We start from the raw sequence: 57,671 nt of genomic DNA on the forward strand, positions 1-57,671 counted from the left end.
CCGTTCCTGTTGCGCGCGGTACAGAAACTTTAAGTGTAATTGTTCAACTTGCGGTTGAAGGTCGGCGATTGAGCCGCTGTTATCGATCCGATCGTCAGCTTTAGTCAGCCGTTCGGCGTGAGGCATCTGTGCCGCGATAATCGCTTTTACCTGAGCCGCATCGGTATTATCGCGCGCCATGGTACGGCTAATTTGTGTCGCTTCATCGACATCGACGACGACAATATGATTAACCAGCAGATGTTGATCGGTTTCGAGTAGCAAAGGAGAGGCGAGCATCGCATAGTCTGAATCGCACTGATCGAGTTTTAGCAAAATGCGGTCTCGAATCAGGGGGTGCAGCAGTTGCTCTAGCCAGTCTCGTTGACGAGGCTCGGCAAAGACAATTTTTCTCAGGGCTTTACGGTCGAGGTTGCCATCGGCCAGACAGATCTCAGCACCAAATCGTTGAGCGATTTTAGTCAGTGCTACTTCGCCGGGTTCAACCACTTCTCGGGCGACCTGATCGGCATCGATAACGGTGACCCCGAGTTGCTCAAAAAGTTGGGAAACAGCGGATTTGCCACTGCTGATGCCACCGGTAAGGCCTACTACAAACATATTCAGTCTCTCTAAGATAAGGGTTTTCTTAGCACAGGATAAGGCTCACGCAAGATTCGCTAAGCATGCTTTATTGACAGCTCTATCCATTATAAATCTAAGAGTTGTAAATAGTAGCCGGTAAGCGTATCACCCCATAGCAGCGCTATCCAGCCAGCCCCCGCCAAATAGGGCCCAAAGGGAATCGGGGTTTGCGATCCTTGACGCCGTAACACGATCATCAAAGTACCGATAATAGCACCGATGAGCGAAGAGGCGAGAATGATTAATGGCAGCATATCGGCACCGGCCCAAGCGCCTAGCGCCGCCAGCAATTTGAAGTCGCCGTAACCCATGCCCTCTTTGCCGGTCGCCAGCTTAAATAGCCAATATACCGACCACAGCGACAGATAGCCCAGTACCGCCCCCCAGAGAGCGGTAGAGAGACTGGTGAAGACGCCGAAGCTATTGATTATGAGGCCAAGCCAGAGCAGCGGTAGGGTGATTTTATCTGGTAATAGCTGATGATCCATATCAATCGCGGTGAGCGTGATGAGACACCAGCTGAGGAAGACAATCGCTAACGCGGTAAGGTTAAAGCCAAATTGATAAACAATGAAGGCGGATAGCGCGGCGGTCAAAAGCTCGATCAGCGGATAGCGTAGAGAGATCGGCGTTTTACAGCTGCTGCAGCGGCCTCGAAGCAGCAAAAAGAAGCTGATGAGCGGTATGTTTTCATACCAGCGAATCACATGACCACAACTAGGGCAGCTAGAGGCGGGCTGTGCCAAGTTGAAAACGGCGCGGGTTGCACTGCTATCAGGCGGCTCTGTTGCTGCGTGCCGAGTGTCGATAGCATCACTTTCGGGCCGATCATGACTTGAGCGTGGTGCTGAGGCTGATTCGAGAACCCTGTCAGTCAGCAACGCTTCGGACTCGATGGTTGACGCGAGGGCATCTTCCGCCATCTGCTGCCATTCGCGTTCCAGCATCAGCGGCAAGCGATAAATCACGACATTAAGAAAGCTGCCGATCAACAACGAGAAAACAAAGGTGAGCGTTAGTGCCAACCAGGGCGTTGCTGAGATGAGGTCGAACATGAGGGTCATCGAGTCTGCCATCAATAGAGTTGTTGAATCGGTTGTTTGAATAGCGTGGTTTGCTTTTTCTAGGCTCTAATTTACACCACGTTACCGAGCTGAAAGATCGGCAAGTACATGGCGATTACGAGGCCACCCACCAGAATACCCAAAATCGACATAATTAGCGGTTCGATCAACGTCGAGAGGTTATCGACGGCGTTATCTACCTCTTCCTCATAATAACTGGCGACCTTATCGAGCATCATATCTAATGAACCGGCTTCTTCACCGATGGCGATCATTTGCGTCGCCATCGGCGGGAATAATCCGGTCATGGTGACGGCGTTTTGCAGTGATTGCCCAGTAGAGACGCCATTCTTGACCTGTTGAATGGCTTTTTCGTAGACAATATTACCAGAAGCCCCCGCGGCCGAATCTAGCGCTTCAACGAGCGGTACACCGGCGGCAAAGGTGGTGGCCAAGGTGCGCGCGAAGCGGGCTATCGCCGAGTTATGTAAAATTTGACCGATAATCGGCAGTTTCAGTACCGCTTTATCGAGCCACTCACGAAAGCCTCTGGATTTTTCATGGGCTTTACTGAAGGCGAAACCGGCTAACGCGATGGCGACAATGGCGATAAACCACCAGTCTTGTGCGACCTTCGATAGGCCAACCACAAACAAGGTGAAAGCGGGGAGATCGGCGCCGAAGCTGGAGAAGACGCTCTCAAATTGCGGTACCACTTTAATCAAAAGAATCGCCGATACGACTAAGCCGATAACGATAACGGCAATCGGGTAGGTGAGGGCTTTTTTGATTTTTTTCTTTAGGGTTTCAATTTTTTCTTTATAGAGGGCGATACGCTCGAGCATGGTTTCCAATGAACCGGAGTTTTCCCCAGCTTGTACTAGGTTGCAGTACAGATCATCGAAGTATTTAGGATGCCGTTCTAATGCTTTAGCAAAACTGGTGCCGCCACTGACATCGGACTTAAGATCGTAAATCACCTTCTTCATTTTGGCTTTTTCAATACCATTGGCAACGATATCGAAGCCCTGTAACAGCGGCACCCCAGATTTAAGCATGGTGGCGGTTTGGCGGGTAAACAGGGCAATATCCAGCGGTGTAATGGATTTGTTATGGTTGCTGAACATGCTATAGGTTTGTTTGCGCACCTTTTTCGGCATAATGCCCTGCTTGCGTAGCATCGCCTTGGCTTCGGCGATGCTGTCGGCATTGATGGCACCCTTCGTCGGGTTGCCACTCTTGTCCTTGCCTTCCCAGTTGAACGTCAGAGGGGTTTTATCTGTTGCTTTCTTCGCCATCTGAATAGCTTCCGTTTCAGGTTGAGAATATTAAAAGATTAGCACGATCAAAGCTTAATGACTCGGTTCATCTCTTCTAGGCTGGTCACGCCCTGAATCACTTTACGCAGTCCCGATTGCCGCAGGGTTCTGAAACCCTGCGCTTTTGCCTGCGCCAAAATATCCAGCGACGAGCCGTTATCCATAATCACTTGAGCAATTTCGGGTGTCATCGCCATGGTCTCATAGACCCCCACACGGCCTTTATAACCCTTGTTACATTTATTACAGCCTTCCGGGTTGTGTTCAAACAGGCTGAGGCCCGCGTTAATCTGTTCGGCGGTAAAGCCCTCTTCCAAGAGGGTGGCTTCAGGTATCGTGACTGGCTTCTTGCACGCGGTACACAGACGTCGGCCTAGGCGCTGCGCAATAATCATCGATACCGAGGTGGCGATGTTAAAGGCGGGCACGCCCATATTACGCAGGCGGGTGAGGGTTTCGGCGGCACTGTTGGTGTGCAGGGTCGATAACACCATGTGACCGGTCTGTGCCGCTTTGATGGCGATTTCGGCGGTTTCGATATCACGAATCTCCCCCACCATGACGACATCGGGGTCTTGTCGTAGGAAGGAACGTAACGCTTCGGCGAAGGTTAGGCCGACTTTGTTGTTCACATGAACCTGATTGATGCCATCGAGGTTGATCTCGACCGGGTCTTCCGCGGTGGAGATATTGCGTTCAACGGTATTAAGAATATTCAGGCCGGTATAGAGCGACACGGTTTTACCACTACCGGTGGGGCCGGTCACGAGAATCATCCCCTGAGGTTTATGCAGGGTCTGCATAAATAGATCTTTCTGATCTTCATCATAGCCCAATGCTTCAATGCCCATTTGCGCGCTGGTCGGATCGAGAATACGGAGCACCACTTTTTCACCCCAGAGGGTGGGCAGGGTGTTAACTCGAAAATCGATGGCACGATTTTTGGATATCTTCATCTTGATGCGGCCATCCTGAGGCATACGCCGTTCAGAGATATCCATCTGAGACATGACTTTTAATCGGGCACACAGACGCGGTGCCAAGTTCGAGGGCGGTTTCGCCACCTCTTGTAAGATGCCATCGATACGGCAACGGATACGATAGGATTTCTCATAGGGCTCAAAGTGAATATCGGAGGCGCCATTTTTGATCGCATCGAGGAGGATCTTGTTAACGAAGCGCACGATCGGCGCATCGTTGGCGGCTTCTTCGCTGCTATCTTCTTGTGGCTCTTGCAGGCCTTCATCGATTTCGAGGTTATCGAGATCGGTATCGTCCAAGCCATCGAGGGCTGAATTTTGCTCATCGAGAAAGGTGTCAATCAGGTGTGAGAGCTTATCTTCTTCGACAATCACCCCTTCGGTGGTGGTGCCGGTATGAAACTTAAACTCATCTAAGGCTTGAATATTGGTCGGGTCTGAAATCGCAACATAGAGACGATTGTCACGTTTAATCAGCGGCAATGCATGATGTTTGGTGATGAGGCGTTCATCGACTAGCCCCTGCGGTAACGCTTCAATATCGATCACATCGAGATCAAATAGCGGCATACCAAACTCATCGGCGGCTGCCGCCGCGGCTCGATAAGCACTCACCAGACGATTTTCGATAATATGCGCGATAAACGCCTTATTATCTTTACGGGCGGTTTTTAATGCGTCCATGGCCACATCGGATGAAAACACACCATCATTTACCAGTCGTCTGGCTAAGCCACTCAGTGGCTGAAAGGGCTGTACACTCATCGTTTCAGAAAATCCATTATTGCTCTGTTGGCTGTTGTTAACACCGCATTGTTGGCGGTTTTAGTGTCGCTTCAGTGTCGCTTGGAAAAGCTAACACCGGTTAATTGACTTTTTATACGACTTTAGTTGTATGTAAAGCCGCGTACTAAGGTCTGAACTGTCTTGTATTATCAGCTATAGGTAAAGTAACATCTATTGGTCGGTTTGAGAATCAACAGACGCTTGCTTTAAGTCACTGGACTGCCATAAAAAATAGGTTACTATTCAGATAAGGCTCGTAAGGAGCACGGAAGAAGAGCCCTTATGGCATGGGAAGGAGTCGTTCAGAGCAAGGACGATGATGAATACTTTACTCGCTGGAGAGATAACGAATGAAAAATACAACACAAAAACAACAGGGTTTTACCCTAATCGAGCTGATGATCGTGGTCGCGATTATCGGTATCTTGGCGGCGATTGCGTTGCCGGCTTATAACACTTATACAAAGAAAGCCCGTTTTTCTGAAGTTGTACAGTCAGTAACAGGTGTGAAGTCTGCTGTTGAAGTGTGCTATCAAACTGGCGGAACATTGGCAGAATGTGATACCGATAATGCTACTGTGAGTCAGGCGAAGAGCATGGCAACTGTCGGTCAATATGTTACATCAGTTGATGTTGATACTGGTGTAATAACAGCGACAGGCTCAACTGAAGTTGATAGCAAGACTTATAAATTAGAGGCTTCTGTAACTAATGGTGGACTCCAGTGGGCTTCGAGTGGTGGCTCATGTATTGCTGCAGGTCTATGTGACTAATCGTTTTTAATAGCCTTAAAAAGCGCAAAGTGATTTGCGCTTTTTTTATGTCTAAAATTAGCCTTTTCGCTAGTATGTTCAGCGCTAACTTTCTGATTTACTGACAGTTAAATCACTTCTAAGTCTCGGTATCGCATGAACAAAAAAACAATTCTTATTCTATTGGTCGCTATCACGGCCGCAGTCACTTACTTTCTCTATGATGAACCGTTATCGATGGCCAAGCGGGCAGCGGTTGAAGCGGATTTAGCCGCGCAGCCGGAGAACTACCCCGCGACGCCGGTATGGTGGTCGGATGGCGGTATTCTGGCGATCGGCATGTTGCCTCGCGCAGGCGGCGAAAAGCGTAACGATAGCGCCACCGCAATCTGTCAAATTCTTTGGGATAACGATGTCAATCAAACCGTGGTTGAGGTGTACGATATCCTACAAATTCAGCAAAGTGATAACTGGGAATTGATTGGCGCGGCCAATTGTCGTCGTCAAACGCCTTAGTTGCGATGATGAAGACTCGTCAATTAGTATAAATCAACCGCTAATTAGCAGGGTTGTTACTCAAAGTGGGTAGGTTGCTTTTGAGTTTATTGTTTCCTATATGGAAAGTATAGAGATTCAACCTTTCTCTGAAGATGTCATTGAGCTAGACGTTCAGTTTTGAGCTTATTTTTAAGCTTAGCCTGATAAAATGATCTTAGAATAATCACCGTTAAAGTAAAAAATCCGCTGCTAGAGCGGATTTTTTTTGAGTGACGGCTACTGACGCGGGCTGAGTGACTGATCATTGAGGCCACTGAGAAACGCTGATGACAAGCGCTTTTTAATAGGGCTTTATTTAATAGGGCTTCGTAATAGCGCTTCTTGAAAATCACTATTTTGAATAGCGCTTGTCTTTAAGTCGTTGCTTCAGATAAAGCGCATCGATAGATCCACTGCCTGACAATCTTTAGTCAGTAGGCCGATGGAGATATAGTCGACGCCGGTTTCGGCAATACTGCGAAGTGTGTTGGCATCGATTCCGCCAGAGGCTTCCAGTTTGGCGGGGCTGAGATGATCTTTATTTTTCTGCACCGCTTGACGTAAACCCGCGTGATCAAAATTATCCAGCATGACGATATCGGCACCGGCATCGAGTGCCTGTTGCAGTTCTTCAAACGATTCGACTTCAACTTCGACCGGCTTACCGGGTTCATTCTGCTTAGCGGTTGCCACGGCATTGGCGATAGAACCACAGGCCATAATATGATTTTCTTTAATCAGAAAGGCATCATACAGACCGATACGGTGGTTATAGCAATCGCCACAGCTCACGGCGTATTTCTGCGCATTGCGCAAGCCTGGAATCGTTTTGCGGGTATCCAGCAGCTTAACGCCGGTGCCTTCAACCAAGGACGCGTAATGTGCACTGATGGTGGCCGTGCCAGACAGCGTTTGCAGAAAGTTTAGCGCGCTACGCTCGCCCGTGAGCAATGCACGGGCAGGCCCCGTTAATTCAAATAACGGCTGATTAGCGCTGACATGATCGCCATCACTGATTAACCACTTCACCTTGACGCTAGGATCGACTTGTCGGAACACTTCATTGACCCACTCGACACCACAGATGACCGCCGCCTGACGACAGATCACCCGTGCTTGGGCCTGTTGTTCGGCGGGGATGAGGCGGGCGGTGATATCGCCATCGCCAATATCTTCTGTCAGCGCGTGACGGACGGTAGCAGGAATATCGCTAAGCAGTTGAGTATTGGCCATAAAGGGCTCCGTTTAATGGTCTGTCCGGTTATTAGGCTTATCACAGTGGTGTGCTGTGTCGATCGCTTGTCTGATAGGTGCGGCATGGTACTATTATTTACTACTATTCAGTTAGTACGATTCGATTAGTACAATTTAATCAGTGCTATTTAAGTGGTGCTCATGAGTCAGTGATATTTAATCACTGCTATTTAATCACTACGCATGCGTCACGATGGGTGATAGCCGCTATGGGCCGCTATTCTAACGGAAAGCGACGGGCTAAAGTAGTCGCTGATAGAGGAAAAATGACTCAGATTAACGAGATGGTTGAGAACAATAATCAGAAGCAGTCGATGTCAAAGCAGAATCCAGATCAGATGCATAAGCTAGCGATTAGCGACGGGTGGCTGACTCGGGCTGAACAGTGTCGCTCGGCGAATTTTAATCAGCGCCCGCCGGGACAGACGCCACGCTTGTTGGTGATTCATAATATCAGCCTGCCACCGGGTAAATTTGGTGGCGGTTATATTCAAGACTTTTTCCTTAATCGCTTGGATACCACGGCGGACCCTTATTTCACGACGATTGAAGCGCTGCAAGTCTCGGCGCATCTCTTGATTGAACGCGGTGGGCAGATGGTGCAATTCGTCAGTTTTGATCAGCGGGCGTGGCATGCTGGGCAGTCGTCGTATCGGGGCTGTGATAACTGTAACGATTTTTCTATCGGTATTGAATTAGAGGGTGCCGATGACATTCCCTATACCGAACAGCAGTATCAACAATTGGCGCGCGTGACCGCAGCCCTGCTGAGGTATTATCCCGACTTGACGGCGGAGCAGATTGCCGGTCATGCAGAGATTGCGCCGCAACGTAAAACCGATCCCGGTGCTGCGTTTAATTGGCGCTATTTTAGCCAACACCTAAGGAAAGAGGTTAGCGGATGAAATTTTTGGCCGTGATGCTGTTGATTATGTTGGGTCGCTATCAGCGCCGTCCCGCATGGCTGATTAAGTTATCACAACGGTGGCCGCAGCAGCATTGGCAATGGATGTTGTTGCTGAGTGCGCTGTTGATGGGTGAATGGCTATTACTGACGTTATTGAGTTGGCAGTTGACGGTGTTGATATTGGTGTTGGCCGTAGAGCTACTGATGCTGTACCTGTTTGTCGAAAATTGGTCGCCCAGCGATCTCACCGAGCCGTATTATCGGCAGTGCGGGCGAGAAAATTTTGCTGCCGCCTGGTTGAACTTGGCGGGATTGCTTGGCTTAAAGCGTACCGATGATATGTCGGATGCGGCGTCGGTTCACTATGCCATCTGTCAGCAGTCGCTTTATCTATCGTTAACGGGATTTTTTGCGCCGCTGTTTTGGTTTATCTGTTTGGGGTTGCCGGGCTTGTGTTTGGCGTTGTGGGCCCGTTGGCAGCGACAGCGTCAGCGTGATAAACGCTTGCGCGGGGTGGCTGAACTCATGCTGTGGATACCGGCCCGCTTACTCGGGTTGACCTTTTTTGTGGTGGGTAACGGTGTCAGTGCGTTGAGTCAGTTGAAAAACCCCGCATCGAAAACCGTGGCTTGGCGTGAGTGGTTGTTGCGAATCGCACTCGGGGCGATGGGTGAAGAGAGTTATCGGCAGTATCAGCGGCTCGGCGATGAACAGCAGTTTCAGCATCATGCCGCCGAAGAGATGGTCAGCCTTAATCGGCTGATTCGGCGAGCAGCGATTTTTTGGTTGGTATTGCTGGGGCTGTTGACCATGTTAGGGATAGAAACGCCGTTTTATTAATCTTCATGGATTAAGATGGATGGTTGAAATATCTCTGCACATAAGCGAGAATCATTTTCATTTGGGATCGAGAGCGCCGGACGTATGACTCCTCTGCTGGAACTTAACTCGCTTAGCTGCGGCTATGAAACAGCGATTATCGCTGAACAGCTGAATTTTCAGTTGCACTCAGGTGAGATCGCTTGTCTGCTGGGCCCTAGCGGTTGCGGTAAAACCACCGTTTTACGGGCGATAGCTGGCTTTAACCCGGTATTAGCTGGCAGTATTCTGCAAAATGGCCGAGAGATTTCGACCGCCGCCTTTACCGTGCCGCCTGAGCAACGCAGTATTGGTGTTGTGTTTCAAGATTACGCGTTATTTCCGCATCTGAATGTGTTCGACAATATCGCCTTTGGTTTACAGCGTAAAAGTGCGGCTGAAAAAAGGAAAGCAGTGACAGAGTTACTGAAACTGGTTGAGCTGCCCGATATCTCAAGCCGCTATCCACATGAATTATCAGGCGGTCAACAGCAGCGAGTGGCCTTGGCGCGCGCCTTGGCACCGAAACCTAATCTGCTATTGATGGATGAGCCTTTTTCTAATTTGGATACCGATCTGCGTCGGCAATTAGCGTTGGAAGTGCGCTCGATTCTTAAAGATCAAGGCATCGCCGCGATTATGGTCACCCATGATCAAGAGGAAGCGTTTGCTATCAGTGATAAGCTGGGTATCTTAGCGCAGGGCGGATTACAGCAGTGGGGCGCGCCGACAGAGCTTTATTATCAGCCGGTCAATCCGCTGGTAGCGGGGTTTGTCGGTAAAGGCGAGCTATTTGACGCCGAATGCCTCGATGAGACCTCCGTACGCACCGAGTTAGGTACGCTGGAGTTCGCCGAACCGTTTGGGGCGGTGTCGGGCAAACGTTTATCACTGTTTATTCGTCCGGCTGATATTCGCCCGAGCATGGATAAAGGCAGCGTGATGGCACGCATTGAGCAGAAAGAGTTTTTAGGGCAGTCGGTGGTGTATCATCTATCGCTGCCATCGGGTCGAAGGATTGAATCAGAAGTCTTCGAGCCGTTGATGCTGGATGTCGGCGCCCAAGTTTCTTTACATATCGCCGCCCATCGCCCCATCGCCTTCGCGCGATAGGACGCTTGAATCACACCTAACCCTCATCGCGACGAGGGCGTCGCTCCTACAAAAATACCGCACCGGCGGTGCCAAAGCCATCGGCGTGCAATATCTTTGTAGCGAGGCACGCTAGCATGCCCTTTGGGTACCTCGTGCCGATAACCCAGTACCGGTAAAAGGCAAACCATCCCTGCGCAATATCTTTGTAGCGAGGCACGCTAGCATGCCCTCTGGGTACTCATCGCGACGAGGGCGTCGCTCCTACAAAAATACCGCACCGGCGGTGCCAGGCCATCGGCGTGCAATATCTTTGTAGCGAGGCACGCCCCCGTGCCGATAACCCAATATCGGCAAAAGGCAAACCATCCCCGCGCAATATCTTGTAGCGAGGCACGCTAGCATGCCCTCTGGGTACTCATCGCGACGAGGGCGTCGCTCCTACAAAAAATACCGCACCGGCGGTGCCAAAAGCCATCGGCGTGCACCTCTGGGTGCTCATCGCGACGAGGGCGTCGCTCCTACAAAAATACCGGGTACGCATCGCGACGAGGGCGTCGCGCCTACACAAACACCCGCATGTCAGCACGGCTCCTACGGATTATCTATTAGCACAACATTTGCGTAGGGTGTGGTGAAGCATGAACCGCACCGGTGGGTTTTATTGGTTAGTTTCAATGGCTATCGCGGGTGCCGGAGATGGTGCGACTTAGGAGAATAACGGGGATGATGCCTACCAAGACAATTAACAGGGCTGCGAGTGAGCAGGCTTCGAGCATCTCATCAGAGGCATATTGATAAACGTAGGTCGCTAATGTGTCGTAATTAAAGGGACGCAGAATGAGTGTGGCGGGCAGTTCTTTCATCGAGTCGACAAACACCACTAACGCGGCGGTGAGTATGCCGCCTTTGATTAGCGGTAGGTGCACTTTCAGCAGGGTTTGCAGCGGGCTCAGGCCGAGTGAGCGGGAGGCCATATCCATGCTGTCGGTGATTTTATTGAGACTGGAGTCTATAGATCCGAGTGACACCGCTAGAAAGCGCACGACATAAGCGAAGATAACGGCAAATGCCGTACCGCTGAGCAGTAAGCCTGTGGAGATACCGAAAAATTGATCCATCAGGCTATCGACGGTGTTATCGAAGGCCGCCAATGGAATAATCACGCCGATGGCTAACACGGCTCCTGGCATCGCGTAGCCCAAGCTTGAAAATTGTACTGCGAGTTTAAGGCTGCTTTTTTTATGCAGCCGTTTCGAATAGGCCAGCAGCAGCGCGATGATGATCGTCAGCACCGCCGCACTACTCGAGAGGATAAAGCTGTGGCTGGCATAGGTGAAAAATGCTTCAGTCCAGAGTTGATCGATATGCTTCAGGGCGTAGCCTGTTAACAGCCAAACGGGAATTATAAAGCCGGTGATCACCGGTAGGGCGCAGAGTAGTGTTGCCCCCCAAGCTCGCCAGCCGGTGAGTTGATAGCCGGTGAGTGTTTTATAGCGATCGGGGCTATTGAATTGACGCTGTTTCGCGCGCGCCAGTCGTTCTAGTGAGATGAGAATGACGACAAAGATCATCATCAGACTGGCGATTTGAGCAGCGCCCCCGAGATTGCTCATATTCAACCAGGTATCATAGATGCCGGCGCTCATGCTTTTTACAGCAAAATAATCGACCGTACCGAAATCGTTAATGGTTTCCATCGAAACTAATGATAAGCCGACGGCGATCGCGGGGCGGGCTATCGGCAGCGATACTCGATAAAAGCTTTGCCACGGGGTGCAGCCCAGCGTCCGGCTGGCATCATGAATGGTGGTGGATTGTTCTAAAAAGGTGGCGCGAGTTAACAGATAAACGTAGGGGTATAGCACCATGGATAGCATCAGAATGGCGCCGCCGAGGGTGCGGATATCTGGAAACCAATAGTCTCGGGCAGTTTGCCAGCCAAACAGTTCACGCAGCGCTATCTGCAGAGGGCCGGAATATTCGAGTAAGTCGGTGTAAACATAGGCGATCACGTAGGCCGGTACGGCAAAGGGTAGCAGCAGCGCCCACTCGAACAGTTTGCGTCCAGGAAAGCGACACATGGTGACTAACCAAGCGCCACAGACGCCGGTCGCGATCGATAATGCGCCAACCCCGATCATGAGGGCGAGGGTGGTGGTGATATAGACGGGCAACACGGTGGCCGCCAAGTGTGACCAGATATTTTCTTGGGGAAACAGTGCGAGATAGAAAACCGCGAGGATCGGCAATGCCACCATCAAGGCGGTGCCCCAGGTGCCACTGTACCAACCTAACAGGTAATGTTTCTGCGATGTTGTCAGCGCGGAAGGTGGCTTAATTTCAGGGGTGGCGTGCTCTGCCTGCATAACTCTGTCTTCTTAAACAAAAAACGGTAGCGCGCAGACTACCGTTTTGATGTTGAATTGTCCAAAACTGTCGTCAGTTGAACTCAGTTATCGAAACCCACTTTATCGACCATACGTGCGGCGGTGGCGCGTAATTCAGCAATTTTTTGTAGGCTGACATCATCTTGTTTGAAGTCACCCATATATTCGTCGAGTAGTGCCGAGCGTTGAGTGCCTGGACGAATAGGGAATTCAAAGTTGGCTTCAGCATACATCGATTGCGCTTTAGCTTGGCTGAGGAATTCCATTAACTGAATCGCGGCGTCTTTGTTGGGTGCATATTTTGTCAAGGCAGCCCCAGAGATGCTCATGTGTGCGCCACGCCCGTCTTGGTTAGGGAAGATCAGGTTAACGGCGTTAGCCCACTCTTTTTGTTCGGGTTGCTGCTCGTTTGTCAGCATCTTGCCAAAGTAGTAAGAGTTACCCAATGCGAGATCGCAAACACCCTCTTTGACCGCCTTAACTTGCGCACGATCGTTGCCTTGAGGTTTACGCGCGAGGTTGGCTTTCACACCTTCGAGCCATTGCTCTGCTTCGGCTTCGCCGTGCTCAATGATCATCGAGCCGATCAGCGAGAGGTTATACGTATGTTTACCGCTACGAGTACAGATACGGCCTGCCCACTTAGGATCGGTGAGTTCTTCGTAAGTGCTGATTTCGCCGGCTTTGACGCGGTCTTTAGAGGCGTAGATCAGGCGAGTACGGCTGGTTAAACCAAACCAGTGAGCATCAGGGTCGCGGTAATGCGTTGGAATATTCTCTTCTAACACCTCGCTGTGTACCGCTTGCGTGAGGCCTTTGGCAACCACATCGTATAGTGGACCAATATCGGAGGTTAGGACGATATCCGCAGGAGAGTTTTTACCTTCGTGCTCTAGGCGTTCAATTAAGCCTTTCTTGGCAAACACAACGTTGGTCTTGATGCCGCTTTCTGCAGTAAAGGCATCGAGCATGGGTTGAATGAGAAACTGCTGTCGATAAGAGTAGATATTGACTTCATCTGCAGCGGACACATGCGTCGCGGCCAGTGTGAGCGGTAGAGTGAGAAACGCTAGTTTTTTCAGATTTTTACGCATTATTGATACACCTGATCCGTGAAACCCTCAGTCACTATCTTGAAACGGCGAAGACATGACGAAGGGGTGTGTTGAGACATAGGGTTGCTAATGGGAACTATTCTTATTTAAAGCAGGCTCGATGTCAATGTTAATGCGTATGATTCTCAATTAAAAAATGCGCGGTGTCTGCTGCCGACGAGCAATCATCGACGGCAAGCTACCGCTCGCGTTATTTAAAGCGGGAACAGTTTGGCTAATAACACCGGTACGGCATTTTCGACTCTGAGTATCCGCGGCCCGATATGAATCGCTGCAAAACCTGCCGCCTGCAGTTTTTCTACTTCATAAGGGATAAAACCGCCCTCAGGGCCGATGGCTAGGGTGGTCTCAAGGTGATCGGCCGGAGGACAGCCGACAGCGTTGTACGGATGCGCGACTAATGCTCGGCTCTGTTGTGCTAAGGCTGGTAGTTCATCTTCAACGAAGGGTTTAAAGCGTTTACGTAGGTGAATCTCTGGCAACTGCGTATCGCCGGCCTGTTCGAGCCCGAGGTAAAGCTGTTCGTTGAGAGTCGGCTGCTGTAATACCGGTGTCGACCAATAACTCTTATCCACTTTATAAGAGTTGATCAGGTAGATCTGTTTTACCCCCATGCTGGTGATGGTTTGCAATGTTCGTTTGAGCATTTTAGGCCGCGGTAACGCGAGGATCAGCGTGATAGGTAAGGGCGCGGGTGGCTGTTTATCGAGTTTAACCTGTAATGTGATGCTTTGCTCCGTCAGACTGAGGACAACGCCTTGACCAATTTCGCCGTTGAGCAAGCCCACTTTAAGTGACTGATCTGGTACCGGTTGATAAAACTGTTTGATATGGTGGAAGCGTCGATCGCTAATCACGACGGTATCGACGGCGGTAAAATCGCTTTTAAACAGCAGAATCAGATTCATGGTGGCTCGGTATTGGATTCACGGAAGGGCGCTATTCTAAAGCAGCCATTTTAACTTATCTATCGTGTTGAGCTTGGCTTTAACCTTGACGATACCCGACCTTGTGCTGCGATAATCAAGCAGGATCTCAGCGTTAACATTTTTCGACGTACAACCAGTATGCCTGTAACGGTTGCCTTGATCTCCAGCTTCTCTGTCAGCCAGAGGCGTCATTGACTTATTCGCACCTTCCTTAGGATAAGACCTCTCTGTGCTAAACATTACGTATCGAAACCGATCGATTTGATTCAGGACGATTCTTTTTGTGTTCGCTATCAGGGTCTTGGTACCATGAGAGGGAAGTTTGTATAACCACGACTTAGGGTAAGTGTATATGACAGCGATGGGCGATAACGGTATTCAGCAGCAGCTAACCGAGCCGGGTCAGGAAGGCCCCGTTACTGTCAGTATTTCCCGCAAGATCATTCCGGGCAAGGAAGCTGCTTTCGAAAGCTGGGTCTCGGCGGTGGTTGAGGAAGCGTCGGTTTATCCGGGTCATCAGGGTAGTAATGTGCTGCGACCCTCGTCTTCAACGGGCAATTGCTATGTGCTTATCTACCGTTTTGATAACTATGAAAATTGTCAAAACTGGGAAACCTCTGCGATTCGACGAGAATGGCTTAAAAAGCTTGAACCCCTGATTGAGGGAGAGCCTGAGGTGCAACGTGGCACCGGACTCGAGTTTTGGTTTGATCTGCCGGAGCTGCCGGTGAGTAAGCCATCACCGCATAAGATGACCTGTGTTCTGCTGGTGGTTGTGTATGCCTTGGTGATAGTCATCAATCTGGTATTAGGGCCGTTTTTGGATAGTCTCGATTTGTGGTTAAGATCGGTAGTGATTGTACTGTTGCAGGTATTGTTGCTGACCTATATCGTCATGCCTCGAGTAACCCGATTGCTGAAAGGCTGGTTGTTTCGCTAAGGGCTACTGTCAATCAGCGACTGCTCTTAGGTGTTGACAGTGGGCTGCGGTATACCGAGCACCAATCAACAGTGTCCGCGTTTTGATTAATGAGCTGCCCAAACAGTACCTTGGTATTGCCGGTCAAACCGCGAAAAGGCAGGGGAAATAGCCCCCGTCTTATCTGAAAAACCTCCTGTGGGAGGTTTTTTTATGCCTTCACTAGGGGCGCTATTGATTCGAATACCGGCTCCAGTCGGATCGGCAGAGGTGGTATGATGGCGCCTATTTAACCTCATGTATAAAGGTATTGAGTGAAACCCGATCTGCTGAACGGTGAGGTTCGTCCTACCCTGATTAAAATGACGTTACCGATGATGCTCGGTATCGTGAGTTTGATGTTATTCAATGTTGCCGATAGTTATTTTGTCAGTCAGCTGGGTACTCATCAACTGGCGGCCTTGGGCTTTACCTTTCCGGTATCTTTCACGGTGATTAGTCTTTCCATTGGCTTGAGTATCGGCACATCGGCGACGATCGCTAGACTGATTGGCTCAGATAACGCCTCGGCCGCGCGACAGTTAACCACCGATAATTTATTACTCACGGGTCTCCTGATGATTGCCATTGCGGTGGTGGCGATACAGGTGATTGATCCGTTGTTTCGATTACTCGGGGCCGATGATGAGTTGCTGCCTTATATCGATCAATACATGTCTGTGTGGTTTATCGGTGCGGTATTTTATGTGCTGATTATGGTGTCGAACAGTTCGTTACGGGCCACAGGGGATACGCGTTCAGCGGCGTTATTGATGGGGCTTTCTTCGATACTCAATATGATCCTCGATCCGATTATGATTTTCGGCTGGGGGCCGGTGCCTGCATTGGGGATTCAGGGAGCCGCGCTCGCGAGTGTCATTGCTTGGGGGATCACGGCGGTGTGTGCACTCATCAATCTTTATTGCAATAAAGGTTTATTATTACTGCGAATTGAATCGCCTCGTGCTGCGCTGCAGCATTGGTTAATGGTGATGAAAATTGGATTTCCTGCGGCGCTCTCTAATATGATGACGCCGATTTCAGCGGCGATTATGACGGCGATTGTGGCGACCCATGGCGCTGAAGCGGTGGCTGCATTTGGCGTGGGTAATCGGCTTGAATCGCTCTCGTTGTTGGCTAATTTGGCGCTATCGATGACGTTACCGCCGTTTATCAGTCAAAACTTTGGTCGGGGTCATATCGACCGTGTTCGCGGTGCCTATTTATTTGCAGTTAAGTTTGCAATTATTTGGCAGGCCTTAATATACCTAGGCTTGCTGCTTTTTGCTGGGGGCATCGGGGCGTTGTTTAGTGATAACGATGAGGTGATCAGTCTGATCAGTTTGTGGCTTCTTATTGTACCGTTGGGATTTGGTTTTCAGGCGGTCACCTTTCTCACGGCCTCCAGTTTTAATGCCTTACATCAGCCGATTAGAGCGATGCGGATCAGTATCTTTCGGCTGTTTTGTCTGTATGTTCCGTTAGGCTTACTCGGTAACTATATCGCCGATTTACTGGGGATGTTTATTGGTTTTGTGATTGCAAATATGTGCACTGCAGCAATGGCTTATTGGTGGATGAATCGATACCTCAACCGCCTGTAAGGCTTTGACATTAGTGAAATAAGTTGTATCTTGACTTAACGCCATAAGCGGCAGAATATAAGTTTTAGCAGATGTTAAAGTTTAGGTTCAGACTCATTGTCACGCTGTCTTGAGTATTGATTCGTGGTACTAAACTAAGTACTAAATTAAGTACTAAGCTAAGTAATAAATTCAGTACTAAACTAAGTGCTGCGTATAAGTACTGAATTAAGTACTGAATTAAGCACTAAACCAAGGTCATATTTCTGCGGGGAACGATTGCTTATATTCTTAGCAGATACAGAAATGGATTAACAATAACAATAAAAGCTGTACAACGACTGAAAAAATCAACTCTCAAGAAGCAAAGTAAAAGGGGACGTGAGCATGACACAGAAAATTGCTCTGGTAACAGGAGGTACGGGTGGTATTGGTACCGCCATCTGTCGCGCATTGGCTGACGCCGGTGTTAAGGTTGTTGCAGGTTATAACTCTGGTGGTAACCATGAAAAAGCGAAAGCCTGGCAAGACGAGCAAAAACAAGACGGTTATGACATTCTTGTGGCGTACGGTGATGTGACGGATGAAGAATCTTGTGCCGCTTGTATCAAAACCGTTGAAGAAGTGGCTGGAGGAAGTGTTGATATTCTGGTGAATAACGCCGGTATCACGCGTGATGGCACGTTCCGAAAAATGAGCTGGGAACAGTGGAACGAAGTGCTGTCTGCCAACCTTGATTCGATGTTCCATATGACGCGTCTGGTGATTAATCCAATGCTGGATAAAGGCTGGGGACGGGTTATCAATATCTCTTCGGTGAATGCTCAGAAAGGTCAGTTTGGTCAGTGTAACTATTCCGCGGCTAAAGCGGGTATACATGGTTTCACTAAAGCCTTAGCGCAGGAAGTAGCGGCCAAAGGTGTTACTGTTAATACGGTTTCTCCTGGCTATGTGTTAACGCCGATGGTTAAAAAGATTCCCGAAGAAGTATTGGAAAAAATTATTCGTCAGGTGCCCGTTGGGCGTCTGGGTGAACCGGCAGAAATTGGTAAGGCCGTGTCTTATCTGGCGAGTAACGATTGTGGTTATGTCACCGGATCCGACTTCTCAATCAACGGCGGTCAGCATATGTCATAAGCTGTTTAGCGCTGTTAAAAAACCCGCCTTTGCGGGTTTTTTTGTCGCTGTTTGATGGCCTTAAGGTGGCGGGGTGCCGTGATCTCGGTTTAGTTAGCTTGTTGTAGATTGCTGTAAAAACGGATTTGCAACGCTTCATGTTGTAGTGTCAGCGGCTGACACTGCCATTCGAGTTCTAGGCGTTTAAGATCGTGCTGATTGCTTGAAGGTTGACGCTGTTGTAGCGCCTTTTGCAAGCGATCCATCTGATATTCCATCCGTAGGGTTTGATCTTGTTCCGGTGATTCTAGCCCCAGCAGGATTTCCAAGCGAATACACAGTTGACGTAGCGCTTTCTCGGTGATGGTTAGCAGATCCTCTATCTCGATGTTGCCTGAGATATAATCCAGCAGTTGAGCATAACGTGAGTCGATCAACGGACCAAAGGTTCCATTCACCGAGTCGCTTTGATGCCACTGTGCCTGAATATCATCCAGTGCTAACTGATCCAGCGTACCATCGAGAATAAAGCTTTCTAACTGATCACACAGTTCGATACGACGTAATAGCGCTTCATAGGCGTGAGGATCATCCAGCGGTGATGAGACTGTCTCGGCGGTTGTGTTGCTATCGCTCTGCTTGTTTTTGTTGAGGTTTTCAAACACCTGATTACAGGCTTTACGAAACTCTGGCCATAGTTCTCGTTCGAGGCTATGGAAGGTATTGCCGGCCAGTTTCCAGCGTTTCTGTAGTGCTCTGATCTCCGTTGCGGCGGTTGGTAGATCGTCCTCGGTGAGTAGTTGTTGCGCTTGTGCCAGCAAGGCTTTCTTTTCATTGGCAACTTGATCGCGGTGAGCTGCAATCTGTTGATCGATCTGCTTGAGTAGCGCGTTAAAGTCAGTCTGTACTTGACGTCCCGGTGTACGGTCGACCGGCGCATAGGTTTTCCATTCTCGTTTGGCGGTGCGACTAACCTGCTCAATCAGTGACCAGTCAGGCTGCTGCCAATCGAGCTGTTGGAGAAACTGATTTAAATCGTTCACCAGTTGCTTGCGTTTCTCGAGGTTTTCGGTGCGTTGTTGCTTTTGCTGTCGAAAATAGTGTTCGCAAGGTGCATAGGCCTGATCAGAGGCGGCTTTAAAGCGTTGCCAAACTTTATGTGAGTGAACCGGATCATCGCTATCGAGTGATTTCCACTGTTGCTGCAGTGCATGGATCTGTTTAGCGAGTCGCGGCGCGTCAGTGTGACTGTCGATCAGCGCTTCCATCGCTTCACATAGCGCTTCTTTTTTACTTGATACGGCAAAGCCTTGCCAGTTTTTGAGTTCGTGCAGTTGTGCCTGAAGGCCTTTATAACGCTGTTGCAGCGATTTCGGTGCACCGCTCATGTTCTCTAGCTGCGATTCAGCCGTTTGAGCCAACTGACAGGCGTGTTTAATCTGTCCGGCGTCGATCTGTTGCTCGAGCTGATTGAGCAGTTGAATAAAGTCATTATGATCGTGTTGCCGTAAGCGTTTTAGCTGATTGATCTGCTGTAACGTTTGCTCTCGCTGTTGCAGCAGGCGCTGTAACAGGTTGGGTTGAGCAATGCTGCTAGGCCAGTTGATCTGTTGACGGATGTGCTCGATCTGATCGAGGTTGCTGCTCAGGGTGGTTTCGTTAGCCTCGTTTGAGGGAGCGCTTTCTAGCAGTGTCACGATCGTTGCTTGATGTTGCAACCAGGCACGCCCGGCCTGTTGATAATGCTCAAAAGGCTGTTTAAAGGGGTTAAGCAGCGTGTCGGCGTTGTGTGTGCAGGTTTGATGTAACTGTTCTACGGTGTTATCCCAGCAGGATTGTTCGGCATCGAGATCGGCCTTACCAAAGCGTTCACCGGAGATCAGCGCTGCGCAACGCTTCACGGTCTCTTCCAGTTTTTGTAGCCATACCGATTGTTGCTGTGCTTCGCTGTGCGCTTTTTGTTGCTCGGCGTGTTGCTGTTGGCTTTTTAATTGTGCGGCGCATAAGGTTTTCTGACAGCGATCGACTAAATCGCGATAACGTTGATCGAGGGCTTCATCGAAGGCTTCTGTCAGGGTTTGCCATTGCAGGCAAAGAGCGTCTAGTTTAGCGCTATAGAGAGGAAAATGAGCGGTTTTGCTAAGCTGCTCTAAGCTGCAAAGCAGTTCTTGTTTGCGTAATAGGCGTTGTTCTTTAAGCCGTGCTTGTTCTTGCAGCTGTTGTTGTTTATTGCGAATAATACGATAGACGGTTTTATCCCGACCACGGATCGATTTGCTGGCCTGTTCTAATAACTCAGGCGCGTCTAGCTTTTCAGCGGCTAATTGGCGTATCTGTGTGCTGTTAGCGTTCATGATCACCGAGATGAGACTGTGTTGATCATTGATACGGCAGATGGCCTGTTGCTGAATCTCAGGGTTTTTACCATTAATGGCGATATGCGCGAGCATATTTTCATCTTGTAGGCAGTGTACGCATGCCTGCTGCTGACGAGGGGTGTAACTCGGGTCTAAGATGATTTCACAGATCCGTTTAGCAACGCTACGACGGATATCCGGATCCATATCATGGGTGAGAATATCGGATAGCAGATCGGGCGACGCTATTTTCTCCACAGCGGCCAGACGCACTTCAATGCTTTGATCTTGCCGTGCCAGCCGTGCAAGTACTTCTCGGTGTTCGGTGTTGCCGGTACTGAGGCGGTGCACAGCGCGTACACGGACAGTGGCTTTATTGTGTTGCCAACGAGGTTTGAAAAACTTTGCAAACATTACATCGATCCTGCAAGGGCCACTATATAGAAATAGAACAGTCGTTGTGGCAAAAGCCCGTATTCTACCGGCGTTTGCGGTGACAGGAAAAGCCTTGAACGAAAAGAAATGTGTCTGTTGATGGTGACACTTGAGTCTATTGGCCTGTCTGTGGGGCTTTACAGTGAGTTATCGTGGTAGGAATTTATTTATTCTTGTTTGATTATATCGACTTCACCATCGACATATACCCAGTGATGACCCTGTTTTCGAAAGTAGGAACGTTCATGCAGGTCGGCTTTCTGTTCGGCGGTCTCGAAATGTGCCATAAACTCAACCACGCCTTCCTCATCATCGGCCTGACCCGCCTCGGTGTTAAGGATTTTCAGCCCCAGCCAAGTAGTGGCCTTTATCTGTTCACTCATGAGGGCCGCATCATCAGGATGCCGCTGTTCAGCGGCGGTGCTATTGATAAGGTAATCAACGGCGCCGAGGACAAAGGCCGTGTAACGTGAACGCATTAATGCTTCAGCGGTGCTGGCCGGTTTGTGTCCCTCGATAGCGGGTTCACAACAGAATGAAAATGGCTTATTCGAACCACAAGGGCAGGTAAGCGTGGTATCTTTAGGGTCGTGAAGCATAAGGGCTCCGGCTGCGATAGGAATTGACTGTTGATAGGCTATTATAAGGGGCTTGAAAATGAAACCCATTGATCAAAAGCATTAGCCGGTAACCCGGTAGAAAGGCGAATAGCATGGCGGCATCCTCCACCCCTACTTTTTTTTGGCATGACTATGAAACATCTGGCGCGGATACTAAACGTGATCGACCGTTGCAATTTGCCGGTATCAGAACCGATCAGGAGCTGAATATCATCGAAGAACCGGTGATGTTTTATTGTAAGCCGGCAGAAGATTTGTTACCGCACCCTCAAGCTTGTTTGATTACCGGCATTACACCGCAAAAAGCCTTGCAAGAGGGCTATTGTGAGGCTGAGTTTATGGCCTTAGTGCATGAGCAGTTAGCGCGGCCCGGCACCTGTAGCGTGGGGTATAACAGTATTCGATTCGATGATGAGATTACGCGCTATGCGCTCTATCGTAATTTTTACGATCCTTATGGGCGTGAGTATCAGAACGGTTGTTCCCGTTGGGATATTATCGATATGCTGCGGCTGACTCGAGCGTTACGCCCAGAGGGCATTGAATGGCCGGTGTATGAAGATGGTCGTCCGAGTATGCGCTTGGAAGATCTGACTAAGGCTAACGGTATCGATCATGGTCATGCGCACGATGCGTTGGCGGATGTGTATGCGACCATTGCGATGGCGCGTCTGGTCAAAGAGCGGCAGCCAAAGTTATATCAGTATGCGCTAAATCATCGAGATAAAGTCACTATTCAGGGGTTACTGGATGTGATGAGCATGAAGCCGGTGCTGCATATCTCGGCGATGTTCCCCTCCGAATGGGGTAATGCGGCGGTAGTGGCACCGTTGGCTCATCATCCGGTGAATAAAAACGCGGTACTGGCCTTTGACCTTCGTTGTGATCCAACACCATTGCTCACCTTGCCGGTGGATGAGGTTCGTCGCCTGATATATACCCGCACGGAGGATCTGGCCGAGGGCGAGCAGCGTATACCACTGAAGCAGATTCATGTTAATAAGTCGCCCATTATTGCACCCGCCTCGATGTTAACCGCAGTAGAAGCTGAACGTTTAAATATTTCCGGTGATCTGTGTCGCTCACATCTGGCGTTGTTACGTAATAGTGCCGATCTCAAGCAGAAACTTGCCGAGGTTTTTTCAGCGAGCGATTTTGAAGACGATTTTGATCCCGATCATATGCTTTATAGTGGTGGTTTCTTCACGGATACCGATAAGAAGGCGATGGATATCATCAGAACGACATCGCCGGATGAGTTGGGTCTGTTGGATTTAGCGTTTCAAGATACGCGTTTAGAGGAGATGTTTCTGCGCTATCGTGCACGTAACTATCCCTACAGCCTCAATGAAGAAGAGCGAGCTCGCTGGGAAGAGTTCCGGCAGTTGCGCTTGTTGGGGCCGAATAATGGCGGATATTTGACCATGACTGAGTTATTCAAACAGTTGAATGAGTTGTATCAGCAGCCCGATCTATCGGCCTCAGATAAAGAGATTCTTGAGGAGTTAGCGCTGTATGCGGAAGCGATCTATCCGATGGATGAGGTGTATTGATGAATCGTTTTGTGGCCATTCAAGCATTAGCACTGAGCGTGTTGACGGTTAGTTTTGCGGTGATGGCCGACAGAAAAGAAGATCTGATCGATCCGATTGATTATGAAGTGATTCAAGCGGCGGGTCATATTGATTCGCCGGTTGATCCAGAGAGTGTTTATCGTTATCGACGGCGTGGTTTTGTCGATAGTGAACCGATGATTGAAATCAAGCCTTACTCGATAGCGGAGCGTCAACTGCCGCCGCCGACCGTGGTGCCCTATAGTGAACCCGCCCCCGTAGAACGGGTCATTAGTGCGCAACAGAGCATCGCGCCGTTAACCGGTGAAGATAAGATTTTTGCACAGATTGCGCGAGATCAATTGGAGATCGAGTGTACTCTGGATGATTCACTGTCACAGTGTGAAGGCATCGAGATTGAACAACCTAAAGAACATAAACCCCGCTCACGCAGGGTTATTGATCGTCAGATTCAAACCTCAGGGACAAATTGAGCGGCCTGTTTTAGCTCGGCTATCTCGGTATCACACAGCTGTTCGAGAGCGTGTTGATCGACCCCGTCACGCTGCTGTTCGCCAAACGAACGAACCGTGAGGCGACGCTGTGTTAGCTGCCGATAGCTTGCTTTTAACCCTGTGAGTGTGAGCCTATCAATCGCCTGTGTGAGACGTTCTCGGCTATCAAAGTCGAGTTCTCCCCGATCGATCTCCTGCCAGTAGCGTTCGCTGAGTTCCCCCATACGATTTTCCTTTTGATTGATGCGGGAGATCACACTGCGCTTAAAGGCCGCGAGTTGCTGATTATCCATCGTGCTTAAGGTTGCAGCCATGTTTTCGATGAAACGATCGATCTGTTGTTCGAGGCCGAGAGGATTGGTGTTGGGTGATTGCACTACAAACGCTAGGCCCGGAGCTTGTCGCATCGGTAATGCTGTCGCAAAGACGATGTAGCCTAATTGCTGTTCGGTGCGTAGATCGCTGTAAAACGGAGCCGATAGTATTTCGGCGAGTAAGGCATACTCTGCACGGCGTTGCATGGTACTGCTATCACCCTGAAAGTAGACGCTGATGGCCGAGTCGTTATGCTCTAGCGGTAAGGTTTGAGTCAGCGCTTTTGCCTTCGGTAACAGAATCACCGGCAGTGTATAATCGCTATCTGAGATCGCTTTTGAGGGCAGCCCTGTTTGCACGGTTTGCGCCATCTGTAAGGCTTCTGCTTGGGTTAAGTTGCCATGGGCGAGTATGCGCACCTCGATCTGATTCAATAGCGTTGGGATAAACCCATTCAGTTTATTCAGCGTTACCTCTTCTAAGGCGGCTAGTTTTTTATTGCTGCTCCAGCTTTGCAGTAACAGATTATACAGTTCGCCGATGGTTTGATTGAAAGGCTTATCTTTACGACTGTTTTCCAGTTCTTGAGTATATTTTTCTTTAATGCGAGCAAAGCTATGTTGATCGAATTGTGCCTGTTGCAGGCTGGATATCAGCGTGTTTAACAATTGCGGCTGTTTATCATCATAACCCGAGATACGCACGCTGAAGCCTCGCATATGGGGGTAGATACGGGTATTTAAGCCAGCGAGCGCGGCATCATAGAGGGTCTCATTTAACTGATCATTAATCAGTTTGGTATACAGCGCGGTCATTACCGCATTGCTCGGCGTTTGATTGGCCTGCGCGGAGATCACCGAGAAGAAGAAATCGGCTTTCGGTAGTTTGAACGTAGTATCTTGCTGATGCCAGAGGGAATAGCCGTCTCGTTGCATCAGTCGTTGTGGCGATTGCTGTGCATGATCAATCGGTTTAAGGCTGAAATCATCGGCAATATAGGGATTGAGCTGACGCACCTGAAGCGACGAAGACATCTCAGGCTGTCGCCACTGTTGTAGGCGATCTGATGAGATAGCTTCAATGCTGTAATGCGCGTTAAACCAAGGGTCCTGTTGATCGGTGTTAAGTGATTTTGCCTGTAGGGTAATCAGTAGATTATCGGGGTTCATCTGATCGAGGATCTGATTGATGAGCGATGGTGCAAATTTTTCCATCAGATAGTCCGCGCTAATCACGTTAGCCGCGGGATAGCGTAGTAAATTTTGCGATAGACGGACGACTTCATGAATAGGCTCAGATTGTTCTTTAAAGCGGAAGCTGATGTCGCTGATTTTTTGCTCTTCTTGATAGAGCGCCGCAGAAATACCTTGCTGCTTGAGTAACTGAATCGCGGCAAAGGTGGTTTCGATCACTTGATTGTATTGCTTGAGTCCGGCATCGGTTAACGAGATTGATAGCTCAATCGTTGATTGATCGGGCAGATCGAGCCCCTGATACGCGCTAAGGCTATTCACCCAACCTTTTGATTTAAGGGTTGAGAATAGGCTGCCTTTGCCTTCATACCCCAGCATTGAGGCGATAAAGTGTACGGGTTTCTCGCGGTAATATTCTCGAGTCGCCTGTATGGGAAAGGTGAGTCTGAGCTGCTGTAGATCTTTCAGCGTTTTGATATTTTGTTGTTGAGGTAAGTTTTGATAGAGCGGTACAGCCGATATAAATGGCGTGGCGTGGTTATTTTTGATCGCTGAGAATTTTTCTTCAACCAGCGCTTTTAAGTCGTTTACCGAGGCTGGGCCGAGTACCACCACGGACATCAGGTTGGCAGAATAGTAGCGATGATAAAAGTCGATGAGGTCCTGACGTAGCTTGCCATCTTTATTGGAGAGCGTTGCTAAGCTACCGACAGCAAACTGACTCATGCTGTGTTCAGCGTTCATCAGGTGTTTACTTGCGGAGTATCCACGCCGACCATCGTCTCGTAACTTAGATTGATATTCTGAGTTGACCGCATGACGTTCACGATCGACATACTTCTCAGCAAACAGGGGTTCGATAAAAAAACGTGAAAAGCGATCCAGTGCCGGTGCTAATTGATCGGCTTTAATGTCGAAAAAATAGTTGGTGTTTTCAAACGCGGTAAAGGCATTGTGATTACCGCCATGATTGCTGATAAATTCTTGATAGCTGCCAGCTTCTGGGTATTTGTCTGTTCCGAGGAAGAGCATGTGTTCGAGAAAGTGAGCCAGCCCGAGGCGATGTTTCGGGTTTGCATTTGAACCGATATTAATATTGACCGAGGCGGCCGCTTTATCGGTGGTCGGGTCAGAGATGACTAACACTTTCATCTCATTCGGTAGCGTAAATGTTAGATAATCGCGCTGATCGGTGGGGCTTTTTTGTACGGCGGCAGAAACATGGCTAGCGGTGAACAAGAACAGTATGAAAAGCGTGTAAACAAAACGCTTATGGTTTAGCGTGTCGCGCATATACTCAAACCTCTGGATATCAATGCGGTAGTTAAAAATGCAGACCGAGCGTCTGCTGATATTGACGCTGTTCTGCTTAGGCTGCCCCGCGATGTCATCGTTAGCGCCGTCATCGGCCTTAGCGGTTTCATCTGGTTACCTCTTTCTTTTATATATCATTGCTTTCTGGTTATATAGAGCCATGATGAACAGAGCGTTGGACAGATATTTTTCAACTCGGTTCGATTGTTTCTTTATTGACTCGTGATGTTTTACAATCATCACGATAAGTTTTTGTTGTTATAACTGTTTTTTTACTCGATGGATGGATTCTATGAATCGCGAAAAGGTTATTTACGCTTTCTTTATCGTACTCGCCTTAACCATGAACTTCGGCTTTTTTATTGGCGACATCGATGATCCGGCACATCACAATGTCTATGAGTTTTTTGCCGCGATCGTTGTGAGCATTATCTGTACCATGCTTAAGTTTGGTGATCGGACGCATCTGGGAGCCTTGATGATGGCTACCAGTTTGGTGGCAGATATGCAGTTAGTCATTGCCGCTCTGATATGGGGCTATGGGGCTCAGTTATCCGCTAATGGGGTGACCAACGAAATGTTCAGCAGTGTGGTTTCGATGTCGGGGGGGGCGTTGCTAGCCAACATCGTTTCGGTGATTCTGTTGATGGTTGAGACCATTGTTGTACGCCGTTAAGCGTCTATCGTTATGAACGATATCTTCTACCTTATGTTACGTCGCCTGCGTCATCCGTTGATAACGCTGATTGTTATCTATTCGATTTCGATTTTGGGCTTCGTCATGATTCCCGGTCAGGATGATCAGGGCAATCCTTGGCGAATGGATTTTTTCCATGCCATCTACTTTGTCAGCTTTATGGGATCGACCATCGGTTTTGGTGAGATCCCCTATGCTTTCACCGCGGCGCAGCGGGCTTGGACACTGGTAACGATCTACGGCACGGTGATTGCTTGGTTATATTGTATCGGCTCACTGTTATCACTGTTTCAAGAGCCTGTGTTTCGACGGATGCTGCGCAGTCGCTCATTCGCGAATGAAGTGAAGCGCTTCAATGAGCCATTCTATCTGGTGTGTGGTTATGGCATTACTGGTAGCGCTATCGTTGAAAAATTGTGCGATCGTGGGGTACGTTCGGTGGTGATCGATATCGATCAGGAACGTATTGATGAGCTAGAAATTAATGGCTTAGTACTCCGAGTGCCGGGCTTGTGTGCCGATGCGTCGTTACCCGAGGTGCTCGATGATGCGGGCTTACAGCATCCTGACTGTATTGGTGTGCTGGCGTTGACGAACGATGATAATGTGAATTTATCGATATCGATTGCGAGTAAACTACTGCAGCCCAAACGTATCGTGGTGAGTCGCACGGAGTCGGAGGTTAATGCCCGTAATCTGGCTTCTTTCGGGACCGATCATATTATCGATCCGTTTAAGGATTATGCTGAGTATTTATCATTGGCGGCGCACGCACCCTATATGCATCTAGTCTATGATTGGCTCGTGAATCCCTTTCATCGGCCACTTTCCAGTGCTTATAAGAAAGCCAGTGGACGATGGATAATTTGTGGTTTAGGTCGCTTTGGTAAAGCGCTGTATCGGGAGTTTGCTAAGCATGATGTTGAAATTGTACTGCTGGACGATAATGTTTTGCAGTTACAAGGTTACCCCAATACGGTGAAAGGCTTAGGCACAGAGGCTGCAACACTGCAAATGGCGGGTATTCATGAGGCGGTCGGTATCATTGCCGGCACCGATAATGATGCAGATAATCTCTCGATTATGATGACGGCGCGGGAGTTAAATCCGAAACTGATTACCGTGGTACGACAGAACTTGAATAGCAATACGCTGATCTATCAGCACTCTAAAGCCGATTTTATTATGGAGCCGGGGCGGATTATCGCTAATCGGATTTTAGTGAAGCTCAAAACGCCTTTATTGTCTGTTTTTATTGCACAAATGAAGCAACAAGATGATGTTTGGGCGCATACATTGCTTAATCGGATGAGTAGTGTGGCCTCCGATGAAGAACTCGATAGCTGGTCTATCACCGTGGGCCCTGTGATGACGCCGGCCATCTGTGCGATTACGGCGGAAGGTATTGAGGTTAAGCTCAGTAATCTGATGAAAGATCCGCGTCATCGTAAGACTCAACTGCCCTGTTTTCCGTTGATGTTTCGACGCGATGGCGAGATTAAACTACTGCCTGGCGAACTGATGGTGCTGCAGGAGGGTGATGAAGTGCTGTTTTGCGGCCTCGCTGAAGCGAGTAATCAGATGAGTTGGAGTATCAATAATTATAATATTCTCTTTTATCTACAGACCGGCGAAGAGCCGAGTCATAATTTGTTGGCTAAACTACTGAAGCGAATCTAATGCCTTATTTCTTTCTGACCATGACGGTACTTTTCTGGGCCGGCAACTTTGTTACTGCGCGCGGTATTCATGATGATTTCCCCCCCTTAACCATGTCTTTTATGCGCTGGGGGTTGGCCCTGCTGATTATTCTACCGTTCGTGTTACCGCGTATTCGTCGGAAGTGGCCGGTTATTCGCGCTAATCTACCGATTCTGCTGCTGTTATCCTTATTGAGTGTGGTCTGTTTTAATTCGTTTATCTATCTAGGCGTACAGACGACTCAGGCAACCAATGCCACCCTGATGCAATCGGCTATCCCGATTATTATTCTATTGATGACATCCGTATTCTTGGGTGAGACGGTTATGCGGCGGCAGTGGTTGGGCGTTTTTATCTCCTTGGCCGGGGTTATTATGCTGGTGGCTCAGGGGGATTTGCAGACGTTACTGACGTTTACCTTTAATAAGGGTGACCTTTGGATTCTTGCCGGTGTGCTCAGTTGGGCGGCTTATTCGGTGATGCTGCGCTTAAAACCCACCGAGCTGGATGGATTTACATTTTTCGGCTTGACCGTGATTGTGGGGGTTATCGTATTATTTCCCTTTATGCTGTGGGAGTTTCTCTTAGGTGCTAGACCGGTTTGGAACGTTCAGACGGTATCGGTGATCGTCTATATGGCGATCTGTCCGTCGATACTGTCATATATCTTTTGGAATAGAGGTGTGGCTGAGCTCGGGGCAGCCAAAGCGGGCTTATTTATTCATCTACTGCCGCCGTTTGGTTTGATTCTATCGGTTATCTTTCTCAATGAAGCCGTCGAAGCTTTCCATTTTATAGGGTTCGGGCTAATATTCAGCGGCATCTATTTGGCGATCATTACCGGTCGTCAGCATAATGAGAAAAAGTCACCGGCCTCACTGAACGCGGCTGAGTGATTCACTAAAGTGAAGGAGTTTCTATGCGTACACTGTTGGTTTCATTTTTTGCACTGATTATCAGTTTTGGTCTGATTATCCCTGATGCTGAAGCGAAACGATTGGGTGGTGGTTTTAGTTTTGGTAAATCCTATTCAACCCCTAAACGTGTTCAACCTGCAGCACCAACGCAGCAAAAAGCCGCACCAACAGGAAGTAGTGCAAAAGCAGCGGGTCAGCCTCGTCGTAGCGGCTTTGGCGGCATGTTGGGTGGCCTATTAGCCGGTGGATTGCTCGCTTCACTGTTTATGGGTGGGGCGTTTGACGGTATTCAGTTTATGGATATTTTGTTAATCGGTATCCTGATTTTTGCCGCTGTGAAGATATTCTCGGCGATGAAGAAACCTGCTCAGCCGCAGTATGCCACGCCGCAGCAGCGTCAAATGCCTGAAGCATCCGCAGAGGTTGAAACGCCCGCTTATCAGCACGAACCGTCAGCCGCGAGTGGTGGATTTAGTTTCAGCGCCAATGAATTTGAGCTGCCCGAGTGGTTTAATGAAGCCGCCTTCTTGGAAGGGGCCAAGGGGCATTTTAGTCATCTGCAGCAGGCGTGGGATAAGAGTGATTGGGATGATATTCAAACCTACACCACTGCCGAACTGTTGACTCAACTGCAACAAGAGCGCGCGAAGCAAACCGGCAGTCAGCACACCGAAGTGGTGTCTGTTATGGCTGAACTGGCGAACTTTATCGATAATGGTGATCATGTGATCGCCTCGATTAACTTTTATGGTTGGTTGAAAGAAGATACGCAGGAAGCGACCGAGTTTAGCGAAATCTGGCATCTTCGTCGGGAGATGAATGGATCGGATACAAATTGGGTGATTGAAGGGATTCAACAGCCTTAAAGGCATCAGGCTCGAGTGCTGAATGGCGCTTGAGTCTTTGACCCATGACGAAAAACGCAGCCATGATGAATGAGCTGCGTTTTTTTGGTTTTAAAATAGGGCTAGCTGTTTAAGGGAAGGTGCGAATAAGTCCGTTATGTTCTCTGCAGACATGAGAATGGCCAGATACGCGAAAGCCAGAGGCGTAATTGACTTATTCGCACCTTCTTAAGCTTGTTGACGCGTAAATACCCAAGTATCGCCTTGTGATTGGCTTGCATCATATTGATAACCGTCTAGATCAAACTGCTTCAACTGTTCGGCATCGACTATGCGGTTTTTAATCGCATATCGACACATCAAACCGCGTGCTTTTTTCGCGTAGAAGCTAATGATTTTATACTGCCCATTCTTCCAGTCTTTGAACACCGGGGTGATAATACGGGCGTTTAAGGATTTAGGTTTGACCGATTTAAAGTATTCATTAGAGGCGAGATTAATCAGTATCGGCGTCTCATCATCGGCCATGGTCTGATTCAGATCTTCGGTAACGATATCCCCCCAGAAAGTATACAGATCTTTACCGCGGGCATTGTTGAGTTTGGTGCCCATTTCTAGACGATAAGGTTGCATGAGATCTAAGGGCTTAAGTACGCCATACAGCCCAGACAAAATACGCAGATGTTGTTGTGTAAACGTTAGATCGTCAGCGTTGAAATCTGTCGCGTTTAGGCCGCTATAGACATCACCATTAAAGGCCAGCAAGGCTTGTTTGGCATTGTCTTGCGTAAAGGGCTCGGACCAGCTTTCATAACGGGCCACGTTCAGTGCCGCTAGCTTGTCACTGAGTTTCATTAATTCAGCAACTGCCTGAACAGAATAGCTGCGCAGTGTGTCGATCAGCTGTTTGGATTGATCTAGATGTTGCGGCTGCGTATAGCGTTCGGTGATCGCCGGGGTATCATAATCAAGGTTTTTTGCGGGTGAGATAACCAGTAGCATAATGTTTTCGTGTCATTGTCTGATGATGCTTTGATCCTAAACTAAAAAGGCCCACTCTGGAAAGAGCAGGCCCGATTAGTTCTGTTTATTAGGGTGATAGCGTGGTTCTCGCTGCATAACCTAGAGGCTTAAGCATGTAGTCGAGTATTTAGATCATCGACCACTTCGCTCCAATCGGAATCAAAGTCTAAGCACTCTTTGATAAAATTGGCCTGACTCTCACTCCAGAAGGTCGCTTCATTGAGTTTAATATCTTGACTAAATAGCGTGTGCGTACGGATAAATTGATCAATATAGGCATCATCGCTAGGCATTCCCAACTGTGAAAACAAGGCGTTGAGTGTGTGTGTTGATCTGTCCATCACAACCTCTGTTGATCGCGTGAGTTTGAATGGATTTAGTCTTGGTCAGGATGCGTGTTTTGTCAATTCTCGTTGGCTGCGATTTAGTTGGGTTTACTGCGATCGGTGGGGCTGGAGGGGATCGTCGTATTGCGATTAAGTTTTTGTTTCTCATCCAGTTTGATATAGATGGCTAGCGAACCGAAGGTACCGATGGCGACCAGTATGGCGATAATATAGGGGTTTGCACTGACGTTACCGACCGCTCGGGTATACATAGCTGATACCAGCATACCGCCGACAAAACAGAGTGCCGTCATAATAATATTGTTGACGATGGTCCCAGGTCGATGATCCGGCGCGCGGCGTATCATCAGGAATAGGGTGATCAGTAATGAGCCGAGCACAATACAGGAAGGGATAAGCGATGACATAGTGATTCCTTACATAAGAGATGGCTATTTGTACCACCGTTGAGCGTTTGAAAAAACCCTTGGCCTCATCTCAACCGTGATTACTAGGCGATAGGGCTTATTTTCTTGTATTATAGAGCGCAATTTTCGTTCGCTTCAGTATAAAAGATAATCAAATGACTAAACAGACCGTTCTGACGGGGATTACAACCTCGGGTACTCCTCATATTGGCAACTATCTCGGTGCCATTAAGCCCGCGATAGAGGCCAGCCTAAATAGCAATAATAATAGCTATTTCTTTCTCGCCGACTTTCATGCGTTGATTAAATGTCATGATCCGGATCGCGTTGCCCGCTCGACCCGTGAAATCGCCGCGACTTGGCTCGCGTTAGGCTTGGATATCGATAAGGCGACCTTCTACCGTCAGACGGATATCCCTGAAATTACTGAGTTGACCTGGATTCTTACCTGCATGACCTCTAAGGGGCTCATGAATCGTGCTCACGCTTACAAGGGATCGGTCGATATTAACCGTGAGGCGGGACGTCAAGACGATGATGATATCACCATGGGATTATTCAGTTACCCGATTCTGATGGCCGCCGATATTCTGATGTTTAATGCCGATATTATTCCGGTGGGTAAGGATCAGATTCAACATATTGAGATGGCACGAGATATTGCCGGTCGCTTCAATCACACCTACGGCACCTTATTTAATCTGCCAGAGGCTCAGGTTGATGAACAGACTCAACTAATTCCGGGCCTAGATGGCCGTAAGATGTCGAAGAGTTATGACAACACGATTCCGTTGTTTAGTGACACGGATGAGCTGTATAAATTGATCAAGCAGATCAAAACCGATGCCCGTCAGCCCGGCGAACCAAAAGATGCCGATAACAGCACCATCTTTCAGTTGTACAGCAATTTTGCCTCAGTCGCCGAACAGGCTCAGATGCGCACTCAGTTTGAAAATGGTATTGGCTGGGGAGATGCGAAAAAAGAGCTATTTGAATATTTAGATAACTATCTGGCTCAACCCCGAGAAGAGTATAACCGTCTGACGGGTGATCTCGGGTATGTCGAAGCGCAGCTGCTTAAGGGGGCTGATAAGGCGCGTCAGTATGCCACGCCGATGCTCGAAAAAGCACGCGTTGCTGTCGGTATTCGACCATTGAGTTGGCAGGGTGAAACGACTCAGCAGGCGGTAGTCAAACAAGAGAAAGAGCAATCCGCTGAACAACTTGCGCGGGCAGAAGAGGGACGTCGTCGTGCTATTCTGATGCAGCTGAAGCCGTTACTCGATCGCGTTAATAATGCGACAGATCAAGCGCAAGAAGCGGCCTTATTAATCGCTGAAAAAGAACAGCAAGTCGCTGAGCTAAAGAAGAAAGCCAAGCAGAAAGCGCAGAATGAACTTGATTTGCTACGTGAAGAACTCGGCAGCCTGTTAGGCTAAAGCGGATTGAAATAAAAGGAGTAGGATCGATGTTCAAGACCCTGATTTCAGCATCAGCTTTGGCTGAGCGGTTAAATAAGCCGGATATGACGACGGTGGTATTGGATTGCCGTGCAGCGTTGTTAGATCCGCATCAGGGGCGTCGATACTACCGCGAAGGACATATTCCGAGTGCCGTGTTTATCGATCTTGAAACGGAGCTTTCATCGCCGATAACGCCATCGAGTGGTCGTCATCCACTGCCTGATTTTACCCAACTGCGGGCAACGCTCGGCAAATGTGGTGTCACCACAATCACTCAGGTGGTTGTTTATGATGATTGTGGTGGGGCGATGGCGGCACGGGCATGGTGGTTGTTGCGCCTGCTAGGGCATGAGGCGGTAGCCGTATTGGATGGAGGTTATCCGGCGTGGCTGTCGGCTGGTTACGCGGTCACCGATCAAATAGCACCGCTGAGCGCGACGCGCTTCACCGGTGAGCCGGATGAGAGCATGATACTGCCCTTATCGCAGGTGAGTGAGTTTGCCGCGACAGGCTTGCTGATCGATGCGCGCACGGCAGAGCGTTACCGTGGCGAGCAGGAGCCGATCGATCCGATCGCCGGACACATTCCTGGGGCGGTGAATCGGCCACTACAGTTAAACTTGAGTGCGACAGGGCAGTTTAAGTCGGTGGAGGCATTGCAACAGGAGTGGTGTCTCTTGATCGATGGCTATGAGCCGCAGCAGGTCGCTCATTATTGTGGCTCAGGGGTAACCGCCTGTCATAACTTGTTAGCGATGGAGCATGCCGGTTTGTCGGGTGCGCGGGTTTATCCGGGCTCTTGGAGTGAGTGGATTTGTGATCCGCAGCGTCCTGTGGCAAGCGGTGATCATTCAAACTCATGAGGTAAGCGTCTATGGATTATCGAACCACGCGCAGCTATATGCTGAGTCGTCCTGAGGCGTGGGAAGACTTTCCTTTTTATCCCCATATTGCGGTAATGAAAATCCGTCATAAGATGTTTGCTACCTTATCGGTTGAGGGCGATATCGCACGGATGAATCTCAAGTGTGATCCGACTGAAGCGCAGATGTTAAGAGATATCTTCAGTGCCGTGTTACCGGGTTACCATATGAATAAGCGTCACTGGAATACGGTACTGCTCGATGGCAGTATCCCCGCGGGCGAACTGCAGCGAATGATTGATCAATCTTATGGCCTCGTGGTTAAGGGCTTGCCCCGAAAAGAGCGATTAGCGTTAGAACTAAAATATGGCACAGCACAGCTCTACCGTTAGTTGTTAGCTTTCTCCTGAGCCAATTAGCACTTTATTGACACGATTGAGCTGCAATACTTACTTTCCGTCAATAGATTCATATACTGATGAAATTGATATCTACCATGGAGTGCAGTATGACCCTCTTTCAGTCCGGCGTGGTTGCTGAAGCCAACACCGATGCTCAGTTTATTACCCTAAATATCGTTCGTTCAGCCGCGGCGGTGGCGCATTTACGTCAGGTGTTAGCGGAGATCCCTGCCACGGAGGCTCAGTTTCGTCAGCAGTATCCTGAGGCCGATCTGCATATCACCGTTGCCATTGGCAGCGAATATTGGGATCAATTAAGCCCGACACAACGTCCCGCTGAGCTGAGTGCGTTTCCTGCTTGTTCAAACGGCGCGATTAACGCCCCTCATACTCCGGTTGATCTGTTATTACATATCCGTTCTGAGCGTCATGATCTTAATTATCAAGCCAGTGTTATGTTAACTCAGCGGTTAGGCAGTGATGCTTCCTTAGTCGAAGAGATGCATGGCTTTCGCTATCTCGAGATGCGGGATTTAACCGGCTTCGTGGATGGGACGGAAAATCCGCAAGGCGAGGATCGTATCGGTGTCGCGGTGGTGGGGGATGACGACCCTGATTTTGCGGGAGGCAGCTATCTTCATCTGCAGCGCTATGAACATGATCTTGAGGCTTGGAATAACATCAGCGTGAAGCAACAGGAAGATATTTTCGGCCGAACGAAAGCGGATAATCAAGAATATGCCAGCGCGGATAAAGCTGCCTTTGCACATACTAAGCGTACCTCGTTAAAAGATGCCGAGGGTCGCTCGATCGAAATTTTGCGTCACAGTATGCCTTATGGCGATTTATCTCAGCGAGGCCTGATGTTTATCGCTTACGGCTGCTCGCCCGAGCCTTTCACTAAAATGCTTGAAAGTATGATTATCGGTGATGGTGAAGGGCATCATGATCACTTGATGGATTACACGCAGGCATTAACTGGGCAGGCTTTTTTTGCCCCCTCGGTAGCGTGGTTGGAAAAACTGGTTTAAAGGGACGTACTTTCGGGAAGGTGCGAATAAGCCCGTTATGTTCTCTGCGGGCATTAGAATGGCCAGATGCGCGAAAGCCAGTGCAGCGAAATATCTGCACCTTTTCAAGCTGGCTGACAAAGTAGATGACCATTCTAATATCCGCCCTTCGGGGCTTTCAGAGAAGCAGGATCTCAGCGTTAACATTTTTCGACGTACAACCAGTATGCCTGTAACGGTTGCCTTGATCTCCAGCTTCTCTGTCAGCCAGAGGCGGAATTGACTTATTCGCACCTTCCTTAGACACGACGGTCCCGTTGTCACGCGTTTGTCAAATTGACTAAATAGACTAAACTTAATTGATAGATGTATTCAGATCAATTTAGAGATAAAAGCGGTAGTCCTCGGTGTGATAGTTCACGTAGATGAACGTCACCGCAGGGCTGAAAAAGTAAAGTGCAACTAAAAAGTGGGGCCGACTATGGAAAAACAGGCAATACAAAGAACAATTGCAGTACTGGGCGTTGATGGTGAAAACTTCGAAGTGGATGGACACTTTGATGGTGATGAGCGTAAGGCTCGTTGGTACACAGTCAAGCAACTCAGTGACGGTCGGGTTTTCGTTGATCATCTATCAACGTTTCCAAGCCATGATGAAATCCGTAAAATGGTTTCTTAAGATACATCATGATCGGCAGATAATGCCCTCATGTTAACGCTAAAAAAAACCGGGCTTGGCCCGGTTTTTTCGTTATAGATCAACGTTTATTGTACGGTTTCGTTGTCGCTGAAGGCACCTTCAAATAACACCGTTGACAGGTAGCGCTCGCCGGAATCCGGTAAGATAACGACGATCATCTTGTCATCATTACCGGGTTGTTCGGAGACCTTGATAGCGGCATTAAGCGCGGCACCACAAGAGATACCTGCCAGAATTCCCTCTTTTAGCATCAATTGACGCGCGGTTTCGATGGCATCTTCATTACTCACTTGTTCCACCTGATCAATCAGTGAAAGGTCGAGGTTTTTAGGTACGAAGCCGGCGCCGATACCTTGAATTTTATGTGGCGCGGGTGTGAGTTCTTCGCCATTGATTGCTTGAGTGATAATCGGTGAAGCGGTCGGTTCAACAGCGACGCTGATGATCGCTTTTTTCTGTTGCTGTTTAATGTAACGAGAGATCCCAGTGATGGTGCCACCGGTGCCAACGCCAGCCACGAGGATATCGATTTGACCATCGGTATCATTCCAGATTTCAGGGCCGGTGGTTTGTTCATGAATCTGCGGGTTAGCTGGATTCTCGAACTGTTGCAGCATGAGGTGTTTATCGGGATCGTTGTTAACAATTTCCAGCGCTTTATCGATCGCTCCTTTCATGCCCTTAGCCGGTTCTGTTAGGACAATATCCGCGCCGAGAGCTTTCATCAGCTTACGTCGTTCGATACTCATCGATGAGGGCATCGTCAGTTTAAGTTGATAACCACGTGAGGCTGCTACAAAAGCGAGGGCAATACCGGTATTACCGGAGGTGGGTTCAACCAGTGTCATGCCCGGTTTGAGTGAGCCATCTTTTTCGGCGGCCCAGATCATATTGGCTCCGATGCGGCACTTAATTGAGCCGGCCGGGTTACGGCTTTCCAGCTTGGCGTAGATTTTTTTGCCAGGGGCAAGGCGGTTAAGATGGACCAGTGGTGTTTCACCGATCGTTAGGGAGTTATCTTCAAATATTTTCATATAGGTACCAGTAACGATTGATCATGGGCCGCTGCTGCGTTAGTTAATAACCTGATCGACCACGCTTAAACGGCTTATTAAATAGTTTAATCTTATTCTTTTCGGGTATAAAAAAAAGGATTTCTATATCTAAACTGATGATGATTTAAGCGCAATCATCAACTTATAGCAAGTCTCAGTATGCGCTGATGTGCGGTAGATTTAACGATCCGATTGCGAGATATCTATGCCGTGATCCAGCGGTTGAGTTTATCGCGCTAAATCGGCCATCAGCCCGTGTGTTTACGGTTTAAATATTAGCAATATCTGATAGGGTGTTGCTTTTATTATTGATCATCTCATGTATTCAAATAAGGTATTCACATGCGTTTGTTAATGACACTGATGGCGCCGCTACTCGGTTGGATTGCACTACGGTTATTTCACTTGCCCTTGCTGCAGCGCTCACATACGAAGCACCGCTTTGTGATGAAGTTATTTCGCTATGCTGCCGATTATGGCAGTGTGCGGGCATTATCGGTGTATGGCCATCTGTTGTTTTTTCGCGGCGAGGGGCTGACGAATCGAATTCAAGGCGTTATCTATCTTGAGCGGGCGGCAGATAAAGGCGATAGCAAAGCCTCCTATCAGATGGCTAAAGTATTTGAAGAAGGCTATCAGACCTACTCGGCTAACCCTGTTAAGGCACTGAAATACTATCGTCAGGCGGCCGAGAGTGGCCATATACTGGCGATTAAGCGGATGGTTGATATCTTTACTAATGCTGAACTCGGGCAAGTTGAGTCGAGCGCTGATGCGCGCTATTGGATCGAGCAACTCGAGGCCCGTGATTAAGCAGGGCTTGGTTTAGTGTTCGTTTAGCGTATCAACCGCCTGATTGTCAGGCGGTCAATGGCGAGGCTGACAGCTTAGGGTTTTTGCAGGCTTGTTGTCACGCTTAGCGAGGTACTGCCTTCAGCAGGAACAGAAATCTGCCAACGCAGTTGGCTCGCGTTTATCCGCTCATAGGGGTGGTTGCTATCAGTGACTTGCCAGTCATATTGGATGTTAGCGGTAATATCGATCGTTTTCGCTTGCTGACTGCTATTATTCAACGCGAGTTGATAGCCTGTGAGGTAGCCGGTAGCGGTTTTTTTAAACTCGGTTTGTTGCTGCTTAATCGTTAGATCAAAGGCTTTGCCAATGGGTAGGTCCAGTGTTTGTCCTCGATTACTGTGACGGATATTGGCGCTACCAATGAAATGTCTAACGCCGTTATCGTCTGGGCTAAACACTCGAGCGGTACCGGCGGGTAAAGGAAAGCCAAGTCCCTCTTCTTTGGCATTGATAAAACGGATATTGATATTGGGCTGCTGCTCGTAGCGTTGCCGGTCGATGGATGGGGAGATCTGAAACTGATAATGATAATGCTTTGTCGCATTAATATGATCGGCGTTGATCAGGCTGACTTGTTTGGTTTGTCCATTTAATAGGTTGGCGCGCTGTGGCAAGGTATAGAGCTGATAATCCTGAAAAGCTTGAGGTGCGCCGCTATCGGCCATGGATTCGGCCATCAGCATCACCGTTTTTTGACGTATCAGCGGTGCTTGCTGTTGATTAACGTGGCCGGCCATGAGCATGACGTTAGTGTTGTTGAAATCGACACCGGTATGATTATTGAGGGTGGCCAGTCCGTCAAGTTGAAGCTGATTTCCGGCTTGATTAAGTATCAGCGCATAGTCCATTTGCCAGCTGAGCCCTTGTGTCAGGTAAGTCAGGACCGCATGGCTGGCTTTGTCGGTGCCCGCTGAGCGAATTTCAAGGCTGGGGCGCGTCTGCATGCCGGCGGGCAGATCGGGGAAGATAAAGCGCCAGCTCTGTTGGTTTAGCGGGAGGGTTTCGATGTGACCGTTTTGCTCAATTAATGCTTGGCTGCCATCGGCACTCAAGAGCCGGACGTCGCTAATGGTTTCATTGCCGGTGACGAGGTTAACGCGGGCGAGTTGAATCATTTTTCCGCGATAGGCATGCAGTAATGCGGGCACTGAAATAAGGTGATTATTGAGATTTTGTTCCAGAATATTACCGGCATTTTCAACCTGTAGGGTTTGACTCATAATCTGATGGCTGACATCGCGGATATACAGTGTTTGCCCTGGATTGATACGCGGGAGGGCACGAACATCTCTTACTAGACCAAGATTCTGATTATACAGGGTGATGGATAGATCCTGCTGTTTCTCAATATCCACGGTTAATGGCGTTGCCCTTACCGCCGTGCTGATTAATAGCGCAGCGAAAATCAGTGTGGCGAATATGGCCTCAGTCGTGGCACGCATTGGCAGCTTAAGCATCAACTATTCCTCTATTGTTGTGTCGGGTAGGTCAAGCGCGATACGAAAACCCCAGCTATTTTTTCTACTGTCGGGTAAATAGCGATAGCGACTCGATGAGCGAATGACACGGCCGATATCAAACCACGAGCCTCCTCGCATCACTCGAAAAGTGCAATCACCATCAATCATCGCTGAACCATCATCTGAAGCGCCGAAATAAGAATCTTGATAACAGTCTTCGACCCATTCATCGACATTACCGTTCATATCATGAATGCCCCATGAATTCGGCGGAAACGATGCAACGGGGGCGGTTGTTTTACCATCCCATTGAGTGCCGCATTCACCGCAGACAGCGCGTTCACTCTCGAGTTGATCGCCCCACCAATAATTGGTCTCTGTGTTAGCCCGAGCCGCATATTCCCATTCGGCCTCTGTCGGTAGGCGATAAGGTTGGCCTGTTAGTAACGCCAGCCACTGAGCATAGGCTTTGGCTTCTTTCCAGCTGACATTAATGACGGGCCGGTTGCCACGCCCCCAGCCTTCATCGTCGGGTAATGGACGTCCCATCGAGCGGGCATAGTAATCATAATCGTTAAACGTGACTTCATTACGAGCCAGCGCAAAGCGGTGACTAATGGTGACCTTGTGGGCCGGCAGTTCGTTATCATCCCCGACCAGTTTTTGATCGCCCATGGTGAAGCTGCCACGGGGAATAATGATCATCTGTGGGCCTTTAAAGCCATCATCCAGTTGATCGCTGAAAACCGTTAATTTATCCGGGTCGGCAAATTTAACATCGAGTAACTCTTTATGGAGTGTGTTGAGCTCATCGATTTTACTGTTTAACGCCGTTTGCAGGGTGTTGGTTTCAAGTGAGCGTTGCTCACGTTCAATTCGCAGGGTTGTTTGTAGGTCGGCGATATCGGTTTGAACCGTCCGTAACGCGGCCTGTGTTTTTGTGAGTGCTAGTTCAACCTCGTTGGTATTGTACCAACCGATCACGAAGGCGATGCTAAATCCCAGTAAAAAGCCAACAGCGAAGATCAGTGTTGCCATGCTGCCGCGCGGTAGTGATAAACGCCATCGTTTTCCTGACCCCTTAACGGGTTCGTGCAGGGGCGCGGGGATCTCTGCTTCGATTGGCGCTTCGGGTTGATCTTCAGCATCGAAGATCTGCTTTAGCAGCGTGGTGGCCTGATGGGGACGCTTTTCAGGATCGGTTGCGAAGGCTGATTGGAGAATAGCCCACTGATCGCTATTCAGAGAAGAGGGTTTTTTTAATTCTTTACGCACTCGGATCGATTCATCATCGCTGACTAAGAACGGTGCTTTGCCACTCAACAGTTGATAGATAATGCAGGCAAAGGAGTAAGTGTCGGCTTGCATCGATACAGTGGCGGGGTGAAACGCTTCGGGGGCTTGATAGGCTAAGTGGGATGAAGGCGTATTACTCAGCTCTCCGGCGATTTTCATCGCTTCATCAAAGGCAAAGTTGGCTAACTTGACGCCGCCTTGCTTGTTGATATAAATGGATTCAGGACAGATCGCTTTATGTGCTTGTCCGGCCCCCGTATGCGCATTATCGATGGCGGTTGCTAACTGCTGAAGTAAGCCTTTTTTCTGCTTATCTTTGAGCTTGCTTGCTTGGCTATTATTGATGAGCTTTTCGAGTGTGAGTCCATCCATCTGTTCGATGGCAAAAAAGAGCAATACACCTTTCTGACGAAACATACCGTAATATTCCGTCAGATGGGGGTGTTTAAACTTTTTACTCAGTACGATATGTTTTTGTGCTGAATCGATAAAACCCTGATGCTTCAATAATGCGGGATCAAATATCTGCAGTGTCACGGATACCGAACGGCTGGTCGATAGATCATCTGCCTGCCACAGTTGGCCAAAGCGGTTGAGTTCTAGTTGACGGCTGAGTTTGAACTGATGGTGATCCGGGCCAATAATCTGACCAGGCTTAAGTCCGTCGTAGACAGGTTCGTGTGAAATAGCCATTAATAGCACCCGTAATCGAGAATCCTAGCGGTTTTACTCGATAATAGAGTATGACTAACAAAGAGTTAAGTGGCATGACGATTTATACGCTGGAATCTGGTTGGATTTCAGCGTATAGCATTCACTAGGTTAGGGACGGTGCTATCGCTTATTCAGTGATTAGCGGGTCAAAGCTTTTGATCAACTCATCAACGGCTTTCATTTGAGCCAGGTAAGGTTCGAGTTTATCTAAGGGCAGGGCGCAGGGGCCATCGCATTTCGCCTTACTTGGATCGGGGTGGGCTTCCAGAAATAGACCGGCAATCCCTTGAGCTAACCCGGCTCTGGAAAGTTGAGCGACGAGGGCGCGTCGACCATCGGCTGAATCGCTGCGTCCACCAGGCATTTGTAGGGCGTGCGTGGCATCAAACATGACCGGATAGCCCATCTCTTTCATAATGGAAAAGCCGAGCATATCGACGACTAGGTTATTATAGCCAAAACTGCTGCCGCGCTCGCAGAGAATAAGATTACTGTTACCGGCCTCTTCACATTTTTTGAGAATGTGTCGCATCTCTTGTGGCGCAAGAAATTGAGCCTTTTTTATATTGATCACGGCACCCGTGGCCGCCATTGCTTGAACGAGGTCTGTTTGACGGGAGAGAAAAGCGGGCAGCTGTATAATATCGCAAACTTCTGCAACCGGAGCCGCCTGATGGGGTTCATGGACATCGGTGATCAGCGGGACATTGAACGTCTGTTTGATTTCCTGCATGATTTTCAAACCTTCATCGAGACCGGGGCCGCGAAAGGAGGTCAGCGATGAACGGTTGGCTTTATCGAAAGAGGCTTTAAAAACATAGGGAATATTGAGTCGATCGGTGACATCAACATAATGTTCTGCGATGCGCATCGCCAGATCTCTTGATTCCAACACATTCATGCCACCAAACAGAACCATCGGCGTCTCGTTTGAGATTGAAATATCCCCGGCTTTAACCACTTTCTGTTGCATATTCATACATCCTGATCAGTTTTTTATCCGTGTTCGATTATACGTCAATCTGTCTTGTTGTAAGGTATATTTATAAACGGTTGGTTTAAAAAAGTTAGGGAGGTGGGTATGACGCAGACAGCGGAAGAGCATGCTGAGGCTCTGCAACAATTAAAGAGCTTGTTTGATTCGAGTGAGTGCGTGCATTTGGCGACCCAAAGCGAAGCGGGGCCCGCCGCCAGCTATGCGACTTTTGTTGTTAGTGAAGAAGTGTTGTATGTGTTGATCAGTCGATTGGCCGAGCATACGCAGAATTTACAGCGCTGTCCGGCGGTGAGTGTCATGCTGCTTGATGATCAAGCGAACTGTCGTAATCCGTTTGCGCGAAACCGCTTGACGCTTGAGTGTGTTGCCGAAGAGGTCGGGCATGAGGCGGCGGTATATGAATCGGTGATGCAGCAATATCGACAACGACATGGCTCTACCGTCGATCTATTACGCCGCTTACCGGATTTTATGTTATTTCGTCTGCGCCCACAGCGCGGCCGTTTAGTGATCGGTTTTGGTCGAGCATACCGAGTGCAGATGCCTGGTTTTCAGCTACAACCGATCACGGCTGCTGAATAAAACCGTAACGGACTGATCTGAGTAACGCAGGTGAAGACTCAGTGTTGTTGAGAGATAAGCAGCAAGCACCGTTACGACTGAACGCTGAGTCAGCCTTCGATCATGTGAATGACAAGGGTTTTGATCAGAAAAGCGGCCAACCCAAGCCCCAGTGCAAAGAAGAGTACGATGGTACCCAGCTTGCCGGCATTGGATTTTTTGGCTAAATCATAAATGATGAAAAAGATATACGCGGCAAAGAGGGTGATGCCGACGTTAAGAGAGATCGCTTCAATGTCTGCCAAGCGCACGCTGAAATCCTTGTGTGATAAATAAGAAGGCCTCGGATTTTACCGATTTAGGCTAGCGGTGTGCAATTATATAAGGATAAAAAGGCGCAGATTTGGCCGTATCCATTAGATATTTGCTAAGGAAGGTGCGAATAAGTCCGTTATATTCTCTGCGGACATTAGAATAGCCAGATACGCGAAAGCCAGAGGCGTAATTGACTTATTCGCACCTTCCCTAATAACGTGTGGTGTCGGCGGGGTAAAACAGGGATTGACGACTTGTTTATCGCTAATGGCCGTTGAATATATAACTCCGGTGGGAGTGGATCAATAGGAGGCGTACCTCCACAAAAATACCGCACCGATGCTGTACACACGGGTGGCGATGTTCATCGATGTTGATGTGATTAATCCGCTGATGCGGTTCGCAAGGCTCACCGATATCCTACGTTATTCCTGAGTGACGGTATGTGGGGTGAGGTGAAGCATGAACCGCACCGGTGGTGTAGATATATGGATGCCCGCTTCGGCCTTGTAGCGAGCGACGCTAGCATGCCCTCTGGGTACTCGTCGCGATTGAAGTACCCATCAAACACATCGGCGTGGGGCACGCCTCCTACGATTATTCGCCAATGATCGATTAGCCTTCTTTCTTGTATAAGGTATAGGTCGCGAAGAGGGTGATCATAATCGCCAGTGGACTCACCACCATCAAGGCTTCAGCCATGGTAATACCGAAGAGTAGTTCGGGGGTCCAACCGCACAGTTCCCAAGGCTCGAAGACAGCGGGAAACCATTGGTCGAGCGCAAACCAGCTCGGTAGGCCCGACCCCATAGAGCAGCTGCCATCAATCAAGTGACGTTCGATCGCAAAAGTCATCCAAGACCGTTCTGTTAAGCCGATGGCCGCGACCACGCTGAGTAGACTCATGAGGCTGCTAATGGGTCGACTGTTATGACTTAACAGGCCAAGTATTCCGAGCAGTATAAAGGCCATCACCCAGATACGGATATGGATGCAGAGGACGCAGGGACCGTAGTTCAGGCCGTATTGATAATAGAGTGCGATGGCCTCCATGATCAGTCCGCCAAAAATCATAGCCAACCAGTACCATTGGCTGCGTACAAAACCGCTCAGAGCATTGAACATTGAAAATCCCGTGGTTAATAGTGAGTTGTTGCTAGTCTGATAATGAATTATAAAACAAGTTCAACCAGCGGCTTAATAGTACCTCGACAATGGATTGCTGCGAAAGTATCTGGCAACGAGGTTGTCTCAATCGAGGTTAATTTACCTTGCTGGAGAGTAGTGAATCGACGGATGCGGCGGTGCGTTGGATTTCTGTATGGCCGCTATTGATTGCCAAAGTTACCCTATCGTTCAGAATATCCCCTCGATGAACAGGCGTTAGTCGGCACCGCTATCGAGGGTTATCTTGGCAAACTATGCTTGAAAATGAATTTGGCTATTGAACGCGATAATGACGCGATCCTTTTGACTAAAGTAAGGCATTGCCGCGTGTTTTAGATAGGATGGAAAAATAACCACCTGGCCCTCGACGGCTGAGAAATCCCAACTGCCGGTGCTGTTTAGATAAGCGGTACCCGCATCCAGATATTGATCGGCACCATGTCGGGGGTCATAAAAACGATTGATACCGTTGCGGCTATGAATATCAGACTCGCCGGCATCAATGTAGTAGATGCCGCACCACGAGCAGTTAGGGTGCGAGTGAGTATCGTGATAACCGCCGTTTTCGGTGATATGAAACCAAGATTCGACAATCTCGGCGCTTGCCTGAGCTCCTTCAGGCCAGAATGGCTCATTGACGGCACTGGCCACAGTCACCAGCATATCTTCAATAAATTCGCGTAATTCAGCGATCACCGGTTCAGATCGCTGTAATAGATCCAAGCTGCTTTCATAGAGGGCATGTTTGGCCGTGGGGGCCACTTCACTCTCGATTGCTTGTTGTTGCTGATCCCTCAGTTGATAGATGAGCTTTAATAAGGATTCCCGAATATCACTGTGCAATGGATTTTGCACAGTGAACATCTGGGTTTCCCAGACGCTGATATCTTCTATGAGGATGTCTGGTTGATTCATCGTTAGGTCTTATTTCGGGGAATTGAGAATGTTCATGAGAGCGTGAGCATGATCGGCCGCTTCATGACCGAGAGGGGTTAGGTAGCCGCCATCAAATAGCGTGATCAGTTGTTTATCGAATAAACGTTGAGTGGCATCAACCGTTGCTTGAGCTGCAACGTCTTTGTGTACTTTTAGTCCTTGATGATCACTGCTTTGGCTAAAGCGAATGAGCATGTTGATCTCTTCCTGATTGTCTGTTGTACAAGGCATGGTGTGATACTCCTGATACGATTACATATAGATCACACATTGGCACAGGATAGGGATTAGGTACAGAGGGAGAGGTAATTAATCTCATTGTTATTGATGTGAGACGTTTATTTAATCAGACATATCGCCTTGATGAGGGCTAAAATTATTCGGCAGTGGCTGTGTTTAAAGTAAGACATCGATGCTGTTGTAGCTGATTGCGCTCGAGTATTTCTCTTGGAGCAGCTGTCGGGAGTGTCGCTCATTTGTCTCAGCAATAAATCGCAGACATAAAAAAGCCCCGTAGACTATCGATAAGTCACGAGGCTAATTCATTCTGTATAAGATGGTGGTGGGGGGTGGATTCGAACCACCGAAGCTCGCGCGTCAGATTTACAGTCTGATCCCTTTGGCCACTCGGGAACCCCACCACAGAGAGCGCGTATACTATTGATTTGTTATGGTGCTGTAAAGCGAAAAGATCATTATTTTATTATTGAGGCAGGAATTGTATCGGGATTATTGCAAGCGGTTAGCCAAATACCTTTCTCGTTACTTTCTTGGTACCTTCCTCGGTACTTTCTCGGTACTTTCTCGGTACTTTCTCGGTACTTTCTCGGTAAGGAGCACTTGTCGAGGTTGTGTAGGATTGGCTGATTGATACAATAAGGGGCGGCGACTCTATTGATTTTCACTGTTGCTGTAAAGTGGCAAATGCCATTATTTTACGGCGTATGCTGGGTTTTTTTTGTGATTATTAGAATTTATTAATCTTTGGTTTTTAATTGAAATTTTTCTTGATTTGGGAGGCGTTTCTGTAACGCTGATGGCACGGGCTTTGAGGCTGTTTTTGGTACAGGGCTACACCCATAAAGCGGCAAAATCAAGTATTGTAATTTTGTTGTTTATCACTATATTTAGTGCCTGTCATTTAGGTGCGCACAACATGTAGTGTGACAGTCACAGTGCCGACACAAGTCTATAGCGCGGCATTGAGTCGATCGATCAATTCGACATATTTAGTCTATTTTTATTAGAATTCGGCCACTTGATAGGTTCAGTCTTTGAACCTTGTTTTTTAATTTGGGAAAGCGAAATGCAGGACATATTGGTAACGAAACGGAATGGTCGGCAAGAGAAGTTGGACCTTGAGAAAATTCACCGAGTCGTTATCTGGGCCGCACATGGTCTTCAGAATGTCTCCGTTTCACAAGTAGAACTCAAAGCGCATATTCAGTTTTACGATGGCATTAAAACCGCCGATATCCATGAAACGTTAATCAAATCCGCGGCGGATCTTATCTCTGAAGATTCGCCTGACTATCAGTATCTGGCTGCTCGGTTGGCCATCTTCCATTTACGTAAGCGTGCTTTCGATAGTTTTGAGCCTCCGCATCTTTTGGCGCATGTCACGAAGATGGTGAATGCGGGGCGTTATGATAAGCATCTGTTAGAAGATTATAGCGAAGCAGAGTTCAATCAGATGAATGACTATCTCGATCATAATCGAGATATGAATTTCAGCTATGTGGCGGTTAAACAGCTGGAAGGTAAGTATCTGGTTCAGAATCGAGTAACTCATGAGATCTATGAGAGCCCACAAATACTCTATATGTTGGTCGCTGCGTGCTTATTCGCGAACTATCCGCAAGAGACGCGGTTAGAATATGTGCGGCGCTTTTATGATGCTTGCTCGCTGTTCAAATTATCGTTGCCAACGCCAATTATGGCGGGGGTACGTACACCCACTCGTCAGTTTAGTTCATGTGTTTTGATTGAATCGGGCGACTCTCTCGATTCGATTAATGCAACGGCCAGTGCGATTGTTAAGTATGTCAGTCAACGGGCGGGTATCGGTATTAACGCGGGTGGCATTCGTGCCCTCGGTAGCCCTATTCGTGGCGGTGAAGCATTCCATACCGGCTGTATCCCGTTCTACAAGTATTTCCAAACGGCGGTTAAATCCTGTTCTCAAGGTGGCGTACGTGGCGGTGCGGCAACGCTATTTTATCCGCTTTGGCATCTCGAGATTGAATCACTGTTGGTGTTGAAGAATAACCGCGGTGTTGAAGAGAATAGAGTGCGTCACCTAGATTATGGTGTACAGCTTAATAAACTGATGTATACCCGGTTGATCAAAGGCGGCGATATTACTCTGTTTAGTCCTCATGAAGTGCCTGGACTATACGATGCCTTTTTTGCCGATCAGGCAGAGTTTGAACGTTTATATCTGCAATATGAGCAAGATGACTCGATTCGTAAGAAGACCATTAAAGCGGTTGAGCTGTTTGGTATTTTAGCGTCAGAACGGGCGTCTACGGGGCGGATTTACATTCAAAACGTCGATCACTGTAATACCCATAGTCCGTTTGATGCTAAAGTCGCGCCGGTTAAGCAGTCTAATCTCTGTTTAGAGATTGCTTTGCCCACCAAGCCACTTAACGATATCAATGATCCGAATGGTGAGATCGCGCTGTGTACGTTGTCCGCGTTTAACCTCGGGGCGTTGGATAATCTAGATGAGCTGGAAAATCTAGCGGATTTGATTGTCCGTGCGCTGGATAGTTTGTTGGATTATCAAGATTACCCAATTAAGGCGGCTAAGATTGCCTCCATGAACCGTCGTACGCTGGGCGTTGGGGTAACGAACTTCGCTTATTATCTGGCGAAAAATGGTGTGCGTTATTCGGATGGATCGGCTAATGGCTTGGTGCATAAGACTTTTGAAGCGGTTCAATATTATCTGCTTAAAGCATCGAATCAACTGGCTAAAGAGCAAGGCCCTTGTAAGTTATTTCATGAGACTAACTATGCTAAAGGGATTTTACCGACCGATACTTATAAGCGTGAAGTCGATGAATTCTGTGATGAGCCGTTGCATTATTTCTGGGAAACATTACGCGAAGATATCCGCGAATTCGGTTTACGCAACAGTACGCTGACCGCATTGATGCCGTGTGAAACCTCTTCTCAGATTACTAACTCGACCAACGGTATTGAACCGCCGCGTGGCTATGTCAGTGTTAAAGCGAGTAAAGATGGTGTCATGAAGCAGGTGGTACCTGAATATGCAGAGCTAAAAGATGACTACGAGTTGCTGTGGCAGATTCCATCTAATGAGGGCTATTTGCAGTTAGTGGGTATCATGCAGAAGTTTGTCGATCAATCTATCTCGGCCAACACTAACTATGATCCCGCTAAATTTGTCGGCGAGAAAGTGCCAATGAAGAAGCTGCTTCAAGACTTACTGACGGCTTATAAATACGGTGTTAAAACGCTTTACTATCATAACACTCGTGATGGTGCGACCGATCAGCATGACGATATGAGTGGTTGTGAGAGCGGTGCCTGCAAGCTATAAGGGCTTTCCAAGCTTAATGAATTTTACGCCAGCGCGTTAACTTAACCGCTGGCAATCAGTTTTGAGCCCCTGTTATCAGGGCAAGAGTATTGACGCGACATGCTATATTCAACGTTTGATCCTACTTTCAATGATGCTTCAAAAGAACCGATGTTTTTTGGCCATAACGTCAACGTCGCTCGTTATGATAAACAGAAATATCCGATTATTGAAAAACTGATAGAAAAGCAGTTGTCTTTCTTCTGGCGTCCGGAAGAGGTCGATCTGTCGACGGATCGAAAAGACTTTATGGTCATGCCGGATCATGAGCAACATATTTTTCTCAGTAATTTGAAATATCAGACGCTCTTGGATTCGGTACAAGGGCGTTCGCCTAATATGGCGTTTCTGCCTATCGTGTCGCTACCAGAACTTGAAACATGGTTGGAGACCTGGTCATTCAGTGAAACGATTCACAGCCGTTCTTATACACATATTATTCGTAATATTCTCACCGAGCCCTCAGAAGTGTTTGATGCGATTGTGACCAATGAAGAGATCGTTAAGCGGGCTCGCAGTGTTACTCGGCTTTATGATGAGCTGATTGAGTTAACCAATATATATATGATTCAGGGGCCGGGTGTGCATACGATTAATGGCGCAACCTATGACGTCAGTATGTACAACCTGAAGACTAAGCTTTATCTAACATTAGTGTCGGTCAATGTACTCGAAGCGATCCGTTTCTATGTCAGTTTTGCTTGTTCATTCGCCTTTGCTGAGCGTGCCATTATGGAGGGGAACGCCAAAATTATTAAGCTGATTGCTCGGGATGAGGCGCTTCATCTAACGGGTACTCAGTTTATGCTCAACGTTTTGGCGTCTGGTTCTGATGATCCTGATTTCAAGCAGATCGCTAAAGAGTGTCAGCCTCAGGTGTATGAGATCTTTCGCGAAGCGGCCGAACAGGAAAAAGAGTGGGCCGAGTATCTGTTTAAAGATGGTTCGATGATCGGCTTAAATGCTCGTATCCTATCGGATTACGTCGAATATATTACTAACGTGCGGATGAAAGCGCTCAATCTTGATGAGCTTTTCCCTGCTAAGCAGAACCCACTGCCATGGATGAATGCGTGGCTGGTTAGCGATAATGTGCAGGTCGCACCTCAGGAAGCTGAAATCAGTTCATATTTGGTCGGAGCGATTGATAATGAAATGGGCGAAGATGACTTCGACGGCTTCGACCTCTAAGGAGCCGGGTATGGCAGGCATACCGAGAATAAAGGTCAATAATTACAGTACTTTTTATTACCAGTATGAATACTCACTGCTGGATGCGATGGAGGCTCAGGATATCCCTGCGCCTTATAACTGTCGTGGAGGCTACTGTGGTTGTTGCCGTGTTCGCTTGATTGAAGGGCAGGTAGAAGAGGTGCAGGATGCTCTCTATGATACCGTGGGTGATGAGATATTAGCCTGTTGTACCAAGCCCGTCACTCACATAGAAATTGAAATTCCAGAAGACTGATCGAATCCGAGTGATTGATAACTTTGGCGCTCGCAATGGTCGTATTGCGGGTGCGACTTCTCGTCTGCGTGTGTGTTTCTTGTGCCCTCGCTGAGACAAAATAGCTTACCTCTATCTCGCTGCAAACGGCTGAAAAATACCGTTATTATGCGTAGTCTCAATATCCTAATCTGATTGTTATCAAACCATATAGAATAAAGTTCTTAACAGCTTTAAAAGACTTGCTGCTTGACGCTTGTTGTGCGTGCTGTCTAATGATGATTTTAACCGCGGATATCTTCCTAACTTATTGAAAATAAATAGGCTTATAAAGTGGTGTTGGTTTTATAATCAATTTGTTTAAAGCCCCGTAGAATCAACTTTGTGGCCACTTACCAAAAAGTAATGCACTGACTTATCCACAGAAAATGTGTACGAGAAAAAGCTTGAATAAATCGCCATTTATAGGTCATGTTGTTGTCAGTCGGATCGCTGAGTGGAAAGGCTTAGCGTGATCAATTGCTTGCATTGATGGTTGATGGTGAAGGTATCGCTTTATCCGCGAGTGCGAGCCTATTGATCTGGCGTGGCTAAACATCAATGTATCGCTTAGATCGCCCTATCGCTGATGTAGCGCCCGTGAGTAACTCTCTTCTGAAGTCATCGTCAAACTCCGATAGAATAGAGGCAGCGGTGATATCCGATTAAATCTTAGGCTCAGAATTCATGAACAGAAAAAAGAAGATAAACAGTATATTAAAAAAACGTGCTAAAAAGGCCAATGCTAAAGTCCATGTATCGGGTAAGCCTCGATATATCTCTAAAGATGAGCGTGCCAAAATGGATCAACAGGGTGTTGAACAATGAGCGGTAAAGTAACACCTGAAAAGCAAAAGAATAATCCGCTTCATGGTGTGACTCTGCAGCAGATTGTGACGGAGTTAGAAGCCGAGTATGGCTGGGATGAATTAGGTCGACGGATCAATATTCGTTGTTTTCAGAGTGATCCTAGCATTAAGTCGAGCCTAAAATTTTTACGCAAAACGCCTTGGGCCCGCGAGAAAGTAGAGCAGCTGTGGATTCTCTTGCAAACACGTCAAACGATCTGGTCATCATCTGATTGATGTTTGATCATTTGATGCGTTAGTGGACATCTGTGTTATCGCCCATCGGCTATCGGCTATCGGGTATCGGGTATCGGCTATCGGCTATCTAGGTGGATGATACTGTGATGAAGGCTTGCAGATAGGCGAAAACTTAGTCGGCATTCAGTATCACGGGGCGGCAGTGTTGTCGCATGATATCAGCGGTATCATTATTGAGATGTTGATAAGATATCTTCTCGACGAGGGCGCGATTATCGAGAGACATGGTCATATTTCGGCCGTTTGCTTTGGCCGCATATAAGGCAATATCCGCGCGCTTAATAGAGACTTTGGTATCCGAGGTGCGGCACAGTTGAGTAACGCCAAAAGAGGCGGTGACTTGATGTACGTTACCTTGATGGATAAAACTGGATTGCGCTAGTTTTTCACGGATGCGGTCAATCATAGGCGCGGTTTGCTCTAGCGTTGTCTCTGGGAAGATGAAGAGAAACTCTTCGCCACCATAGCGAGAGACGGTATCATGACGACGGATCGTATGGGTAAATAGTGCTGCTGTATGCGCGAGCAGAAGGTCGCCGACATCGTGCCCCCAGGTATCATTGATGTTTTTAAAATGATCAATATCGGCCATCGCGATACTACAATAATAGTCCTTCGAGCGTTGCATTTTATTATTTTCACTGGCGAGGATAGAAGCGGCTGAGCGACGATTGATGAGTCGGGTAGTCGGATCAAACTGTTGCTTATTGAGTACCGAAAACTCAAACAGCACGATGATCATATCAAACAGTTCTTTCTGCATCTGTATGAAATTATCGAGGTCGGCAACATTGATATCCTGATGTTGATTCTGTTGCAGGATAATTTTGCGTGCGGCATCGTGCAGGCGTTTGTGGTATTGCTCGATTTTTAAGAATGATCCCTGCTTAAATAGATCGTCTTCAAATGTTTTTGTCAGCCAGCGGCCGAAGTGACAATGGTGATGTGCGTCGCAGGCAACAAACTGCTTATCAGTCAACGGTTGACGAGTAATCAGCGCTTTGACGATGTCGAGCAGCCATATGCGATGAGCTTCCAGTGAGTGTTTGATATCACCGGACAAGGCATCAAAATCTTCATGATGAAAGCTTTCTAATAGATTTTCGATCATTATCGACTCATTGCTAGCCTAATCACGTTCGCTTACTTAGGTCTCGTTATTCAAGCCACTTTGTTGCAAAGCGAGCTGATCCGGTAGACGATGTTGTAATATTTGACGTTGATAATGTCTGGCCGAGCTACTGATTTTGCCACTGCTACCGGTGGTAAGCCAACGTTTAATGCGACCGGCATCGCCTACCGGTGTGCGTTTACCGTAGGAGTTCAGCATGATCATGACGGTATTGCGACCATTGATTGTCGTCATCATCACGAGGCAGCGCCCAGCTTCATCAAGATAGCCTGTTTTGGTGACATCAATCTTCCAGCTTGGACGATGCACCAGTGCATTAGTATTGCCGAAACGTAACGCATACTTCGGATGACTGAAGCGAGCGGTATAGCTAGGTGTTTTGCTGTATTCAATGATGTTTGGATAGGTGGCGGCAGCGCGAACCATAATGGCTAAATCGGAAGCGGTCGAGACATTATGGGCTGATAGCCCAGTGGAATCGACAAAATAAGTGTGCTGCATACCGAGTTGTTTGGCTTTAAGGTTCATTGCGTTAACAAATGCTTTAATGCCATTGGGGTAGGTATGACCCAGGGCTGAGGCTGCCATGTTTTCTGATGACATTAAGGCGATGCGGATAACATCTTTACGCGCTAACTCGGAACCTATACGGATGCGAGAATAGTAATTGTTATTAGCGAGCTTATGAGCGCGCGTGAACTGAATTTTTTCATCGAGTGGCAGCTTGGCATCTAAGGTGACCATCGCGGTCATCAGTTTGGTGATAGAGGCGATTGGCATCATCATGTCGGCATGTTTTTGATACAGGGGAGCGCCGGTTTTGGTATCGATAACGGCGGCACTGACCGATGCTAACTCGATATTGTGCTTGTCTAGACTGAGTAATCGTTGGGTTGCGTTAGACAGTAAGGCGGTTTGATCGGCTAGGGGTGTTTCAGCCTGTACCGGTAGGCTGATAGCCCAACTGATAGTCGAACCGATAGCGCAGATAAATAGCAAACGATGGATGAGTAAATAGGCCGATTTGACACTATTCGTTAGGCGTTTTTTTATGCTCGGCGTTGCTGTGTATTGGCTTAAACGCCTTTTCACTGAGAGTCTATTCAAAACAGAACCGTAATAAGTTTGCCTAGTTATGAGTATGTTTTTTTATTGACAGTCCTTGTCCGGCTGCGTTGCTGCAATCATGTCAGTAAGCTCAGCACTTGTAAATTTTATCATAAACATCGGTGTTAAGGGTTATTCGAACAGCTGTTTTTATGACGGCCAGATAATAAATCAGCTAATATAGCGAAAAAACTACCGCCTTAACGTTAGGCTTTTGCATGAGAATAAGCCTCGAATATTTGAGGCCTAACGCCGACTATTGTATTTGAAAGGGATCGTGAAACCGTTATGGAGCAAATAATTACCCTGATTCTTGATTCTGGCCGCACGGCTATCGATATGGTGCTTTATGTGTTGCTACCGGTCATGGTGGTGATGTTAGCGATGATGAAGTTGCTGGAAAATAAAGGTGTCTTGGGGTGGGTTTCTAATAAACTATCGCCTTTTTTTGGTCTCTTTGGTATGCCTGGGCTGGGCATCTTCGCTATGTTGCAGATTCTCTTCGTCAGCTTTAATGCGCCGGTAGCGACATTGGCTATCATGAGTCGAGATGGTTCTTCACGGCGGACGATTGCGGCGACCCTTGCCGCGGTCTTAACGATGTCTCAGGCGAATGTCGTCTTTCCTATGGCGGTGATGGGATTGAATCTGCCGGTGATCATGGCGACTTCGCTGTTAGGCGGATTGATCGCGGCGGCGAGTAGTTATTATATTTTCGCGCGCGCGCCGATGTTTGATGATGATTACAGTCATCAGGAGCATTTAGCACCCGAACGACATGAACAGACCAATGTTATTCAGATTTTATCCGATGGCGGACAGGAAGGGGTTAAGATTGTTATCGCCTCGATACCGCTTTTAATCTTAGCGCTGTGTTTTGTTAATCTGCTTAAAATAACCGGCGCGATGGAGCTTCTGACGCTGTTATTGGCGCCTATCTTAGCCCTACTCGATCTACCTGAATCTACTGTTTTACCGATTGTTACAAAATTTATTGCCGGTGGCACCGCAATGATGGCGGTGACGATTGATCTATTAAATCAAGGCATGATGAGTGCAACGGATCTAAACCGTATCGCCGGTTTTGTGATTAGTCCGTTTGATGTGGCCGGTGTGGCAATCTTATTAGCGGCGGGTAAACGAGTAGCGGTTGTGGCTCGGGTGGCTATGTTAGGCGCGTTGGTGGGCACTGTGGTGCGTGGCGTGTTGCACTTAATCATATTTTAACGGCGATCGCCGTTGCTGCTTGACCCTCAGGCAGTGCAGACATAAAGTTGCCGATAAGACAGCGATACCGTTATTCGGGATAAGCACAATTATATTCATGCGGATACCCTGAGACTAATCAGGATAAGCACAATTATATTCATGCGATACCCTGAGACTAATCAGGATAAGCACAATTATATCCATGCGATACCCTGAGACTAATCGGGATAAGCACAATTCTATCCATGCGATACCCTGAGACTAATCGGGATAAGGACAATTATATTCATGCAATACCCTGAGACTAAATTACCCAACGTTGGCACGACGATCTTCACCGAGATGTCACAACTGGCAGCCGAACATCATGCCATTAATCTATCTCAGGGATTTCCTGATTTCGATGGACCCTTGGCGCTACTCGATCGAGTGACTTACTACCTTGAGGCGGGTTTTAATCAGTATGCGCCGATGGCGGGAGTGACGAGTTTACGCAATGCTATCGGGATGAAAGTCGAACGTTTGTATGATTGTCAGGTGAATCCCGATACGCAAGTGACGGTGACATCGGGCGCAACCGAGGCATTGTTTGCCGCGATTGGTGCGGTGGTGCGCGCAGGTGATGAGGTGATTGTATTTGATCCAGCCTATGACAGCTATGAGCCGGCGGTTGAGCTGAATGGTGGTCGAGTAATACATCTGGCACTAAAGTCGCCTGATTTTTCAATTGATTGGTCGCAGGTAAAGGCGGCTATCAATGAGAAAACGCGTATGATTATTATCAATAGTCCACATAACCCTACTGGCAGTGTGCTTGCGGCAACAGATTTAGATCAGCTTGAAGCGTTAGTCGCGGGCAGCGATATTTTACTCCTCAGTGATGAGGTTTATGAGCATATTTGTTTTGATGGTGCTCATCAGAGTTTGTTGCGCCGACCTTCACTGGCCGAGCGTGCATTTGTCATTTCATCGTTTGGTAAAACCTATCACACTACCGGCTGGAAAGTGGGCTACTGTGTGGCACCCGCAGCACTGACTGTGGAGCTGCGTAAACTGCATCAATATCTGACGTTTTGCACCGTACATCCGATTCAGCTCGCGTTGGCCGATTTTATCAATGATTATCCAGAGCACTATCTAGAGTTACCGGCTTTTTATCAGCACAAACGCGATCTGTTCTGTGAATTGATGGCACCGAGTCGATTTAGTTTTAAACCTGCGCAGGGCACTTATTTCCAATTGATGGATTATTCGGCGATTGCGCCGGATATGGATGATGTGACCTTTGCCCGTTGGTTGACCACTGAGGTAGGTGTGGCCGCTATTCCGGTGTCTGTATTTTATGATTGCCCGCCAGAGCAGCGCTTAGTGCGCTTTTGTTTTGCTAAAGATGATCAAACGTTAAAACAAGCAGCAGATAAATTATGCAAGATCTAACTATTACGCTTATTCAACCCGATATGCAGTGGCAAAGTCCGCCAGACAATCGCTTGATGTACGAGCAATTAATGGATCAGCATGCGACGCATACCGATCTGGTGTTGTTGCCTGAAATGTTCTCTACCGGCTTCACGATGGATAGCCGGTTAGCGGCTGAGCCAATGGGGGGGGAAACCTGTCAATGGTTACAGCAGCAAGCTCAGCAGCGCGGCATCGCGATCGCGGGTAGCTTAGCGATTCAGGCCGGAGATAGCTATGTCAACCGGATGATCTTTACCTTTCCGG

53 protein-coding genes and 1 tRNA gene (2 of these 54 cut by a window edge) are annotated in these 57,671 nt (G+C 48.2%); 29 read left to right on the top strand and 25 right to left on the bottom strand.

Annotation, left to right across the window (positions count from 1 at the left end):
• From coaE to pilB, 4 genes are all read right to left on the bottom strand, one after another.
• On the bottom strand, positions 1-600 hold the 5' portion of the coding sequence (gene coaE, locus Q4488_RS05820; protein WP_303579524.1) for a dephospho-CoA kinase. Its footprint begins 21 nt before the window's first position; the window shows 600 of its 621 coding nt (coding positions 1-600); it begins with the start codon at positions 598-600; its stop codon lies beyond the left edge, outside the window.
• Between the two features lie 89 nt (positions 601-689).
• Positions 690-1,688, bottom strand: a complete 999-nt coding sequence (locus Q4488_RS05825) for an A24 family peptidase (protein ID WP_303579525.1) — start codon at positions 1,686-1,688, stop codon at positions 690-692.
• 71 nt (positions 1,689-1,759) lie between these two features.
• Positions 1,760-2,986, bottom strand: coding sequence for a type II secretion system F family protein (locus tag Q4488_RS05830; protein ID WP_303579526.1), 1,227 nt, complete (start codon positions 2,984-2,986; stop codon positions 1,760-1,762).
• A 47-nt stretch (positions 2,987-3,033) separates the two neighbouring features.
• Complete coding sequence (pilB, locus tag Q4488_RS05835; RefSeq protein WP_303579527.1) at positions 3,034-4,752, bottom strand: type IV-A pilus assembly ATPase PilB; 1,719 nt, start codon at positions 4,750-4,752, stop codon at positions 3,034-3,036.
• A gap of 371 nt (positions 4,753-5,123) precedes the next feature.
• Here pilB and Q4488_RS05840 point away from each other — a divergent pair, with 371 nt between their 5' ends.
• Together Q4488_RS05840 and Q4488_RS05845 are read left to right on the top strand one after the other, a co-directional pair.
• Positions 5,124-5,546, top strand: a complete 423-nt coding sequence (locus tag Q4488_RS05840) for a prepilin-type N-terminal cleavage/methylation domain-containing protein (protein ID WP_303579528.1) — start codon at positions 5,124-5,126, stop codon at positions 5,544-5,546.
• Positions 5,547-5,681: 135 nt separating this feature from the next.
• Complete coding sequence (locus Q4488_RS05845) at positions 5,682-6,041, top strand: hypothetical protein (RefSeq protein WP_303579529.1); 360 nt, start codon at positions 5,682-5,684, stop codon at positions 6,039-6,041.
• 408 nt (positions 6,042-6,449) lie between these two features.
• Here the strand turns inward: Q4488_RS05845 and nadC are convergent, their stop codons facing one another.
• Positions 6,450-7,295, bottom strand: a complete 846-nt coding sequence (gene nadC, locus Q4488_RS05850; protein ID WP_303579530.1) for a carboxylating nicotinate-nucleotide diphosphorylase — start codon at positions 7,293-7,295, stop codon at positions 6,450-6,452.
• Positions 7,296-7,654: 359 nt separating this feature from the next.
• Between nadC and ampD the strand changes: the two genes are divergently transcribed.
• The 3 genes from ampD (at position 7,655) to Q4488_RS05865 (ending at position 10,194) form a co-directional block, all read left to right on the top strand.
• The gene (gene ampD / locus Q4488_RS05855; RefSeq protein ID WP_303579595.1) at positions 7,655-8,221 is read left to right on the top strand and encodes a 1,6-anhydro-N-acetylmuramyl-L-alanine amidase AmpD; all 567 of its coding nucleotides are present in this window, start codon (positions 7,655-7,657) and stop codon (positions 8,219-8,221) included.
• Positions 8,218-9,063: a hypothetical protein gene (locus Q4488_RS05860; protein WP_303579531.1), complete on the top strand. Its 846-nt coding sequence runs from the start codon at positions 8,218-8,220 to the stop codon at positions 9,061-9,063. Before ampD ends, Q4488_RS05860 begins: the two co-directional genes overlap by 4 nt.
• A gap of 84 nt (positions 9,064-9,147) precedes the next feature.
• Positions 9,148-10,194 carry an ABC transporter ATP-binding protein gene (locus tag Q4488_RS05865; protein WP_303579532.1) on the top strand — a complete coding sequence of 349 codons (1,047 nt, stop codon included), beginning with the start codon at positions 9,148-9,150 and terminating at the stop codon, positions 10,192-10,194.
• 653 nt (positions 10,195-10,847) lie between these two features.
• On the opposite strand, the gene Q4488_RS05870 is transcribed toward Q4488_RS05865, so the two are convergent.
• The 3 genes from Q4488_RS05870 to Q4488_RS05880 form a co-directional block, all read right to left on the bottom strand.
• Positions 10,848-12,542, bottom strand: coding sequence for an iron ABC transporter permease (locus tag Q4488_RS05870; protein ID WP_303579533.1), 1,695 nt, complete (start codon positions 12,540-12,542; stop codon positions 10,848-10,850).
• An 83-nt stretch (positions 12,543-12,625) separates the two neighbouring features.
• A complete protein-coding gene (locus Q4488_RS05875) occupies positions 12,626-13,657 on the bottom strand; it encodes a Fe(3+) ABC transporter substrate-binding protein (protein WP_303579534.1) in 1,032 nt (343 codons plus the stop codon).
• A 215-nt stretch (positions 13,658-13,872) separates the two neighbouring features.
• The gene (locus tag Q4488_RS05880) at positions 13,873-14,586 is read right to left on the bottom strand and encodes a 16S rRNA (uracil(1498)-N(3))-methyltransferase (protein ID WP_303579535.1); all 714 of its coding nucleotides are present in this window, start codon (positions 14,584-14,586) and stop codon (positions 13,873-13,875) included.
• 373 nt (positions 14,587-14,959) lie between these two features.
• Between Q4488_RS05880 and Q4488_RS05885 the strand changes: the two genes are divergently transcribed.
• The 3 genes from Q4488_RS05885 to phbB all read left to right on the top strand — a co-directional run bounded on the left by Q4488_RS05885 (position 14,960) and on the right by phbB (position 18,285).
• Positions 14,960-15,547: an antibiotic biosynthesis monooxygenase gene (locus Q4488_RS05885; protein WP_303579536.1), complete on the top strand. Its 588-nt coding sequence runs from the start codon at positions 14,960-14,962 to the stop codon at positions 15,545-15,547.
• Positions 15,548-15,840: 293 nt separating this feature from the next.
• Positions 15,841-17,169: an MATE family efflux transporter gene (locus Q4488_RS05890; protein ID WP_303579537.1), complete on the top strand. Its 1,329-nt coding sequence runs from the start codon at positions 15,841-15,843 to the stop codon at positions 17,167-17,169.
• 366 nt (positions 17,170-17,535) lie between these two features.
• Positions 17,536-18,285 carry an acetoacetyl-CoA reductase gene (gene phbB / locus Q4488_RS05895; protein ID WP_303579538.1) on the top strand — a complete coding sequence of 250 codons (750 nt, stop codon included), beginning with the start codon at positions 17,536-17,538 and terminating at the stop codon, positions 18,283-18,285.
• A gap of 89 nt (positions 18,286-18,374) precedes the next feature.
• Here phbB and Q4488_RS05900 read toward each other — a convergent pair whose 3' ends face one another.
• The gene (locus Q4488_RS05900) at positions 18,375-21,035 is read right to left on the bottom strand and encodes a DUF349 domain-containing protein (RefSeq protein ID WP_303579539.1); all 2,661 of its coding nucleotides are present in this window, start codon (positions 21,033-21,035) and stop codon (positions 18,375-18,377) included.
• Positions 21,036-21,223: 188 nt separating this feature from the next.
• Positions 21,224-21,655, bottom strand: coding sequence for a YchJ family protein (locus tag Q4488_RS05905; RefSeq protein ID WP_303579540.1), 432 nt, complete (start codon positions 21,653-21,655; stop codon positions 21,224-21,226).
• A gap of 113 nt (positions 21,656-21,768) precedes the next feature.
• Here Q4488_RS05905 and sbcB point away from each other — a divergent pair, with 113 nt between their 5' ends.
• Positions 21,769-23,229 (top strand): exodeoxyribonuclease I, encoded by a 1,461-nt coding sequence (gene sbcB, locus Q4488_RS05910; RefSeq protein ID WP_303579541.1) that lies wholly within the window; start codon positions 21,769-21,771, stop codon positions 23,227-23,229.
• Entirely contained in the window at positions 23,229-23,723 is a 495-nt protein-coding gene (locus Q4488_RS05915; RefSeq protein WP_303579542.1) for a hypothetical protein, read from the top strand. The genes sbcB and Q4488_RS05915 overlap by 1 nt, the downstream gene beginning before the upstream one ends.
• Here the strand turns inward: Q4488_RS05915 and Q4488_RS05920 are convergent.
• Positions 23,702-26,545, bottom strand: a complete 2,844-nt coding sequence (locus tag Q4488_RS05920; RefSeq protein ID WP_303579543.1) for an insulinase family protein — start codon at positions 26,543-26,545, stop codon at positions 23,702-23,704. The genes Q4488_RS05915 and Q4488_RS05920 overlap by 22 nt on opposite strands.
• Positions 26,546-26,858: 313 nt before the next feature.
• Here Q4488_RS05920 and Q4488_RS05925 point away from each other — a divergent pair, with 313 nt between their 5' ends.
• From Q4488_RS05925 to Q4488_RS05940, 4 genes are read left to right on the top strand one after another with little or no spacing between them, the layout of a single operon-like run.
• Complete coding sequence (locus tag Q4488_RS05925; protein WP_303579544.1) at positions 26,859-27,242, top strand: DUF6394 family protein; 384 nt, start codon at positions 26,859-26,861, stop codon at positions 27,240-27,242.
• 12 nt (positions 27,243-27,254) lie between these two features.
• Positions 27,255-28,943, top strand: a complete 1,689-nt coding sequence (locus tag Q4488_RS05930; protein WP_303579545.1) for a TrkA family potassium uptake protein — start codon at positions 27,255-27,257, stop codon at positions 28,941-28,943.
• On the top strand, positions 28,943-29,860 hold the full coding sequence (locus Q4488_RS05935) for a DMT family transporter (protein ID WP_303579546.1): 918 nt from the start codon (positions 28,943-28,945) through the stop codon (positions 29,858-29,860). Before Q4488_RS05930 ends, Q4488_RS05935 begins: the two co-directional genes overlap by 1 nt.
• A 23-nt stretch (positions 29,861-29,883) precedes the next feature.
• Positions 29,884-30,747: a Tim44 domain-containing protein gene (locus Q4488_RS05940; RefSeq protein WP_303579547.1), complete on the top strand. Its 864-nt coding sequence runs from the start codon at positions 29,884-29,886 to the stop codon at positions 30,745-30,747.
• A gap of 207 nt (positions 30,748-30,954) precedes the next feature.
• Here the strand turns inward: Q4488_RS05940 and yaaA are convergent, their stop codons facing one another.
• From yaaA to Q4488_RS05955, 3 genes are all read right to left on the bottom strand, one after another.
• Entirely contained in the window at positions 30,955-31,728 is a 774-nt protein-coding gene (yaaA, locus tag Q4488_RS05945; RefSeq protein ID WP_303579548.1) for a peroxide stress protein YaaA, read from the bottom strand.
• A 128-nt stretch (positions 31,729-31,856) separates the two neighbouring features.
• Entirely contained in the window at positions 31,857-32,090 is a 234-nt protein-coding gene (locus Q4488_RS05950) for a DUF2789 domain-containing protein (RefSeq protein ID WP_303579549.1), read from the bottom strand.
• Between the two features lie 83 nt (positions 32,091-32,173).
• Positions 32,174-32,503 (bottom strand): hypothetical protein, encoded by a 330-nt coding sequence (locus Q4488_RS05955; RefSeq protein WP_303579550.1) that lies wholly within the window; start codon positions 32,501-32,503, stop codon positions 32,174-32,176.
• A gap of 155 nt (positions 32,504-32,658) precedes the next feature.
• Here Q4488_RS05955 and Q4488_RS05960 point away from each other — a divergent pair, with 155 nt between their 5' ends.
• From Q4488_RS05960 to Q4488_RS05980, 5 genes are all read left to right on the top strand, one after another.
• A complete protein-coding gene (locus Q4488_RS05960) occupies positions 32,659-33,942 on the top strand; it encodes a tryptophan--tRNA ligase (protein ID WP_303579551.1) in 1,284 nt (427 codons plus the stop codon).
• A gap of 29 nt (positions 33,943-33,971) precedes the next feature.
• Positions 33,972-34,829, top strand: a complete 858-nt coding sequence (locus Q4488_RS05965) for a sulfurtransferase (RefSeq protein ID WP_303579552.1) — start codon at positions 33,972-33,974, stop codon at positions 34,827-34,829.
• 11 nt (positions 34,830-34,840) lie between these two features.
• Positions 34,841-35,221 carry an MmcQ/YjbR family DNA-binding protein gene (locus Q4488_RS05970; protein WP_303579553.1) on the top strand — a complete coding sequence of 127 codons (381 nt, stop codon included), beginning with the start codon at positions 34,841-34,843 and terminating at the stop codon, positions 35,219-35,221.
• Positions 35,222-35,337: 116 nt separating this feature from the next.
• Positions 35,338-36,261, top strand: a complete 924-nt coding sequence (locus Q4488_RS05975; protein ID WP_303579554.1) for a Dyp-type peroxidase — start codon at positions 35,338-35,340, stop codon at positions 36,259-36,261.
• Positions 36,262-36,721: 460 nt separating this feature from the next.
• Positions 36,722-36,919: a hypothetical protein gene (locus tag Q4488_RS05980; protein WP_303579555.1), complete on the top strand. Its 198-nt coding sequence runs from the start codon at positions 36,722-36,724 to the stop codon at positions 36,917-36,919.
• Between the two features lie 86 nt (positions 36,920-37,005).
• Here the strand turns inward: Q4488_RS05980 and cysK are convergent, their stop codons facing one another.
• Positions 37,006-37,974 carry a cysteine synthase A gene (cysK, locus tag Q4488_RS05985; RefSeq protein ID WP_303579556.1) on the bottom strand — a complete coding sequence of 323 codons (969 nt, stop codon included), beginning with the start codon at positions 37,972-37,974 and terminating at the stop codon, positions 37,006-37,008.
• 363 nt (positions 37,975-38,337) lie between these two features.
• On the opposite strand from cysK, the gene Q4488_RS05990 reads away from it, so the two are divergent.
• Positions 38,338-38,808: a tetratricopeptide repeat protein gene (locus Q4488_RS05990; RefSeq protein WP_303579557.1), complete on the top strand. Its 471-nt coding sequence runs from the start codon at positions 38,338-38,340 to the stop codon at positions 38,806-38,808.
• Between the two features lie 74 nt (positions 38,809-38,882).
• Here Q4488_RS05990 and Q4488_RS05995 read toward each other — a convergent pair whose 3' ends face one another.
• The 3 genes from Q4488_RS05995 to kdsA form a co-directional block, all read right to left on the bottom strand.
• Complete coding sequence (locus Q4488_RS05995; protein WP_303579558.1) at positions 38,883-40,307, bottom strand: DUF4139 domain-containing protein; 1,425 nt, start codon at positions 40,305-40,307, stop codon at positions 38,883-38,885.
• Between the two features lie 3 nt (positions 40,308-40,310).
• A complete protein-coding gene (locus Q4488_RS06000) occupies positions 40,311-42,299 on the bottom strand; it encodes an SUMF1/EgtB/PvdO family nonheme iron enzyme (protein ID WP_303579559.1) in 1,989 nt (662 codons plus the stop codon).
• 148 nt (positions 42,300-42,447) lie between these two features.
• A complete protein-coding gene (kdsA, locus tag Q4488_RS06005; protein WP_303579560.1) occupies positions 42,448-43,293 on the bottom strand; it encodes a 3-deoxy-8-phosphooctulonate synthase in 846 nt (281 codons plus the stop codon).
• Positions 43,294-43,401: 108 nt separating this feature from the next.
• On the opposite strand from kdsA, the gene Q4488_RS06010 reads away from it, so the two are divergent.
• Entirely contained in the window at positions 43,402-43,899 is a 498-nt protein-coding gene (locus tag Q4488_RS06010) for a HugZ family protein (protein WP_303579561.1), read from the top strand.
• Between the two features lie 89 nt (positions 43,900-43,988).
• Here the strand turns inward: Q4488_RS06010 and Q4488_RS06015 are convergent, their stop codons facing one another.
• From Q4488_RS06015 to Q4488_RS06035, 5 genes are all read right to left on the bottom strand, one after another.
• Positions 43,989-44,189: a DUF2788 domain-containing protein gene (locus Q4488_RS06015; RefSeq protein WP_303579562.1), complete on the bottom strand. Its 201-nt coding sequence runs from the start codon at positions 44,187-44,189 to the stop codon at positions 43,989-43,991.
• 619 nt (positions 44,190-44,808) lie between these two features.
• Positions 44,809-45,318 carry a disulfide bond formation protein B gene (locus tag Q4488_RS06020; protein ID WP_303579563.1) on the bottom strand — a complete coding sequence of 170 codons (510 nt, stop codon included), beginning with the start codon at positions 45,316-45,318 and terminating at the stop codon, positions 44,809-44,811.
• A 294-nt stretch (positions 45,319-45,612) separates the two neighbouring features.
• Positions 45,613-46,275: a TIGR02466 family protein gene (locus Q4488_RS06025; protein WP_303579564.1), complete on the bottom strand. Its 663-nt coding sequence runs from the start codon at positions 46,273-46,275 to the stop codon at positions 45,613-45,615.
• 9 nt (positions 46,276-46,284) lie between these two features.
• Positions 46,285-46,527 carry a TIGR02647 family protein gene (locus Q4488_RS06030; protein WP_303579565.1) on the bottom strand — a complete coding sequence of 81 codons (243 nt, stop codon included), beginning with the start codon at positions 46,525-46,527 and terminating at the stop codon, positions 46,285-46,287.
• Positions 46,528-46,853: 326 nt separating this feature from the next.
• Positions 46,854-46,937, bottom strand: a tRNA-Tyr gene (locus Q4488_RS06035).
• A 665-nt stretch (positions 46,938-47,602) separates the two neighbouring features.
• Here Q4488_RS06035 and nrdA point away from each other — a divergent pair.
• From nrdA to Q4488_RS06060, 5 genes are all read left to right on the top strand, one after another.
• Positions 47,603-49,867, top strand: a complete 2,265-nt coding sequence (gene nrdA / locus Q4488_RS06040; protein ID WP_303579566.1) for a class 1a ribonucleoside-diphosphate reductase subunit alpha — start codon at positions 47,603-47,605, stop codon at positions 49,865-49,867.
• A 99-nt stretch (positions 49,868-49,966) separates the two neighbouring features.
• On the top strand, positions 49,967-51,097 hold the full coding sequence (nrdB, locus tag Q4488_RS06045; protein WP_303579567.1) for a class Ia ribonucleoside-diphosphate reductase subunit beta: 1,131 nt from the start codon (positions 49,967-49,969) through the stop codon (positions 51,095-51,097).
• A gap of 10 nt (positions 51,098-51,107) precedes the next feature.
• Positions 51,108-51,374 (top strand): 2Fe-2S iron-sulfur cluster-binding protein, encoded by a 267-nt coding sequence (locus Q4488_RS06050; protein ID WP_303579568.1) that lies wholly within the window; start codon positions 51,108-51,110, stop codon positions 51,372-51,374.
• A 705-nt stretch (positions 51,375-52,079) separates the two neighbouring features.
• On the top strand, positions 52,080-52,220 hold the full coding sequence (locus tag Q4488_RS06055) for a DUF2986 domain-containing protein (RefSeq protein WP_303579569.1): 141 nt from the start codon (positions 52,080-52,082) through the stop codon (positions 52,218-52,220).
• Positions 52,217-52,477, top strand: a complete 261-nt coding sequence (locus Q4488_RS06060) for a VF530 family protein (RefSeq protein ID WP_303579570.1) — start codon at positions 52,217-52,219, stop codon at positions 52,475-52,477. Before Q4488_RS06055 ends, Q4488_RS06060 begins: the two co-directional genes overlap by 4 nt.
• Positions 52,478-52,610: 133 nt before the next feature.
• Here the strand turns inward: Q4488_RS06060 and Q4488_RS06065 are convergent, their stop codons facing one another.
• On the bottom strand, positions 52,611-53,609 hold the full coding sequence (locus tag Q4488_RS06065) for a diguanylate cyclase (RefSeq protein WP_303579571.1): 999 nt from the start codon (positions 53,607-53,609) through the stop codon (positions 52,611-52,613).
• 36 nt (positions 53,610-53,645) lie between these two features.
• Positions 53,646-54,737, bottom strand: a complete 1,092-nt coding sequence (gene pbpG, locus Q4488_RS06070; protein ID WP_303579572.1) for a D-alanyl-D-alanine endopeptidase — start codon at positions 54,735-54,737, stop codon at positions 53,646-53,648.
• 288 nt (positions 54,738-55,025) lie between these two features.
• Here pbpG and Q4488_RS06075 point away from each other — a divergent pair, with 288 nt between their 5' ends.
• The 3 genes from Q4488_RS06075 to Q4488_RS06085 form a co-directional block, all read left to right on the top strand.
• Positions 55,026-55,964, top strand: a complete 939-nt coding sequence (locus tag Q4488_RS06075) for a nucleoside recognition domain-containing protein (RefSeq protein WP_303579573.1) — start codon at positions 55,026-55,028, stop codon at positions 55,962-55,964.
• A gap of 270 nt (positions 55,965-56,234) precedes the next feature.
• Positions 56,235-57,383, top strand: coding sequence for a pyridoxal phosphate-dependent aminotransferase (locus Q4488_RS06080; protein WP_303579574.1), 1,149 nt, complete (start codon positions 56,235-56,237; stop codon positions 57,381-57,383).
• A protein-coding gene (locus tag Q4488_RS06085) for an amidohydrolase (protein ID WP_303579575.1) crosses the window boundary here: on the top strand, positions 57,371-57,671 show its start. Its footprint extends 485 nt past the window's final position; 301 of the gene's 786 nt are visible here — the first part of the coding sequence; the start codon lies at positions 57,371-57,373; its stop codon lies beyond the right edge, outside the window. Before Q4488_RS06080 ends, Q4488_RS06085 begins: the two co-directional genes overlap by 13 nt.

This window comes from Amphritea sp. 1_MG-2023, from assembly GCF_030547545.1.
In the GTDB taxonomy this organism is placed as follows: domain Bacteria; phylum Pseudomonadota; class Gammaproteobacteria; order Pseudomonadales; family Balneatricaceae; genus Amphritea.

Coding starts and splice junctions, on each gene's coding strand:
- Q4488_RS05825 (WP_303579525.1), bottom strand. CDS start 1,688: ATGACCCTCATGTTCGACCTCATCTCAGCAACGCCCTGGTTGGCACTA.
- Q4488_RS05830 (WP_303579526.1), bottom strand. CDS start 2,986: ATGGCGAAGAAAGCAACAGATAAAACCCCTCTGACGTTCAACTGGGAA.
- pilB (WP_303579527.1), bottom strand. CDS start 4,752: ATGAGTGTACAGCCCTTTCAGCCACTGAGTGGCTTAGCCAGACGACTG.
- Q4488_RS05840 (WP_303579528.1), top strand. CDS start 5,124: ATGAAAAATACAACACAAAAACAACAGGGTTTTACCCTAATCGAGCTG.
- Q4488_RS05845 (WP_303579529.1), top strand. CDS start 5,682: ATGAACAAAAAAACAATTCTTATTCTATTGGTCGCTATCACGGCCGCA.
- nadC (WP_303579530.1), bottom strand. CDS start 7,295: ATGGCCAATACTCAACTGCTTAGCGATATTCCTGCTACCGTCCGTCAC.
- ampD (WP_303579595.1), top strand. CDS start 7,655: ATGCATAAGCTAGCGATTAGCGACGGGTGGCTGACTCGGGCTGAACAG.
- Q4488_RS05860 (WP_303579531.1), top strand. CDS start 8,218: ATGAAATTTTTGGCCGTGATGCTGTTGATTATGTTGGGTCGCTATCAG.
- Q4488_RS05865 (WP_303579532.1), top strand. CDS start 9,148: ATGACTCCTCTGCTGGAACTTAACTCGCTTAGCTGCGGCTATGAAACA.
- Q4488_RS05870 (WP_303579533.1), bottom strand. CDS start 12,542: ATGCAGGCAGAGCACGCCACCCCTGAAATTAAGCCACCTTCCGCGCTG.
- Q4488_RS05875 (WP_303579534.1), bottom strand. CDS start 13,657: ATGCGTAAAAATCTGAAAAAACTAGCGTTTCTCACTCTACCGCTCACA.
- Q4488_RS05880 (WP_303579535.1), bottom strand. CDS start 14,586: ATGAATCTGATTCTGCTGTTTAAAAGCGATTTTACCGCCGTCGATACC.
- Q4488_RS05885 (WP_303579536.1), top strand. CDS start 14,960: ATGACAGCGATGGGCGATAACGGTATTCAGCAGCAGCTAACCGAGCCG.
- phbB (WP_303579538.1), top strand. CDS start 17,536: ATGACACAGAAAATTGCTCTGGTAACAGGAGGTACGGGTGGTATTGGT.
- Q4488_RS05900 (WP_303579539.1), bottom strand. CDS start 21,035: ATGTTTGCAAAGTTTTTCAAACCTCGTTGGCAACACAATAAAGCCACT.
- Q4488_RS05905 (WP_303579540.1), bottom strand. CDS start 21,655: ATGCTTCACGACCCTAAAGATACCACGCTTACCTGCCCTTGTGGTTCG.
- sbcB (WP_303579541.1), top strand. CDS start 21,769: ATGGCGGCATCCTCCACCCCTACTTTTTTTTGGCATGACTATGAAACA.
- Q4488_RS05915 (WP_303579542.1), top strand. CDS start 23,229: ATGAATCGTTTTGTGGCCATTCAAGCATTAGCACTGAGCGTGTTGACG.
- Q4488_RS05920 (WP_303579543.1), bottom strand. CDS start 26,545: ATGCGCGACACGCTAAACCATAAGCGTTTTGTTTACACGCTTTTCATA.
- Q4488_RS05925 (WP_303579544.1), top strand. CDS start 26,859: ATGAATCGCGAAAAGGTTATTTACGCTTTCTTTATCGTACTCGCCTTA.
- Q4488_RS05930 (WP_303579545.1), top strand. CDS start 27,255: ATGAACGATATCTTCTACCTTATGTTACGTCGCCTGCGTCATCCGTTG.
- Q4488_RS05935 (WP_303579546.1), top strand. CDS start 28,943: ATGCCTTATTTCTTTCTGACCATGACGGTACTTTTCTGGGCCGGCAAC.
- Q4488_RS05940 (WP_303579547.1), top strand. CDS start 29,884: ATGCGTACACTGTTGGTTTCATTTTTTGCACTGATTATCAGTTTTGGT.
- yaaA (WP_303579548.1), bottom strand. CDS start 31,728: ATGCTACTGGTTATCTCACCCGCAAAAAACCTTGATTATGATACCCCG.
- Q4488_RS05950 (WP_303579549.1), bottom strand. CDS start 32,090: ATGGACAGATCAACACACACACTCAACGCCTTGTTTTCACAGTTGGGA.
- Q4488_RS05955 (WP_303579550.1), bottom strand. CDS start 32,503: ATGTCATCGCTTATCCCTTCCTGTATTGTGCTCGGCTCATTACTGATC.
- Q4488_RS05960 (WP_303579551.1), top strand. CDS start 32,659: ATGACTAAACAGACCGTTCTGACGGGGATTACAACCTCGGGTACTCCT.
- Q4488_RS05965 (WP_303579552.1), top strand. CDS start 33,972: ATGTTCAAGACCCTGATTTCAGCATCAGCTTTGGCTGAGCGGTTAAAT.
- Q4488_RS05970 (WP_303579553.1), top strand. CDS start 34,841: ATGGATTATCGAACCACGCGCAGCTATATGCTGAGTCGTCCTGAGGCG.
- Q4488_RS05975 (WP_303579554.1), top strand. CDS start 35,338: ATGACCCTCTTTCAGTCCGGCGTGGTTGCTGAAGCCAACACCGATGCT.
- Q4488_RS05980 (WP_303579555.1), top strand. CDS start 36,722: ATGGAAAAACAGGCAATACAAAGAACAATTGCAGTACTGGGCGTTGAT.
- cysK (WP_303579556.1), bottom strand. CDS start 37,974: ATGAAAATATTTGAAGATAACTCCCTAACGATCGGTGAAACACCACTG.
- Q4488_RS05990 (WP_303579557.1), top strand. CDS start 38,338: ATGCGTTTGTTAATGACACTGATGGCGCCGCTACTCGGTTGGATTGCA.
- Q4488_RS05995 (WP_303579558.1), bottom strand. CDS start 40,307: ATGCTTAAGCTGCCAATGCGTGCCACGACTGAGGCCATATTCGCCACA.
- Q4488_RS06000 (WP_303579559.1), bottom strand. CDS start 42,299: ATGGCTATTTCACACGAACCTGTCTACGACGGACTTAAGCCTGGTCAG.
- kdsA (WP_303579560.1), bottom strand. CDS start 43,293: ATGCAACAGAAAGTGGTTAAAGCCGGGGATATTTCAATCTCAAACGAG.
- Q4488_RS06010 (WP_303579561.1), top strand. CDS start 43,402: ATGACGCAGACAGCGGAAGAGCATGCTGAGGCTCTGCAACAATTAAAG.
- Q4488_RS06020 (WP_303579563.1), bottom strand. CDS start 45,318: ATGTTCAATGCTCTGAGCGGTTTTGTACGCAGCCAATGGTACTGGTTG.
- Q4488_RS06025 (WP_303579564.1), bottom strand. CDS start 46,275: ATGAATCAACCAGACATCCTCATAGAAGATATCAGCGTCTGGGAAACC.
- Q4488_RS06030 (WP_303579565.1), bottom strand. CDS start 46,527: ATGCCTTGTACAACAGACAATCAGGAAGAGATCAACATGCTCATTCGC.
- nrdA (WP_303579566.1), top strand. CDS start 47,603: ATGCAGGACATATTGGTAACGAAACGGAATGGTCGGCAAGAGAAGTTG.
- nrdB (WP_303579567.1), top strand. CDS start 49,967: ATGCTATATTCAACGTTTGATCCTACTTTCAATGATGCTTCAAAAGAA.
- Q4488_RS06050 (WP_303579568.1), top strand. CDS start 51,108: ATGGCAGGCATACCGAGAATAAAGGTCAATAATTACAGTACTTTTTAT.
- Q4488_RS06055 (WP_303579569.1), top strand. CDS start 52,080: ATGAACAGAAAAAAGAAGATAAACAGTATATTAAAAAAACGTGCTAAA.
- Q4488_RS06060 (WP_303579570.1), top strand. CDS start 52,217: ATGAGCGGTAAAGTAACACCTGAAAAGCAAAAGAATAATCCGCTTCAT.
- Q4488_RS06065 (WP_303579571.1), bottom strand. CDS start 53,609: ATGATCGAAAATCTATTAGAAAGCTTTCATCATGAAGATTTTGATGCC.
- Q4488_RS06075 (WP_303579573.1), top strand. CDS start 55,026: ATGGAGCAAATAATTACCCTGATTCTTGATTCTGGCCGCACGGCTATC.
- Q4488_RS06080 (WP_303579574.1), top strand. CDS start 56,235: ATGCAATACCCTGAGACTAAATTACCCAACGTTGGCACGACGATCTTC.